This is a genomic window from Streptomyces sp. NPDC050509 (genome assembly GCF_044457965.1).
Taxonomy (GTDB): domain Bacteria; phylum Actinomycetota; class Actinomycetes; order Streptomycetales; family Streptomycetaceae; genus Streptomyces.
Map to the genome: position 1 here is coordinate 173,015 of NZ_JBITHL010000002.1, position 57,671 is coordinate 230,685.

43 protein-coding genes (2 of these 43 running past the window's edge) are annotated in these 57,671 nt (G+C 71.3%); 19 read left to right on the plus strand and 24 right to left on the minus strand.

The window, feature by feature from the left end; translation table 11 throughout:
- The 4 genes from ACIBJC_RS06065 to ACIBJC_RS06080 form a co-directional block, all read left to right on the plus strand.
- Window positions 1-1,458 carry the 3' portion of an FGGY-family carbohydrate kinase gene (locus tag ACIBJC_RS06065; protein ID WP_399288576.1) on the plus strand. It extends 93 nt beyond the left edge of the window, so 1,458 of the gene's 1,551 nt are visible here — the last part of the coding sequence; its start codon lies beyond the left edge, outside the window; its stop codon occupies window positions 1,456-1,458.
- Window positions 1,455-2,111 carry a histidine phosphatase family protein gene (locus tag ACIBJC_RS06070; protein WP_399288578.1) on the plus strand — a complete coding sequence of 219 codons (657 nt, stop codon included), beginning with the start codon at window positions 1,455-1,457 and terminating at the stop codon, window positions 2,109-2,111. The genes ACIBJC_RS06065 and ACIBJC_RS06070 overlap by 4 nt, the downstream gene beginning before the upstream one ends.
- Window positions 2,112-2,184: 73 nt before the next feature.
- Window positions 2,185-2,442 (plus strand): hypothetical protein, encoded by a 258-nt coding sequence (locus ACIBJC_RS06075; RefSeq protein WP_399288581.1) that lies wholly within the window; start codon window positions 2,185-2,187, stop codon window positions 2,440-2,442.
- A 189-nt stretch (window positions 2,443-2,631) separates the two neighbouring features.
- Window positions 2,632-3,525, plus strand: coding sequence for a serine protease (locus ACIBJC_RS06080; protein WP_399288584.1), 894 nt, complete (start codon window positions 2,632-2,634; stop codon window positions 3,523-3,525).
- Between the two features lie 162 nt (window positions 3,526-3,687).
- On the opposite strand, the gene ACIBJC_RS06085 is transcribed toward ACIBJC_RS06080, so the two are convergent.
- Window positions 3,688-6,183, minus strand: a complete 2,496-nt coding sequence (locus tag ACIBJC_RS06085; protein WP_399288586.1) for a family 43 glycosylhydrolase — start codon at window positions 6,181-6,183, stop codon at window positions 3,688-3,690.
- A 198-nt stretch (window positions 6,184-6,381) separates the two neighbouring features.
- Window positions 6,382-8,550: a glycoside hydrolase family 36 protein gene (locus ACIBJC_RS06090; RefSeq protein WP_399288589.1), complete on the minus strand. Its 2,169-nt coding sequence runs from the start codon at window positions 8,548-8,550 to the stop codon at window positions 6,382-6,384.
- A 103-nt stretch (window positions 8,551-8,653) separates the two neighbouring features.
- Between ACIBJC_RS06090 and ACIBJC_RS06095 the strand changes: the two genes are divergently transcribed.
- The 5 genes from ACIBJC_RS06095 (at window position 8,654) to ACIBJC_RS06115 (ending at window position 15,740) form a co-directional block, all read left to right on the plus strand.
- Window positions 8,654-9,727 (plus strand): LacI family DNA-binding transcriptional regulator, encoded by a 1,074-nt coding sequence (locus tag ACIBJC_RS06095; protein WP_399288591.1) that lies wholly within the window; start codon window positions 8,654-8,656, stop codon window positions 9,725-9,727.
- Window positions 9,728-9,923: 196 nt separating this feature from the next.
- Window positions 9,924-11,255 (plus strand): ABC transporter substrate-binding protein, encoded by a 1,332-nt coding sequence (locus tag ACIBJC_RS06100; protein ID WP_399288593.1) that lies wholly within the window; start codon window positions 9,924-9,926, stop codon window positions 11,253-11,255.
- A gap of 97 nt (window positions 11,256-11,352) precedes the next feature.
- Window positions 11,353-12,279: a carbohydrate ABC transporter permease gene (locus tag ACIBJC_RS06105; protein WP_399288596.1), complete on the plus strand. Its 927-nt coding sequence runs from the start codon at window positions 11,353-11,355 to the stop codon at window positions 12,277-12,279.
- Window positions 12,276-13,154 (plus strand): carbohydrate ABC transporter permease, encoded by an 879-nt coding sequence (locus ACIBJC_RS06110; RefSeq protein WP_399288599.1) that lies wholly within the window; start codon window positions 12,276-12,278, stop codon window positions 13,152-13,154. The genes ACIBJC_RS06105 and ACIBJC_RS06110 overlap by 4 nt, the downstream gene beginning before the upstream one ends.
- 36 nt (window positions 13,155-13,190) lie before the next feature.
- Window positions 13,191-15,740, plus strand: coding sequence for a CBM35 domain-containing protein (locus tag ACIBJC_RS06115; RefSeq protein WP_399289784.1), 2,550 nt, complete (start codon window positions 13,191-13,193; stop codon window positions 15,738-15,740).
- An 84-nt stretch (window positions 15,741-15,824) separates the two neighbouring features.
- Here ACIBJC_RS06115 and ACIBJC_RS06120 read toward each other — a convergent pair whose 3' ends face one another.
- The 5 genes from ACIBJC_RS06120 to ACIBJC_RS06140 all read right to left on the minus strand — a co-directional run bounded on the left by ACIBJC_RS06120 (window position 15,825) and on the right by ACIBJC_RS06140 (window position 23,445).
- Window positions 15,825-17,861, minus strand: a complete 2,037-nt coding sequence (locus ACIBJC_RS06120; RefSeq protein ID WP_399288601.1) for an RICIN domain-containing protein — start codon at window positions 17,859-17,861, stop codon at window positions 15,825-15,827.
- 107 nt (window positions 17,862-17,968) lie between these two features.
- On the minus strand, window positions 17,969-20,020 hold the full coding sequence (locus tag ACIBJC_RS06125; protein ID WP_399288604.1) for a beta-galactosidase: 2,052 nt from the start codon (window positions 20,018-20,020) through the stop codon (window positions 17,969-17,971).
- Between the two features lie 114 nt (window positions 20,021-20,134).
- On the minus strand, window positions 20,135-21,481 hold the full coding sequence (locus ACIBJC_RS06130) for an ABC transporter substrate-binding protein (RefSeq protein ID WP_399288606.1): 1,347 nt from the start codon (window positions 21,479-21,481) through the stop codon (window positions 20,135-20,137).
- A 90-nt stretch (window positions 21,482-21,571) separates the two neighbouring features.
- Entirely contained in the window at window positions 21,572-22,519 is a 948-nt protein-coding gene (locus ACIBJC_RS06135) for a carbohydrate ABC transporter permease (RefSeq protein ID WP_399288609.1), read from the minus strand.
- Between the two features lie 2 nt (window positions 22,520-22,521).
- The gene (locus ACIBJC_RS06140; protein ID WP_399288612.1) at window positions 22,522-23,445 is read right to left on the minus strand and encodes a carbohydrate ABC transporter permease; all 924 of its coding nucleotides are present in this window, start codon (window positions 23,443-23,445) and stop codon (window positions 22,522-22,524) included.
- 320 nt (window positions 23,446-23,765) lie between these two features.
- Between ACIBJC_RS06140 and ACIBJC_RS06145 the strand changes: the two genes are divergently transcribed.
- Both ACIBJC_RS06145 and ACIBJC_RS06150 read left to right on the plus strand, forming a co-directional pair.
- Complete coding sequence (locus ACIBJC_RS06145) at window positions 23,766-24,761, plus strand: LacI family DNA-binding transcriptional regulator (RefSeq protein WP_399289786.1); 996 nt, start codon at window positions 23,766-23,768, stop codon at window positions 24,759-24,761.
- Window positions 24,762-24,911: 150 nt separating this feature from the next.
- Window positions 24,912-25,769 carry an SMP-30/gluconolactonase/LRE family protein gene (locus ACIBJC_RS06150; RefSeq protein WP_399288615.1) on the plus strand — a complete coding sequence of 286 codons (858 nt, stop codon included), beginning with the start codon at window positions 24,912-24,914 and terminating at the stop codon, window positions 25,767-25,769.
- Between the two features lie 3 nt (window positions 25,770-25,772).
- Here the strand turns inward: ACIBJC_RS06150 and ACIBJC_RS06155 are convergent, their stop codons facing one another.
- Entirely contained in the window at window positions 25,773-26,363 is a 591-nt protein-coding gene (locus ACIBJC_RS06155) for a hypothetical protein (protein ID WP_399288617.1), read from the minus strand.
- 29 nt (window positions 26,364-26,392) lie between these two features.
- Window positions 26,393-27,298 (minus strand): zinc metalloprotease HtpX, encoded by a 906-nt coding sequence (htpX, locus tag ACIBJC_RS06160; protein WP_399288619.1) that lies wholly within the window; start codon window positions 27,296-27,298, stop codon window positions 26,393-26,395.
- Between the two features lie 270 nt (window positions 27,299-27,568).
- On the opposite strand from htpX, the gene ACIBJC_RS06165 reads away from it, so the two are divergent.
- Window positions 27,569-28,174: a response regulator transcription factor gene (locus ACIBJC_RS06165; RefSeq protein WP_399288622.1), complete on the plus strand. Its 606-nt coding sequence runs from the start codon at window positions 27,569-27,571 to the stop codon at window positions 28,172-28,174.
- 36 nt (window positions 28,175-28,210) lie between these two features.
- Here the strand turns inward: ACIBJC_RS06165 and ACIBJC_RS06170 are convergent, their stop codons facing one another.
- From ACIBJC_RS06170 to ACIBJC_RS06195, 6 genes are all read right to left on the minus strand, one after another.
- Window positions 28,211-30,055: an ATP-binding cassette domain-containing protein gene (locus ACIBJC_RS06170; protein ID WP_399288625.1), complete on the minus strand. Its 1,845-nt coding sequence runs from the start codon at window positions 30,053-30,055 to the stop codon at window positions 28,211-28,213.
- Window positions 30,052-31,848 (minus strand): ABC transporter ATP-binding protein, encoded by a 1,797-nt coding sequence (locus ACIBJC_RS06175; protein ID WP_399288628.1) that lies wholly within the window; start codon window positions 31,846-31,848, stop codon window positions 30,052-30,054. Before ACIBJC_RS06175 ends, ACIBJC_RS06170 begins: the two co-directional genes overlap by 4 nt.
- 144 nt (window positions 31,849-31,992) lie before the next feature.
- The gene (locus ACIBJC_RS06180; protein ID WP_329825788.1) at window positions 31,993-32,121 is read right to left on the minus strand and encodes a SapB/AmfS family lanthipeptide; all 129 of its coding nucleotides are present in this window, start codon (window positions 32,119-32,121) and stop codon (window positions 31,993-31,995) included.
- Between the two features lie 15 nt (window positions 32,122-32,136).
- Entirely contained in the window at window positions 32,137-34,845 is a 2,709-nt protein-coding gene (gene lanKC, locus ACIBJC_RS06185; protein WP_399288630.1) for a class III lanthionine synthetase LanKC, read from the minus strand.
- A 234-nt stretch (window positions 34,846-35,079) separates the two neighbouring features.
- The gene (locus ACIBJC_RS06190) at window positions 35,080-36,816 is read right to left on the minus strand and encodes a glycoside hydrolase family 6 protein (protein WP_399288632.1); all 1,737 of its coding nucleotides are present in this window, start codon (window positions 36,814-36,816) and stop codon (window positions 35,080-35,082) included.
- Window positions 36,813-38,306, minus strand: coding sequence for a cellulose binding domain-containing protein (locus tag ACIBJC_RS06195; RefSeq protein ID WP_399288635.1), 1,494 nt, complete (start codon window positions 38,304-38,306; stop codon window positions 36,813-36,815). The genes ACIBJC_RS06190 and ACIBJC_RS06195 overlap by 4 nt, the downstream gene beginning before the upstream one ends.
- Window positions 38,307-38,653: 347 nt before the next feature.
- On the opposite strand from ACIBJC_RS06195, the gene ACIBJC_RS06200 reads away from it, so the two are divergent.
- The 4 genes from ACIBJC_RS06200 (at window position 38,654) to ACIBJC_RS06215 (ending at window position 46,228) form a co-directional block, all read left to right on the plus strand.
- Window positions 38,654-41,533: a glycoside hydrolase family 48 protein gene (locus ACIBJC_RS06200; RefSeq protein ID WP_399288639.1), complete on the plus strand. Its 2,880-nt coding sequence runs from the start codon at window positions 38,654-38,656 to the stop codon at window positions 41,531-41,533.
- A 434-nt stretch (window positions 41,534-41,967) separates the two neighbouring features.
- On the plus strand, window positions 41,968-43,524 hold the full coding sequence (locus ACIBJC_RS06205; RefSeq protein WP_399289788.1) for a M4 family metallopeptidase: 1,557 nt from the start codon (window positions 41,968-41,970) through the stop codon (window positions 43,522-43,524).
- A 116-nt stretch (window positions 43,525-43,640) separates the two neighbouring features.
- Window positions 43,641-45,206 carry an MFS transporter gene (locus tag ACIBJC_RS06210; RefSeq protein ID WP_399288642.1) on the plus strand — a complete coding sequence of 522 codons (1,566 nt, stop codon included), beginning with the start codon at window positions 43,641-43,643 and terminating at the stop codon, window positions 45,204-45,206.
- Complete coding sequence (locus ACIBJC_RS06215) at window positions 45,203-46,228, plus strand: glutathione S-transferase family protein (RefSeq protein ID WP_399288644.1); 1,026 nt, start codon at window positions 45,203-45,205, stop codon at window positions 46,226-46,228. Before ACIBJC_RS06210 ends, ACIBJC_RS06215 begins: the two co-directional genes overlap by 4 nt.
- 39 nt (window positions 46,229-46,267) lie before the next feature.
- Here the strand turns inward: ACIBJC_RS06215 and ACIBJC_RS06220 are convergent, their stop codons facing one another.
- The 7 genes from ACIBJC_RS06220 to ACIBJC_RS06250 form a co-directional block, all read right to left on the minus strand.
- Window positions 46,268-47,452 (minus strand): MFS transporter, encoded by a 1,185-nt coding sequence (locus ACIBJC_RS06220; protein ID WP_399288647.1) that lies wholly within the window; start codon window positions 47,450-47,452, stop codon window positions 46,268-46,270.
- 30 nt (window positions 47,453-47,482) lie between these two features.
- Window positions 47,483-48,412, minus strand: a complete 930-nt coding sequence (locus tag ACIBJC_RS06225; protein WP_399288650.1) for an ion transporter — start codon at window positions 48,410-48,412, stop codon at window positions 47,483-47,485.
- Window positions 48,413-48,610: 198 nt separating this feature from the next.
- A complete protein-coding gene (locus ACIBJC_RS06230; RefSeq protein ID WP_399288653.1) occupies window positions 48,611-49,642 on the minus strand; it encodes a hemolysin family protein in 1,032 nt (343 codons plus the stop codon).
- On the minus strand, window positions 49,639-50,973 hold the full coding sequence (locus ACIBJC_RS06235) for a hemolysin family protein (RefSeq protein WP_399288656.1): 1,335 nt from the start codon (window positions 50,971-50,973) through the stop codon (window positions 49,639-49,641). Before ACIBJC_RS06235 ends, ACIBJC_RS06230 begins: the two co-directional genes overlap by 4 nt.
- Window positions 50,974-51,219: 246 nt before the next feature.
- The gene (locus ACIBJC_RS06240) at window positions 51,220-52,545 is read right to left on the minus strand and encodes an LCP family protein (protein WP_399289790.1); all 1,326 of its coding nucleotides are present in this window, start codon (window positions 52,543-52,545) and stop codon (window positions 51,220-51,222) included.
- A 222-nt stretch (window positions 52,546-52,767) separates the two neighbouring features.
- Window positions 52,768-53,730 (minus strand): M56 family metallopeptidase, encoded by a 963-nt coding sequence (locus tag ACIBJC_RS06245; protein WP_399288659.1) that lies wholly within the window; start codon window positions 53,728-53,730, stop codon window positions 52,768-52,770.
- Window positions 53,731-53,733: 3 nt separating this feature from the next.
- The gene (locus ACIBJC_RS06250; protein ID WP_399289793.1) at window positions 53,734-54,231 is read right to left on the minus strand and encodes a BlaI/MecI/CopY family transcriptional regulator; all 498 of its coding nucleotides are present in this window, start codon (window positions 54,229-54,231) and stop codon (window positions 53,734-53,736) included.
- A 220-nt stretch (window positions 54,232-54,451) separates the two neighbouring features.
- On the opposite strand from ACIBJC_RS06250, the gene ACIBJC_RS06255 reads away from it, so the two are divergent.
- The 3 genes from ACIBJC_RS06255 to ACIBJC_RS06265 all read left to right on the plus strand — a co-directional run bounded on the left by ACIBJC_RS06255 (window position 54,452) and on the right by ACIBJC_RS06265 (window position 56,254).
- Window positions 54,452-55,027, plus strand: a complete 576-nt coding sequence (locus tag ACIBJC_RS06255; RefSeq protein WP_399288662.1) for a TerD family protein — start codon at window positions 54,452-54,454, stop codon at window positions 55,025-55,027.
- Between the two features lie 104 nt (window positions 55,028-55,131).
- Window positions 55,132-55,710: a TerD family protein gene (locus tag ACIBJC_RS06260; RefSeq protein ID WP_399288665.1), complete on the plus strand. Its 579-nt coding sequence runs from the start codon at window positions 55,132-55,134 to the stop codon at window positions 55,708-55,710.
- A gap of 88 nt (window positions 55,711-55,798) precedes the next feature.
- Window positions 55,799-56,254: a TerB family tellurite resistance protein gene (locus ACIBJC_RS06265; RefSeq protein WP_329825802.1), complete on the plus strand. Its 456-nt coding sequence runs from the start codon at window positions 55,799-55,801 to the stop codon at window positions 56,252-56,254.
- Window positions 56,255-56,274: 20 nt separating this feature from the next.
- Here ACIBJC_RS06265 and ACIBJC_RS06270 read toward each other — a convergent pair whose 3' ends face one another.
- Window positions 56,275-57,261, minus strand: coding sequence for a DMT family transporter (locus tag ACIBJC_RS06270; RefSeq protein WP_399288668.1), 987 nt, complete (start codon window positions 57,259-57,261; stop codon window positions 56,275-56,277).
- Between the two features lie 125 nt (window positions 57,262-57,386).
- Window positions 57,387-57,671 carry the end of a YhjD/YihY/BrkB family envelope integrity protein gene (locus ACIBJC_RS06275; protein WP_399289795.1) on the minus strand. 540 nt of this gene lie beyond the right edge of the window, so 285 of the gene's 825 nt are visible here — the last part of the coding sequence; its start codon lies off the right edge, out of view; it ends in the stop codon at window positions 57,387-57,389.

The following is a 57,671-nucleotide window of genomic DNA, read 5'->3' on the forward strand; positions in this document are numbered from 1 at the left end:
GCGCTCGCCGTCACCGACGACGGCCAGGTGGTCGGCCGCGGCTCCGCCCCCCTCACCGGCCACCGCGAGCGGGACCGCCACGAACAGCTCCCGGCCGACTGGTGGTCGGGCGTCCGCGACGCGCTGCGCGGAACACTCCGTACCGTCGCCGCCACGCGGGTGCGGGGCCTCTCCGTGTGCGGCACCTCCGGTACGGTCCTGCTGACCGGCCCCGACGGCGCGCCGCTCACCCCCGCGCTCATGTACGACGACGGGCGCGCCGGCGCCGAGGCCGTACGCGCCCAGGAGGCCGGCGCCGACGTGTGGCGCTCGATGGGACACCGCATCCAGCCGAGCTGGGCCCTCGCCAAACTCCTCTGGCTGACCGGGGCGGGCGCGGAGCCCGGCACGGCGCTCCGCGGTGCCCGCGTCTGCCACCAGGCCGACTTCGTCACCGCCCGGCTCGTCGGACACCCCGTACCGACCGACACCAGCCACGCGCTGAAGACCGGCTACGACCTGTCCACCCGGTCCTGGCCCGTCGCCGTCCACGACCGGCTCGGCCTCGCGGAGCTGGACTTCCCGGCCGCCGTACTCCCCGGCACCCCGCTCGGCACGGTGTGCGCCGAGGCGGCCGAGGCGACCGGGCTCGCCGTGTCCACCCCGGTCGTCGCGGGCATGACCGACGGCTGCGCCGCCCAACTCGGCTCCGGCGCCTGGGACATCGGCCAGTGGAACACCGTCCTCGGCACCACGCTCGTCCTCAAGGGCGTCACCGCCGCCCCGCTCCACGACCCCGCCGGGGTGCTCTACAGCCATCTCTCCCCGGACGGCCACTGGCTCCCCGGCGGTGCCTCCAGCGTCGGCGCGGGCGCCCTGACCCGGGCGTTCCCCGGGGCCGACCTCGCCCACCTCGACCGGCTCGCCGCACACCGCGAACCGGCGGGCGCGGTCGCGTACCCCCTGGTCTCGCACGGCGAGCGCTTCCCCTTCCTGGCCGCCGACGCGGAGCCCTTCGTGCTGGGCACGCCCCGCGACGACGCCGACCACTACGCCTCGCTGCTCCAGGGCGTCGCCCTCGTCGAACGGCTCTGCCTGGCGTACGTCGGCCAACTCGGCGCCCCCGTCGACCGGGCCGTCACCTTCACGGGCGGCGCCACCCGCAGCGCCTACTGGAACCAGCTCCGCGCGGACATCCTCGGCCGCAGGGCCACCGTCCCCGCGCAGACCGACTCGGCCCTCGGCATGGCGGTGCTCGCCGCCCACGGCGTCCGGCGCGCCGCCACGGACGCGGGCCGGGCGGGACCGGACGCGCCGCTCTCCGACCTGCGCGCGATGGTCCGCGTCCGTACGGTCCTGGAACCGCGCCCCCGGGTCGGCGCGCGCTTCCAGGAGCCTTTCGTCACGCTGGTCGACGCACTGGAACAGCGCGGCTGGCTGCCCGGGCCGACCGCCGCCTACGCACGGGAGCACGGATGACCCTCGACTCGACCCCTCTCGCGCCGACGTCCCCGGCGCCGACGACGCTCTTCCTCGCGCGCCACGGCGAGACCGTCTGGCACGCGGAGAACCGCTACACCGGCGTCAGCGACATCGAGCTGACCCCGCGCGGCGTCGAGCAGGCCGGGGAACTCGGCGTATGGGCGGGCGGCGCCCGGCTCGACGCGATCGTCACCTCCCCGCTCTCCCGAGCCCGGCGCACCGCCGAACCGGCCGTCCGTACGACCGGTCTGACAGCCGTCGTCGAACCGGAGCTGGTCGAGCTCGACTTCGGGGTCGCCGAGGGGCGCACGATCGCCGAACTCCACGCGTCGCACCCCCGGGAGACGGCCGCCTTCCTCGGCGATCCGGCCGCCCATCCGCTGCCCGGCGGCGAGGACCCGAAGGCCGCCGCGGGCCGCGGCGCCGCCGCGCTGCTGCGCCTCGCGGAGGCGGGGCCCGGCCGGCGTGTGCTGGTCGTCGCGCACAACACCCTCTTCCGGCTGGTCCTGTGCCGGCTGCTCGGGATCCCGGAGAGCGAGTACCGCAGGGTCCTGCCGGGGCTGCGCAACTGTGCGATCACGGAGGTACGGGTGACGGCGGGGCAGCCCGCGCTCCTGTCGTACAACGTGCCCACGACGCCCGCGTGGTGACCGCGGATCGGCCGGCGTCACCCCATCGGGTTCGGGAACGTGCCCTCCGGCGCTTCCGCTCGTTGTATCGATCATGAACGTGCAACGGATTCTCACCGCAGCCGCCGCCGGTTCCGCGCTCCTCGCCGCCGTCGCCCCCGCCGCCCAGGCCGCCGACCTCGGCTCCACGCTGAGCAGCACGGCGAAGACCGCCGTCGCCCTCGGCCAGGAGGCCAAGCCCGTCGTCGAGGGCGTCACCGGCAACAAGGTGGGCAAGAAGGTCGGCGCCGTGAAGAAGGCCGTCCAGGCCGGAACGGACGCGGTCCAGGCAGGCAATGAACTGATCAACTGACCCGACGAGCGAGTTACTTGGGGCGGGGCGGTGCCGACAGGCGCCGCCCCGCCCCGCGTTCTGCCGCCCAAGTGCTCCGAACCCCTTTGTATGCCGAACTCCCCAGGCGTGGTTGCCCGTTGGCGTCCCGACGTCAACAATGCCCATGACAAAACACCGAAGGAACTTCGGTCACAGAGGGGACACCACATGAGAAAGCCTCTCCTCGGCGCGCTTCTCGCCGTCCTGCTCCTCGGGGCAGGCGCGGCACCCGCGATGGCCACAAGCCATGACGCGGGCGCGCCCACGAAGGCTGTACGGGCCGACGCGGCGATACGCGTCGCCGATCCGGCACCTCGAACCCAGCTCGCGGCGGTCGACTTCGCGGGAACGGTCGCGCTCAGCAACTGCTCCGGCTCCGTCGTCCGTACACCCCAGTCGCAGCCGACCGACCCCGCGCTCGTCCTGTCCAACGGGCACTGCCTGGAGACCGGCTTCCCGGCCGCCGGACAGGTCATCGTCGACCGGGCGTCCACCCGGACCTTCACCCTGCTCAACTCGGCCGGCACCGGCGTGGGGACTCTGCGGGCCAGCAAGATCGCGTACGCCACGATGACCGACACGGACGTCTCGCTGTACCAGCTCACCAGCACCTACGCCCAGATCCAGAGCACGTACGGCATCACGGCGCTGGAACTCAACGCCGCGCGCCCCGTGCAGGGCACCGCGATCAAGGTCGTCTCCGGCTACTGGAAGCGCATCTACAGTTGCGCCGTCGACGGCTTCGCCTATCTGCTGAAGGAGGGGAGCTGGACCTGGAAGGACTCGGTCCGCTACACCTCCGCCTGCAATACCATCGGCGGCACCTCGGGCTCGCCCGTGATCGACAACGCCACCGGAAAGGTCGTCGCCGTCAACAACACGGGCAATGAGGACGGCGCGCGCTGCACGCTCAACAACCCCTGCGAGGTCGATGCGAACGGCACCGTCACGGTGCGCCAGGGCATCAACTACGCACAGGAGACCTACGGGATCGTCGCCTGCGTCTCCACCGGCAGCAGGATCGACCTGAGCGCCGCGGGCTGCACCCTGCCCAAGCCGTAACGGCGCCCGGAACACCGGTAGTAGCACCGGCCGTAACGCCGCTGGTAACACCGGCCGTACCACCCCGAACGCGCGACGGCTGTCGGCCGTAACACCCCGAACGCGCGACGGCTGCCGTCCGGACCCGCTCCGGACGGCAGCCGTTCCTTGCCGGGCGCCGAGCTACCGCCGCGCGGAACTCGCCTTCTCCGTACGCTTCTTGAGGGGGCCGACCGACTCCAGGGTCGGGATCACCCTGTCGATCGTCCCGTCGGCCGCGAACGTCATCCGGTCCAGGGTGGTCTCCCGGTGCATCCCGTCGCCGCGCGGCTTGCCGGGGCCCGGGACCGCGAAGCGGTGGTACGCGATGTACCAGTCGTCCGTGCCGGGGACCCGTACCACCGAGTGGTGTCCCGTGGCCTTGATGCCCAGGTCGGGGCGCTTGGAGAGGATCACGTCACGCTTGGTCCAGGGGCCGAGCGGCGAGGGCCCGGTGGCGTACGCGACCTGGTAGTTCTCGCTGCGGGTGTCGTCCTCCGACCACATCAGGTAGTACGTGCCCTGCCGCTTGACGACGAAGGTGCCCTCCCGGAATCCGCTCGGGGTGATCCGGCGGATCTGCGCGGGGTCGTACGACACCATGTCGTCGTGGAGCGGGACGACGTACGCGTCGCCGTTGCCCCAGTAGAGATACGACTGCCCGTCGTCGTCGGTGAACACCGACGGATCGATCATCTGTCCACCGAGCTGCCCCTTCGCCACCAGCGGCTTGCCGAGCGCGTCCTTGAACGGGCCGGCCGGGCTGTCCGCCACGGCCACCCCGATCTGCTGCTCGGCGCAGAAGTAGAAGTAGTACTTGCCGTCACGTTCGGCCGCCGCGGGCGCCCACGCGTTGCCGTCCGCCCAGCTCACATCGGGCCCGAGATCGAGAATCACCCCGTGGTCCCGCCAGTTGACGAGATCGGTCGACGAGTACGCCGTGAACCGGGTGCCGCTCCACCCCGCGAAGCCGTCCGTCGTCGGATAGATGTAGTAACGCCCGTCGAAATACTGGATGTCGGGGTCCGCGTTGAGCCCAGGAAGCAGCGGACTGCGCATGTGCAGCGCGGTGACGGTCCAGGTCCTGCGGGTGCCGTCCGCGGCGGTGACGGTGTACGTCTGCGGGGTGCGGAAGTCCCGCCGGGTTCCCGAGGGCGGGCTAATCCGCGCGCCCTCGGCGAGCCCGAACCGGGGCGCCAGCCGCGCGAGTTGGCTTCCCGGCTCCATCGGCAGGGTGACCTTCGCCGTCGCGTCGTCGACCAGGGCGTACGCCTTGAGGCCGGGGCTCGTCGCGTCCGCGACCGATGCCTTGGGGACGTACGCGCCGAGCAGCCGGTCGTACTCCGCCTGGGTCACCGGCAGGACGGTGCCGTGGCGCGGGCTCGCCGGGAGTTCGTAGTTCTCCGACATGGTCCACCTGCCGGAGTCGAGGTCGGTGGTCTCGAAGGGGATGTAGCCGCGGTCCCCGAACTCGTCGATGAACAGGTACCACTTCTCCTCGGTGTTGGACTTGAAGACCGTCGGCCCCTCGCCCCGGGAGATCGAACCCCGGCCGATGCAGTCGGCGACGAAGTCGTACGAGGGGGAGCGCAGGTCGTCGGACTTCTCGGCGGTGATGAACTTGGCGCACGGGGTGGACGAGGAGCCGTCCCGCTCGTCCTTCGTGAACCGGTAGTAGCTGCCGTCGTGCCGGATCACGGTCGAGTCGATGACCGAGTAGCCCGGGTCGTTCCACACCTTCGCCTCGCTGAAGGTACGGAAGTCGCGCGTGGTCGCGTACATCATCTTGTTGTACGTCGAGCCGGTGTGCTGCGGGTCGTCGGCCGCGTAGATCTTCGAGGCCCAGAAGACGACGTACGCGTCCAGCTCGTCGTCGTAGTACGCCTCGGGGGCCCAGGTGTTGCCCGCGGTGTCCGGGGCGACCTTCACCAGCCGCTGGTCGGTCCAGTTCACCAGGTCGGTGGACTCCCACACCATGATGGACCTGCTGCCGGTGCGCTGCACCTGGTCCCAGTCGCCGTTGCCGTACATCCGGAGGTCGGTGGCGATCTGGTAGAACTTGTCGCCCTCGGGGGAGCGGATGACGAACGGGTCGCGCAGCCCCTTCGTACCGAGGTCCGAGGAGAGGACCGGCTTGCCGCCGTTCAACTCCCGCCAGTGCAGCGGGTCGTTGCCCCGGCTGAGCGCCGTACGGATCTGCTCGCCGTTCGCGGTGCCCTCGCCGGTGAAGTAACTGAAGGCGTAGCCCGTGTACTTCTGCTTGGCCGGCAGTTCGCGGACGGTGGCGGGGAACGCGCGGGTGGTGCGGGCCTTGCCGCGGGTGACGGTCGCGGTGAGCCGTACGGACCGCGCGCCGGAGCCGTGCCGGGGGCGGTGGACCAGGCCGGTCGCGTCGATCACCGACGGCTTGTCGGACTTCCAGCGCACGGAGGTGGAGCCGGTGCCGGTCTCCGGCAGGGTGAGATGGCCGCGTACGTCGTCCAGACCGTCCACGGTGAGCTGCCTGGCGGCGAGCCTGGTGGCGGCCTTGTCGCTGTCGCCCGGGGTCTCCGCGTGCGCGGGACCTCCGGGGACGGCGAGCAGTCCGAGCAGCAGGGCGAAGAGTGGAACGAAGCCTCTGCGTGCGGTGCGGGGGCGCATGGAGGTCCTCCCCGGGCGGGATGCTATGTGAGGTATTGCGCGTTCCTGTTGGAACGGCCGTCCCGAAGTGTTGCCACTTGTGCGACACAGCGTCAATGGTTGTGCACGGATCGGCCGCACCGGAATTCCTCCGGTGCGGCCGGCGGCGTGCGGTGTCGCGCGGGCCTCACTCCGCGCCGGGGGCCGTCTCGCCCGTCGTCACGCGTGCGTCGGGGTGAGCGCGAGGAGCAGACAGGCCGGTGCGGCCGGCAGCTCGACGGTCAGCTCCGCGCGCTCCGCCCGCCAGCGCGCCCTGCCGGACGAGGCCTGGGGGTGCAGGATCTCCACGCGCGCCTCGACGCCCGCGAGATGCGGTACGGACAGGGTGCGCGTGGCCCCCGCGTCCCTGCGCCAGAGCGACAGGTAGGTCGTACCGCCGGACGGGTCCGGGGAGCCGCCGCCGGGACGCAGCCCCAGCGCGATCCAGGCGTCGGTCCACCCCGGCAGCCCCAGCGGCCAGAAGGGCACGGCGGTGGGCAGATCGCCCCGCAGGGACTTGTACGTGGCCACCGCCTGCTGGACCAGGGCGAGTTGGGGCGGCGTCATGTGGTCCAGGTGTCCGGAGAGATGGATCCGGCCCAACAGCGCGCTCCCCAGCGTGAAGGAGATCTCCTCCGGGGTGAACCCCGGCTGCGGATAGGCCCACACAGCGCCCTGCTCCGGCGGTACGGCCGTGGGCGCCGAGGCCGCGATCGGGGGGTAGTACACGGGATCCTGCTGGTCACTGGTGGACTGGAGCTGGCTGACGGCCAGGGACGCGCCGTCCATCCGCATACCGCCGGACGCGCAGTTCTCGACGACCAGACCGGGATGGCGGTCCAGCGCCGCGTTCAGCCACTCCAGATAGGCACGGGAGTGGCCGAGCAGGCCGCCGCCGGGCGAGGTGTCCCCGTCGCCCTGGGTGCCCGGCGCCACACTGATGTTGTAGTCGAGCTTGAGATACCCGACCCCCCAGTCGCCGGCGATCCGGTCGATCGTCGCGTCGAGATGCGCGCGGGCCGCCGGATGGCGCAGGTCGAGCTGGTGACGGCCGTGTTCGATGATCCGGACACCGTCCCGCCGGAAGAACGCCTCGGGCGGCAGGGCCTTGGCGACCGGGCTGCGCACCCCCACCACCTCGGGCTCCAGCCAGAGCCCCGGGACCATGCCGCGCGAGCGGATGTGCTCCAGCACCGCCTGGATGCCGCCGTCCGGGAAGCGGCGCTCCGAGGGCTGCCACTCGCCGACGCTGTCCCACCAGCCCTTCGCGTGGTCGTCGTACCAGCCGGAGTCGATGCAGAAGTACTCCGCGCCCGCCTCGGCCGCGGCGTCGACGAGCGGCAGCAGGCGCTCGGTCGTCGGGTCGCCCATCAGGGTGTTCATGTAGTCGTTGAAGACCACCGGCAGCGCGGTGTGGTCCGGGTGCGGGCGGCGGACGGCGCGGCGGTACGCGGTGAGGTGGCCGAGCGCGTCGTCGAAGTCCGAGCCCAGCGCGATCGCCGCGGGGACCGTGGTGAACTCCGTTCCGGGGTCCAGCCGTTCACGCCACTGATGCTCGGCGTCGGTGGGCCCGTTCAGTGCCAGATACGCCGTACCGGCCCGCTCGCCGGTGTCCCAGCGCCACCCCGCGGCCGACTCGATCTGCCAGAGCAGCGAGCGCCCTGTGGTGCGGTCGGTCAGCCCGCCCATCGGCAGATGGCCGTCGCTGGGCCAGCTTCCGCGCCCCGCGAGGGCGAGCGCGGCCCGGCTGTCGTGCTCATGGGCCTCGTGGTTGAGCCCGGCGACGCTCTCGCGCAGCGGAGCGCGGTACCAACGGCACTCCGCCAGCCAGTCGTTGCGCGCCCGGTGCACGTCGAGCACGTCGGGGGAGGGCAGTCCGCCCAGGAGCAGGCTGCTGACGGACTGCACGACGAGCGGCTCCACCCCCTCGTTGACGAGCCGCACCTCACCGCGGAGCACGGCCACCCCGTCGGGCGAGGAGAGCCGCACCTCGGCGGTCAACCCGCTGAGCGGATCGTGCAGTTCGAGCGTGAGCCGGTGCCAGTCGCCCTCGCGTACGGAGCGGTGCGCGCGGTGCCGCAGCCGCGAGCCGAGCGCACCGTCCAGGAAGCGCTGCCCCGACCAGCCGCTGCCGTGGCCGAGCGCCGACACCTCGACGAGCGGCAGCGGCGCCGAGGCGTCCGGGAGGGTGTCCCCGGCGGCGTCCGACGGGGCGCCGGCGCTCTCGCCCGGGCGGGACAGTCCGGTCATCCGCAGCGTGCCGTCGGCGGTGGTGGCGAACTCCGCCCGGAGCGCCGCATGCCCCCAAGTGAACCTCTCCCGCGTGCTGTTCGCTGGCTGACCGGTCAACGTGTCCCCTCCCGATCCGCCGGAGTCGGCGGTGTGCGTCCGGCGCGTGAATCCTTCGTTACGGTCTCTTGACGCGCCCTGTGTGACCGGTCACAATCCTGGCATGAATGTGACCGGTCACACAAGGAAGTCGGCCAAGGCGGGCGCGAAGGCGGGCCCGAGCATCCGGGATGTCGCCGCCGCCGCCGACGTCTCGTACCAGACCGTCTCCCGTGTGATCAACGGCCATCCGAGCGTCAAGCAGTCCACCCGCGAACGGGTCCTCGCCACCATCGAGGAGCTGGGATTCCGGCGCAGCGCCACCGCGCTCGCACTGGCCAGCGGCCGGTCCCGGTCCGTCACCGTACTCACCGCGAACACCACGCACCACGGCTACGCGGCGATCCTCCAGGGCATCGAGGAGGCGGCGCGCGGCGCCTCCTACGCCATGGGGATCGGGGTGCTGGAGTCGGCCGACGAGAGCGCCGTACGGGCCGACGTCCAGCGCGCCGCCGACACCGGCGGCGGGCTGATCGTGATCGCGTACGACCCGGCCGGGGTGGCGGCGCTGAGCGCCGTCCCCGCCGGACTGCCGGTCGTCGGCGTGGTCGAGACGCCCGCGAGCCCACCCGGCGACGAGCTGCCCTGGGTGTGGACCGACGACCGGAGAGCGGCTCACGAGGCCACCGGCCATCTGCTTTCGCTCGGCCACGAGACCGTGCACTACGTGGCGATCCCCTCCAGCACCCGGCGCACCGCGCCCCGGACGGCGGGGTGGCGGGCCGCGCTGCGCGAGGCGGGGGCGCCCGAGCCGCGCCGGATCCAGGGCGGCTGGGATCCGGCCGGCGGGTACGCGGCGGGGCGGAAGCTGGCCGCGGACCCGGCCGTCACCGCGATCCTCTGCGGCAACGACGATCTCGCCCTCGGGGTGCTCCGGGCGCTGCACGAGGCGGGCCGGGCGGTCCCCGGCGAGGTGAGCGTGGCCGGCTTCGACGACGCGCCGGGCTCCGCATACCTCACCCCGTCGCTCACCTCCGTACGACTGGACTTCACCGGCCTGGGGCGCGCCGCCTTCGGGCTGCTGCACGGGGTCGTCGAGCAGTCGGCGCCGGTGGCGCCGCGCCCGCTCTCCGTACCGGAGCTGGTGGTGCGGGAGAGCTCGGGCCCGCCACCGGCCGCCGCCACCCGGGAGCCATGACACCGGCCGGGAGACAGGGCATCACCGCCACGCAGGAACCCGTCCCACGCCGGAACCCACCGAACGCCGGAACCCATCCCACGCCGGAACCCACGCCACACGGAACCCACGCCACACGGAACCCACCGAACGCCGGAACCCGCCGCCAGAGCGCCGCCCTCCCCAAGTCCCCCTACGCAGTGAGGCAGAGCCCCCGATGAAGAGAGTTCTCCCAGCCCTCGTCCTGATATGCGTGACCGCCCTCACCGCCACCGCGTGCAGCGACCCCACGGCCGGCGACGGCGGCAGCGGTGGCGCGGACTCCGGCTCCGGCGCCCGGGTCGACCCGACGGCCAGGCTCGACGGCGTGAAACTGACGATGTGGACGGCGCAGAACACCGTCAACGCGCCCCGGCAGGTCATCGACGCCTTCGAGAAGGCCACCGGCGCCACGGTCGACACCCAGGCCATCCCCGACCTGTACGAGCAGAATGTACCGACCAAGCTCGCCTCCGGCGACAAGCCGGACCTGATGTTCTGGCAGCCGTCCATCTCCACACTGCCGTTCGTCCAGCCCCGGCAGAACCTCCTCACGCTCGACAAGGAGCCGTGGGTCGACAAGCTCGGCGACACCGAGAAGTCCCTCGGTGTCATCGACGGCAAGCGGTACGCCGCGATCGTCACCAGCCCCGCCATGCTCGGCGTCTACTACAACAAGGACGTCTTCCGGAAGGCCGGCATCACCGAGGACCGGTTCCCCCGGAGCTACGAGGAGTTGCTGAAGCTCGGCCACACGGTCAAGGACCGGACCGACGCCGCCGCGTTCTACGAGTCCGGCGGCGACAAGTGGCCCCTGCAGTGGCAGATGCAGGTACAGCTCACCGACCTCGACCGGCAGTGGTGGGACGGGCTCAACACGAACAAGAAGAAGTGGACCGACCCGGTCGTCGTCCAGGCCGTCACCACGTACAAGGACCAACTGCTGGGCGCCGGCCTCGCGCAGAAGAACTACCGTACCGGCACCTTCACCGGCTCCGCCGACGCGCTCTGGAACGGCGACGCGGGCATGGTCCTCAACGTCACCTCCTTCCAGACGCAGTTGCAGGCGAAGCACAGCACCGCGGAGATGGACCGCAGGATCGGCTGGTTCCCGGTCTCGAACTCGGACGCCACCGGCCTGTACTCGCCCGACCAGACCAACGGGGTCGTCGCCTTCCGGACCGGCGACGAGAAGCGGCAGAACGCCGCCCGCCAGTTCCTCGCCTTCTGGCTCGACACGGACTACGCGGACTACATCAAGGCGATGAAGATCCCGTCCGTCCAGCCCGCCGTTGACAGCCCCGACGGCCTGCCCGAGACCTCCCTCGCCCAGCTCAAGGCGCTGCCGACGGCGAACGGTGTGTTCCAGGCCAAGGCCATCGTCGCCCCGGACACCCACCTCTACCTCGCCGACATGATCTACGGCAAGAAGACCCCGCGGCAGGTGGCCCAGGCCATCCAGGACCAGTTCGCCCAGGTGGCCAAGGCGCAGGCGACACCCGGCTTCTGACGGGTCATCAACTCTGCTCCATCACCGAACACGTCAGGACCGAACATCAGGACCGAGCACGTCAGGACCGAACACTTCGGAACGAGGGATGCCAGCCGTGGCGCAGACAGCCATACGCTCACGCAAGGCGGCGCCGTCCGCCCGCGGGGAGAGGAAACCGGTGGGACGGCTGCCCCGCGCGGCCGTCCACCACCCCTGGTGGTTCGCGCTGCCGGCGGTCGTGCTCTTCGTCGCCTTCTTTCTGGTGCCGAACCTGCTCAACTTCTACTACCCGTTCACCAATTGGTCCTCGTACCACCCCGACATCGCCTTCACCGGGCTCGACAACTTCGCCACCATCGCCGACGACGGCTCACTGCTCAGAGCCATCAGGACCACCCTCGTCTACGCGGCCCTGGCCGCCCTCTTCCAGAACGGCTTCGGGCTCGGCCTGGCCCTGCTCCTGGAACGGGACTCCCGCTTCAACCGCTTCTTCCGCGCCGTGTTCTTCCTGCCCGTGCTGATCTCCGCGCTCGCCGTCGGCTATGTCTTCCAGGCCCTGCTCGACCAGGACGGCGCGCTCAACTCCGTACTCGGTACGGACATCCCCTGGCTCGGCTCCACCACCTGGACCCTCGCCCTGGTCTCCGTCATCCACGGCTGGAAGTGGATGGGCCTGTCCATGCTGATCTATCTCGCCGGACTCAAGGGCATCCCCGGCGACATGCTGGAGGCCGCGAAGGTCGACGGGGCCGGGCCCTGGCGCACCTTCCGCTCCGTGCGCTGGCCGATGCTCGCGCCCGCCCTCACCTTCAATGTGACGACCGCGCTGATCGGCTCGATGAACACCTTCGACATCGTCCAGGCCACCACCGGCGGCGGCCCGGCCGCCTCCACCGAGGTCTTCAACATCTACATGTTCCGCGTCTTCGGACAGGGCCTGTACGCCCAGGCCTCCGCGATGAGCCTCGTCCTCTTCCTGATCGTCGTCGCCATCGCGATCCCCCTCGTCATCGGGCTGCGCCGAAGGGAGCAGATGCTGTGACCACCGCTCATGCCCTCCGTACGGCCGGCCGCGCACCGGTGCACGGGCGGGAGTCCCGCGCCTGGCGCCTCGGCCGCCCCGTCCTGGTGGTGCTGCTCGCCGCCGTCGCCGTCGGCGTACCCCTGTGGCTGGTCCTCGTCACCTCGGCCAAGCCGCAGGGCGAGGCGGTCCGCCCCAACCTCGATCCGCCGCGGCACTGGCAGCCCGCCGACAACTACGCCGACGCCGTCAGCCAGGGCGAGATGCTCCGCGGGTTCGTCAACTCCCTTCTGGTGGTGGTGCCTTCGGTGGCGCTGGTGCTGATCCTCGGCGCGGGCGCGGCCTGGGTCTTCGCGCGCCGCTCGTCCCGGCTCGTCTCGGCGGCGTACGCGCTGACCATCAGCGGACTGCTGCTGCCGCCCGCCGTGATCACCATCGTGATGGAGCTGCGGCAGCTCGGACTCGCCGGCACCCGCCCCGGCATGATCGCCGTCTACACCGGGATGTACCTGTCCACCTCGATCTTCTTCATGACCGGGTTCGTGCGCACCATCCCCTACGAGCTGGAGGAAGCGGCCCGGATCGACGGCGCGAAACCGCTGCGGATCTTCCTGAGCCTCATCCTGCCGCTGCTGCGGCCGGTCATCGCCACGGCGACGATCATGGTGATGCTCTACGCCTGGAGCGACATCTTCTACGCCTTCTTCGTTCTCGGAGGCTCGGACGCGGCGACCCTGCCCATCAACCTGTACCAGGTCGCCGGAGCACAGCTCTACCTCAACAACTGGCATCTCGTCTTCGCCTACGTGGTGGTGATGAGCCTGCCCATGGTCGCCATCTTCCTGGTGGCCCAGCGGAGGATCGTGTCCGGAATCACCAGTGGAGCCGTCAAGTAACACCGATCAACCGGAGGTTCAGTGAGTACGACCCGCATGTTCCGTAGGTCCCGTACGTCGGGCAGGACCAGACACCGAGCGTCCACCGCAGTCGGAGCCACCTTGCTGGGAGCAGCGTTGACCGCAGGATTCCTTCCCGCCGCCCAGGCGGCCGAACCGACCGGAACGGTGGCGGCCCAGCGCCTCACCGTCGACCTCGCCGCCCCCGAGGGCAAGGTCATGCTCGGCGCGAACGGCGCGCTCTACGGGCTCGGCGACGACGGGGTGCCGAGCGACGCCGCCCTGGCACCGCTGAAGATCACCAGCGTCTCGCAGAAGCCGGAAGGCGGCGCGCAGCACCCCAACGGCGACGCGATATCGGTCTCGAAGTCGTTCTTCCGCAACGGCGGCACGGACGTTCTCGTGCTGATGCAGGACATGTACGCCAAGTGGCCCTACGAGGACCTCGGCATCGACGACTACCTCACCAAGGTCGACAGGATCACCGCGGACATCGCCGCCGCGCCGAACAGCGAGCGCTTCGTCTATGTGCCGTTCAACGAGCCCGACCAGATCTGGTACAACCTGGGCGTCGCCGACCAGGCCACGTACCAGGCCAACCGCGACCGCTTCCTCAAGGACTGGAAGACGGTGTACCAGCGCATCCGCGCGATCGACCCGGACGCCCGGATCGCCGGCCCCAACGAATCCTCGTACCACACACGGCTGTTGACGGACTTCCTCACCTTCGCGAAGAGGGAGAACGTCCTGCCGGACGTCACCACCTGGCACGAACTCGGACCGTCCTCCCTGCGGGACTTCCAGGCCCACCACGACAACTACCGTTCCATCGAGAAGAGCCTCGGTATCGGCCCGCTGCCCGTCAACATCGACGAGTACGCCAACCGCCGCGACCTCTCCGTGCCGGGCCAACTGGTCCAGTGGGTATCGATGTTCGAGCGGAACAAGGTCTTCGCGAACCAGGCGTACTGGGACGCCGCGGGCAATCTCAGCGGCAATGTCGTCCACACCAACATCCCCAACGGCGGCTGGTGGTTCTTCCGCTGGTACGCGGGGATGACCGGGCAGACCGTCAAGGTGGCCCCGCCGTCGGCCAACACCGTGGACACACTCCAGGGCCTGGCCTCGCTCGACACCGCGCGCAGGCAGGCCCAGGTCCTGCTCGGCGGCTCCGCCGGCGACGCGGACGTGGCCGTGCGCAACGTCGACCCGAAGGTCTTCGGCACCTCCGTCACCGCGACCGTCGCCGAGGCCGCCTGGTCCGGTTACGAAGGGCAGCACGCCACCCCGCGCGTGCTCTCCCGTACGAAGCTGAACGTGGCCGCCGACGGCACCGTGACCGTACCGCTCACCGGCCTGGACCAGATGTCCGCCTACCGGATCCTGCTCACCCCGGCGGGCTCCGGCACGCCCGCCACGGCCGCCGTACCGTGGTCCGCGTCGTACGAGGCGGAGAGCGCCAGGATCACCGGTGGCCAGGTCTACACCCAGGGCACCGTCGCCAACGCCAACGGGTACGCGGCCTCCGGCACCAAGGACGTCGGCGCGCTCAACACCGCCACCAGCAAGGTCGACTTCACCGTCGACGTCCCGGCCGGTGGCACGTACGACCTGTCGGTCCTGTACGGCAACCAGTCCGGCGCCCCGGCCACCCAGACGCTATCCGTCGACGGCGGGGCGGCCCGTACGGTCGGCTATCCCTCCACCCAGAACTGGCTCTACCGGGGGAAGCAGGACGTGACGGTCGAGCTGACCGCCGGCCGGCACACCGTCACCCTGGCCAAGGGCGCCGGCGAGGTCACCCTGGACCGGATCGACCTGACGGCGCACACCACGCCGGCGGCCTCGTACGAGGCCACGTTCGCCGACATCTCCGGCAGTGTGTCGTACGACTACCGTGACGCGACCGGCACCGGTACGGGCGCGCTCGTCCTGGGATCCGGGGGCAGGGCCGTGCTCGACGTGTACGCGCCGCGCGACGGCTACTACACCGTGACCTCACGCGCCTCCGCGCCCGTACAGCTCTCCCTGCACGGCGAGAACGTCACCGCCGCCCCGAACCGGGCGCTGAAGCTGTACCTCGTCGCGGGCAACAACCGCGTCACCGCCTCGGGCCCGGCGTCGCTGCGCTCCCTCGACGTGGCGGGCGCGGGCACCTCGGCCGGCTCCGTCACCTACGAGGGCGCGCAGGCCACGCTGGCGGGCGGCGCCCGGCTCGTGGACAACGCGGGCGCGTCCGCGGGTACGTACATCGGCTGGCTCGGCAACAGCGCCGCCAGCACCGCCGGATTCAGCGTCACCGCGCCGCGTGCGGGACAGTACGTCCTGGTGCTCTCCTACAGCCACAACGACCGCCGCGACAACGGCCACGCCTACAACACCGACATCATGTCCCGCACCGCGGACATCACCGTCGGCGGTGTGAGCAGGAAGGTGACCTTCAAGAACACCTGGAGCTGGGACGACTTCTGGACCATCGGGGTCCCGGTCACCCTGAAGCAGGGCGCCAACACCCTCACGATCGGCAACGCGTCCGCGTGGGCGCCGAACATCGACAGGATCGAACTCGCCCCCGTCCGGGGCTGATCCACCACAGGTGCGCACCACACGCGCACCACGACCGAGGACCGGCCCTCAGGGCCGGTCCTCGGCTTCTTTCCGCGATACCGCCTATGTCAGGTCGGTGACCTTCCAGCGCTGGTTCGTACCGGAGTTGGGCGTCCACACCGAGACCCGCGAGCCGCCCGCCGTGGCCTGGCCCGGGACTTCGAGGAGCTTGCCGCTCTCCGCGCCGACCAGGGTGTAGGTGCCGTCACCGGTGGTGGACAGGACCCACTGAGCGGCCTGCCCGGCCCTGCCCCGGTCCGGTTCCAGCACCGCCGCGCCGTCCCGTACCGCCAGCCGGAGCTTCCGCTCCGCGTTGCGCACCACGTAGCGGTCCCGGTTGCCGGTGCCGTTCGACACCTTCTCGATCCGCCACCGCTGGCCGGTGTCGGCCGTGTCGGTGGTGCGGATGACGGTGCCGGTGGCGTCGTCCGAGACGTCGAGCGACTTGCCGCTGCCCACACCCGTCAGGGTGTAGGTGTGTCCCCGCTGGAGCTCCGCGGCGTCCTTCGCGACCCCGGAGACCCCCGTGACCAGCAGACTGGTCACCGACTGGGCCGGTACGGTGACGGTCGCGCCGCCCCCCTTCACGGCCACCGGAGCGCCCTTGACGAGAGCGCCGCTCACGTCCGTGACCACCGGGGTGACCTTCGCGTCCCGGGAGATCCGGCCGAAGCCGGAGAGGTCCACGGTCACGGCGCGCGCCGCCGCGGTGTCATTGACGTGGACGACGGTGGCGCCCCGTCCCGACGCGGAGACGGCCGCCGCGCTCGCGGTGTCGTCCGTCTTCACCAGCCGGTCGCCGGGCTTGATGAAGTGGGTGAAGTTCCGCGCCGTGTTGAACTTGGTGTTGGTCCGGACCGGGCAGGTCTCCAGGGTGTCCTTCGCGGTGCAACTGAACGGCACCTGGATGGAGCCCCAGTTGCCGCCCTTCGCGGACTCGCCGCCCGGCTTCATGTTGTCGTAGTCCTCCACCGGCTGCCAGAACAGCCAAGCGGTGGGCTCCAGTTCACGCAGGTCGTCCACCACGTGCTTCGCCAGCCCGAGCCCCGGCTTCATGCTGGTGAAGTCCTGGCCGTCACCCCAGTCGCCGTCGACCTCGCTCATCCACAGCGGCTTGTCGGCCGCCTTGGCGATGTCCCGCGGGGTGGTCCTGCCGCCGGTGCCGTACGTGTGGACGTTGAGCTGGGAGACCAGATCCCGTACGTCCTGCGGGTAGGACTCCCAGTTGCGGGCGAACGTCGTCGGGTTGGTCTCGTCCATCGCCGAGATCACCGCGTCGGTCCTGGATGTGCCCAGCTTTTCCGCGAGCGCCTTGATGACCTGCTGCTGACGCTCGGGGCCGACGTGGGCGCCCTCCTGCCTGCCCCCGACCGGCTCGCCGTCCGGGCCCAGGGTGGTGCCCCAGTAGGAGGTGTTGGGCTCGTTGAACGGGTCGATGGTGTCGACCTTGATCCGGCTCGACTTCTCCAGCCGCTCCACGGCGCCCGTCAGATACGCCGCGAAGTCGTCCACCGATTCGGGCTTGAGCTGGTCCTGGCCGGCCTGGAAGTTGCCGGAGACGTAGCCGCTCTCGGTCATGAACCACGGCGGGGAGTTGGAGAACGCCTCCCAGTGGGTGATGTCCTTGGCGATCCGGTTCACCCACCAGCGCTGGGTGGCGTCGGCCTTGGGGTTCCAGTCGGCCGGGTCGTCCGCCGACCACCAGGTGGTGTCCTCGCGCGTGGTGCCCTCCGGCGCCTTCCACCAGCCCTGCACCGCGCCGCCCGCGCGCAGGTAGTCCTTCACGTCGGGGGCGTTGCCGCCGCCGATGTTGTACCGGGCGATGTTCAGCGCGAGACCGTCGTCGCCGAAGACCAGCTTGGCGAGCTTCTCGCGGATCGCCGGGGGATAGCCGCCGGTCGCGTTGGCGAACCAGACCAGGCTGGTGCCCCAGCCCTCGAACTTCTGTCCCTGGTACGAGGGGTCCGGCCGTACGGTGACGGCGGAGCCCGGCTCGGCCGCGGTGGCGGCCGGCAGCGGTCCGCCGGCCAGCACACCGCCGGTGGCCAGGACGACGGCCAGGGCCGCCGGCAGATGCCGGATGGTACGTGGTCGCTTCATCGTGGGGTCTTCCCTTGTCCTCGTCGCGTCATCGGGGGAGAACTGCGCACGTGCCTGTCACGGTGGTCGAGGTCGTACGTCCCTTCTCTTTTCTGCGGAGGAAGCCCTCAGCGGCGTACCACCGCGACGCCGCGCGGGCCCAGAACGAGGGGCTGTCCGGCGGAGCGCTGGTCCGCCCCGGCCGTCAGCGCGAGCAGGGTCCCGTCCACACCGGGCAGTTCGACGGGCTCGTCGGTGCGGTTGACCAGGAACCAGTAGTCGGTGGCGCCGTGGCCGCGCACCACCAGCTCGACCCGGCCCCGGGCGGTCTCCGGCAGGTCGCCGCTCACCCCGGCGCCGTCCAGCAGCCGGGCGAGCACGCCGCGTACCCCCTCGGCGCCGAGCCGGGTGGAGACGTACGCGGCGGAACCCCGGCCCACCGCGCGCCGGGTGATCGCGGGGCGGCCCGCCTGGTCACCGGAGGTGTACGAGGCGAGCACCTCCACCGTGTCGTCGGTGAGGGTGATCGGGTCCGTCCACAGCGTGCCGGTGGAACCGTCGTCCAGGGTGACGCTCCGGCCGTCGGGCAGCGGGGCGAACTCCTCGATCCTGATGCCCAGCAGATCGCGCAGCGCGCCCGGGTAACCGCCCAGCCACGCATGGTCGTTCTCGTCCACCACACCGGAGAAGTAGGTGGTGACGAGATGGCCGCCGTTCTCGACGAAGCTGTTCAGCTCCTTGGCGAGGGCGCGCGGGACCACATGCAGCACCGGCGCCACCACCAGGTCGTAGCCGCCGAGTTCGGCGCCGGTGTGGACGACGTCGGCCCGTACCCCGAGGGCCAGGAACGCGGAGTACCAGTCGAGCGCCTCCTGCCGGTAGCGCAGCAGGGAGGAGGGGTGGGAGTCCTGCTCGCTGGTCCACCACGACTCCCAGTCGAAGAGGATCGCCGCCCGCGCGGGGCGCCGGGTGGACCCCGCGACCTCGGACAGGTCGCCCAGCAGCGCGCCGAGCCGGGTCACCGAGCGGAACACCTCGCTGTCGGGACCGGCGTGCGGCACCATCGCCGAGTGGTACTTCTCGGCGCCCGCCGCGGACTGCCGCCACTGGAAGTAGCAGACGGCGTCGGCGCCGTGCGCCACATGGAGCAGCGAGTCCCGCGCCAACTCCCCTTCACGCTTGGCCAGGTTGACCGGCTGCCAGTTGACCGCGCTGGTGGAGTGCTCCATCAGGAACCACGGATGCCCGCCCGCGATCGAGCCGGTGAGGTTCGCTGAGAACGACAGCTCGTCCAGGCCCTGCGGCCCCGGATGGACGTAGTGGTCGTTGGAGACGAAGTCCACCTCACGCGCCCAGTCGGCGTAGTGCATGCCCTTGGTCTCGCCCATCACCATGAAGTTGGTGGTGACCGGAACCTCGGGGGTGAGCCGGTACAGCACCTCGCGCTCGGCGCGCAGATGCTCCTTGAGGGCGTCCGAGGAGAACCGCTTGAAGTCGAGCTGCTGGGTCGGGTTGGGGTGCGAGGCGGCGAGCCGGGGCGGCAGGATCTGTCCCCACTCCGTGTAGCGCTGGGACCAGAAGTCGGTGCCCCAGGCGTGGTTGAGCGCCTCGACCGTGCCGTAGCGGGCGGCCAGCCAGATCCGGAAGGCGCGGGCCGCGTCGTCGGAGAAGTCGTAGATGTTGTGGCAGCCCAGCTCGTTGGAGACATGCCAGGCGACGAGCGCCGGGTGACCGCCGTACCGCTCGGCCATCTTCGTGGCGAGCTTCAGCGCGTAGGTACGGAACACCGGGGAGGTGGGCCGCCAGTGCTGGCGGGCGCCCGGCCACACCGTCTCGCCGTGCGGTCCCACGGGAAGGATCTCGGGGTGCAGTGTGGTCAGCCACGGGGGCGGCGACGCGGTGGCCGTGGCCAGGTCGACGGATATCCCGCCCGCGTGCAGGAGATCCATGATCTCGTCCAGCCAGCCGAACTCCCAGACGTCCGGGGCGGGTTGGATACGGGCCCAGGAGAAGATGGCGAGGGACACGATGTTCACACCGGCTTCGCGCATCAGCCGGATGTCCTCGTGCCACACCTCGCGCGGCCACTGCTCCGGGTTGTAGTCGGCGCCGTAGGCGAACCCCGGTGCGGGGGCGTCGTGCGGCCGGCGCAGCCAGCGGGGCGACGGGGCGCGGGTCATCTTGCTCCTCGGGAAGATCGTGCCGGATCCGCGCGGTCCGGGCGGACCGCGGGCACCGGGCGGTGACGGGCGGCGGCGAGGTCGCCGCCGCCCGTCACCCCCGGCCGGCCGGTGTTACTTGACGGTGAAACCCTGCTCCGTGCCGTAGGCGCGGGACTGCTTCTGCCAGTTGGCGAGACCTTCCGACAGGGGTGTGCCGGAGACGTACGCCTTGCCGACGGTGTCGTTGAAGATCGAGTTCGAGTAGACCTGGAAGGGCAGGTACGTCCAGTTGGGGACGACCTCGGTCGCCGACTGGGAGAAGACCTTGTTGATCTGCTGGCCGCCGAAGTAGTCGAACTTCGTGTCCAGGAACTCCTTGGACGTGAGATCGGCGGTGGTGGCCGGGAACGCGCCGTCCTTGATGCGGGACTTCACGCCCGCGCCGGCGGCGGCGTACTCGGTGAAGGCGTAGGCGAGCGCCTTGTTCTTGCCCGCGGAGGGCACGGCCAGCGAGCTGCCGCCGCTCTCCGCGCTGGCCTTCGCGCCCGCCTTCCACTGCGGCAGCGGGGCCACCCGCCAGTCGCCCGCGGCCGCGGGGGCGCCCGTCTTGAGGTTGGTGGGCATCCAGGCGCCGGTGGCGAGTGTGGCGATGGTGCCGTCGCCCAGTCCCTTGAACCACTCGTCGGTCCAGGAGGTGACGGGCGCCAGCAGCTTGCCGTCGATGAGCTTCTGCCAGGTCTTCGTGAACGCGGTGCTGCCCGCGTCGGTGAAGTTGATGCTCACATCGGTGCCGTCCACCGTGTACGGGTGGCCGCCGGCCTGCCAGATGAGGCTGGTGGCGAAGCCCGCCTCGCCGGTGTCGGCGGTGATGAAGACCTTCGGGTCGGCCTTGTGCAGCTTCTCTGCCGCGGTGACGTACTCGTCCCACGTGGTCGGGATCGCGATCTTGTGCTTGTCGAAGACCTTCTTGTTGTAGTAGAGCGCCATCGGGCCGGAGTCCACGGGCAGCCCGAAGACCCCGTCACCGGTCTTCACCGCGTTCCACGGGCCGGGGGAGTAGGAGTCGCCCAGCTTGTCCGCGCCGTACGGGGCGAGGTCGGTGACGGACTTGGAGAGGGAGAACTGGCTCAGCGCGAAGTACTCGATCTGCGCGACGTCGGGGACACCCTTGCCCGCCGCTATCGCGTTCTGGAGGGCGGTGTACTCGTCCTTCGAGGTGCCCGCGTTGACGACCTTGACCTTCACCTTGGGGTGCGCGGCCTCGAAGTCCTTCGCGACCTGGGGAATGGTGCTGTCCCAGGTCCAGACCGTCAGGTCGCCGCCCTTGTCGAGGGCCGCCTTGACGTCCTCCGGGCTCCCGGAGTCGCCGCCACCGCCGCTGTCGTCGGAGGAGCCGCCGCAGGCCGTCAGGGTGAGGGCGAGGGCGAGTACGGAGGCCAGACCTGCGCCGCGCACGGTGCGGCGCGTTGTGTTGAACATCAGAGTCATCTCACTTCGTTGTCAGAGAACTGCCGAAAGCGGGGAGAACGCGGGAGAGTCGGGAAACGGGGGAGTGTGGTGGGGCGGACGTCACTCCTTGACGCTTCCGGCGGCGAGCCCCGACTGCCAGTACCGCTGGAGCAGCAGGAACGCGGCGATCAGGGGCACGATGGTGAGCAGGGAACCGGTGATGACCAGGTTGAAGATGGCCTCGCCCCCGTTGGTCTGGGCCTGCGCGTTCCAGGAGTTGAGTCCGAGGGTGAGCGGGTACCAGTCCGGATCCTTGAGCATGATCAGCGGCAGGAAGTAGTTGTTCCAGGTCGCGACCACGGTGAACAGCAGCACCGTCACGATGCCGGGGGCGAGCAGCGGCAGACTGACCGTGAAGAAGGTACGGATCTCACTCGCGCCGTCGATCCTGGCGGCCTCCAGCAGCTCGGTGGGGATCGCCTCGGCGGCGAACACCCACATCAGATAGAGGCCGAACGGTGAGATCAGCGAGGGGATGATCACCGCCCAGGGGGTGTCGGTCAGCCCCATCTTGCTGAACATCAGGAAGGTCGGGACGGCCAGCGCCGTACCGGGGACGGCGACGGCGCCGATCACCACGGCGAAGACACCGCGCTTGCCGGGGAACTCGAACTTGGCGAGGGCGTAGCCGCCGAGCACCGCGAGGAAGGTCGCGCCGCCGGCTCCCACCACGACGTACAGCAGTGTGTTCAGCAGCCAGCGGACGAACACACCGTCGTTGTAGGTGAGGGTGTCGGCGATGTTCCCGAAGAACGCGAAGTCGCTGTCGAACCAGAGGCCCGAGGAGCTGAGCAGGCCGTTCTGGGTCTTCGTCGAGTTGATGACGAGCCAGACGAGCGGCACCAGCGCGTAGACCAGGACCAGACCGGTCAGCACGGTGAGCAGCACACTGCGGCGCGGCCGGTTGACACTGTGCCGCTGTCCGGACCGGGGGGTGCGCAGCCGGGTGACGGGGCGGGGCGCGCGCTTCTCGCCCGGGGCAACGGGGGCAGGGGCGGTGGCTCCCATCGTCACGCTTCCTTTCGCATGCCGCGGAGCTGTACGGCATAGGCGATGATCATGGTGAAGACACCCATGATGATCGCGACCGTGGCCGCGTAGTTGTGCTGCTGGCCCGAGAAGGCCAGCGAGTAGGTGTAGAAGTTCGGCGTGAAGTCCGTGGTGATCGTGTTGGGCGCCAGGTTCTTGAGGATGCTCGGCTCGTTGAAGAGCTGGAAGCTGCCGATGATCGAGAAGATGGTGGCGATGACCAGCGCGCCCCGGATCGCGGGCAGCTTGATCGCGCCGATGATCCGGAGCTGTCCCGCGCCGTCGATCTCCGCCGCCTCGTAGAGCGAGTGCGGGATGACCCGCAGCGCCGAGTAGAAGATCAGCATGTTGTAGCCGACGAACTCCCAGGTCACGATGTTGCCGATGGAGGCGAGCACCAGGCCGGAGGAGAGCGGGTCGGGCAGCGAGACCCCGAAGGCGTCGTTGATGTTGCCGACCAGGCCGAAGCGGGTGCCGTACATGAAGCCCCACATCAGGGCGGCGACCACGGCGGGTACGGCGTACGGCAGGAAGATCGCGATCCGGAAGAAGTTCTTGCCGTAGAGCCTGCCGCTGTCGATGGCCAGCGCGACCAGCAGCGCGATCCCGAGCATGACCGGTACCTGGACGGCCAGGAAGAGGGTCACCCGGCCCAGGGCCGCCCAGAAGTTCGGGTCCTCCAGCGCACGTTGGTAGTTGTCGAAGCCGACGAAGGAGGTGCCGCCGACGAGTTGGGTCCGGAAGACGCTCAGATAGATCGAGTAACAGATCGGCGCGAGGAAGACCAGGGCGAAGACCGCCATGAACGGGCCGATGAAGCCCCAGCCGATCAGGGCCCGCCTGCGTCGTGGGCCCCGTGGCAGGGCGGGGAGTCCCGCTGTGGAGGGCGGTGACAACGTCGTCATGGCTGTTCCTCGCTGGTCGTCCTCGGCACCCGGCCGCCGGGTGGAAACGTCCGTATCGAGCCGTGGCCCGAAGAGGGTCGCGGCGCTGATGTTTACGTAAACATCGATGGATGGGATGCTTGCATCGGCCCCGGTGGGGCGTCAAGATTTCGGCTGGTCTCAGTTGAATCAAGCAGGTCGCGGTGGTTACGACGACGGGAAGCGCGGGAGCGGGAGTGGCGGAGACGGTGGAGGGCGCCCAGCGGGCGGCGGGGTCGGACGAACCGCTGCCGCGGGCCGAAGCGGGCCAGGGGGCGCGGGGCCGGCGGCGCCGGGTGTCCATGGCGGACGTCGCCCGGCGGGCGGGCGTCTCCTCGCAGACCGTCTCCCGGGTCTCCAACGGCCACCCGGGCGTGGTCGACGCGACGCGCCAGGAGGTGCTCGCCGCGATGAAGGAGCTGGGCTACCGGCCCAACAGCGCGGCCCGCGCCCTGAAGAGCGGCGAGTTCCGCACCATCGGCATCATCCTGTTCACCCTCTCCACCACCGGCAACGTCCGCACCCTGGAGGCCATCGCCACCTCGGCGGCGCAGCAGGGGTACGCCACCACGCTGCTCCCGGTCGCCATGCCCACCCAGGACCAGGTACGGGGCGCCTTCACCCGGCTCGGCGAGCTGGCCGTGGACGCCATCATCGTGATCATGGAGGTCCATCTGCTGGACGCCGCCACGGTCACCCTGCCCCCCAACGTCGGTGTGGTGGTGGCCGATTCGAACGCCGGTCACCGCTACAGCGTCGTCGACACCGACCAGGCGGGCGGCGCCCGCGAGGCGGTGAGCCACCTGCTCGGCCTCGGACACACCACGGTCTGGCATCTCGCCGGGCCCGAGGAGTCCTTCGCCGCGCAGCGGCGGGCCGACGCCTGGCGCGCCACCCTGCGCGAGGCGGGGCGCCCGGTGCCCCCACCGCTGCGCGGCGACTGGTCGGCGGAGTCGGGGTACCGGGCGGGGCTGCGGCTGGCCGAGGAGCCGGAGTGCACCGCGGTCTTCGCGGCCAACGACCAGATGGCGCTGGGCCTGTTGCGCGCGCTGCACGAGTCCGGCCGCGCGGTGCCCGGAGAGGTGAGTGTGGTCGGTTTCGACGACATCCCGGACTCCGGTTCGTACGTGCCGCCGCTCACCACCGTCCACCAGGACTTCGCGGAGGTGGGACGGCGCTGCGTGGAGGGCGCGCTGCGCCAGATCAACACCCACGAGGAGGAGCGCGGCACCACCCTCGTCCCCACCCGGATGGTGATCCGCGGATCCACCGCTCCGCCGCCCCGGCCGGAGGACTGAGGGCTGAGGGCTGAGGACAGAGGACAGAGGGCTGAGGCTGGGACGGCGGCGACGGGGGAGGGGCCGGGCGCGGCTGCCGGCCGGGCTCCCCCGGGCAGGGATTAGCATGCAGCGATCATCACGGTGATGTGACGAGGAAAAGGGGCGGGCATGCGCGCGGAGCAGTGGACCGGAGTCGTCACCTACCACGGGGAAGGGCCCGGATGGGACCCCGGGACCGGCCAGCTGAGGGTCGTCGACATGCTCGCCGGGGACCTGCTGACCTTCGGCGCCGACGGCACGCGGGCCCCCGGACGCCACCACCTCGGCCAGGTCGCGGCGGCCTGGCGGCCCCGTACCTCCGGCGGCGTCGTGGCGGCGGTCGAACGCGGCTTCGCGCTCATCGCGCCCGACGGGACGGTGACCCGCGGCGAGGAGCTGTGGAGCGACCCCACGATCCGGATGAACGAGGGCGGCTGCGACCCGGCCGGCAACTTCTACTGCGGGTCGATGGCGTACGACACCCGCCCCGGCGCCGGCCGCGTCTTCCGGCTCACCCCCGGCGGCGAGACCTCCGTCGTCCACACCGGCGTGACCATCTCGAACGGTCTGGCCTGGTCCCCGGAGGGTGACTTCGCGTACTACGTCGACACCCCCACCCAGTCCATCGCCCGGGTGACGGTCGACCCGGAGAGCGGCCGGTTCGCCACCCCCGAGCCCTGGGTGCGCGTCGACCCCGCCGACGGCGCGCCCGACGGCATCACGGTGGACGCCGAGGGGGGCGTGTGGGTCGCGCTCTGGGGCGGCTCCGCGGTCCGCCGCTACACGGCGAAGGGCGTGCTCGACACGGTGGTGGAGGTGAACGCCCGCCAGGTCAGCGCCTGCGCCTTCGGCGGCGACGACTACCGGCGCCTGTTCATCACCACCTCGCGCGAGAACGTACCCGACGGTGAGGACCCGGCGGCGGGCGCCGTGTTCACCGTCGAGCCGGGCATCGCGGGACGCGCGCCGCTGCCGTACGCCGGATAGCGCTCACAGCCCCGGCGCGCCCCAGACGGGAAACCAGCGCGCGAGGTCGGGCTCGATCCGCAGATCGTCCCCGAGCACCGCTCTGACCTGCAACTCCCGCTGATTGTCCCGCTTCTCGGCGTCGCCGGGGAGCGGGGCGAACGGATAGAACGTGCCGCGCTTGTAGAGATAGACCAGGGCCAGCGGCCGTCCCTCCGCGTCCCGGAAGCCGACCAGGGAGCACAGGAGCTGCGGCCCGAAACCGCCGTCCTGGAGCAGTGTGTTGACCGCGTGCAGATCGTTGACCAGCGAGGCCGCGTCGTCGGGTGACCGCTGCGAGAGCAGCCAGGTGTAGCCGTACGCGTCCTGGCTGAACGTGACGGGGACCCCCGCCCCCTGCCGCGCCGTGTCCGCGTCCAGCAACTCCTGGACGTCGCGGCGGATCCGCGCGAATCCGCCGCCCTCGACGCCCGCGAAGCAGACCGAGCCGAGCCCGGTGGGCACGTACCCCGCGCCCGCTTCGAGGGTGAGCGCGGCCGACGGGAGGGAGAAGAGCTGATCGAGTTGGGGGCGGACCGGCTTGCTGCGGCCGAGGATGGTGTCGAGAAGGCCCACGGGACCAGCTCCTTCACGTGCGGGGTCGGTCACGGGCGGGCGAGTTCGGCGGAGATACGGGCGAGCTGCTCCAGCCGCTGTTCGAGCGTCGGGTGCGAGGAGAGCAGCCGGCCGAGGCTCTCCTTCGAGGAGAACGCCGGGACGAAGTAGAAGGCGTTGTACGGCTCCGCCTTCCGCAGGTCCTCCGTCGGTATGCGCGCCATCTGGCCGCTGACCTTGGTGAGCGCGGACGCCAGCGCCGAGGGCCGGCCGGTGAGCAGCGCGGCGGCCCGGTCCGCCGACAGCTCGCGATAGCGGGAGAGCAGCCGGGTCAGCAGAAAGCCCACCGCGTACACCACCGCGCTGACCAGCGGGATCAGCATGATCGCGATCCCGGCCGGGCCGGCGTTGCGGGCGTTCCTGGCCAGCCCGCCCCACAGCGCGATCCGGGTGATCAGCCCCGCGAGCACCCCGAGGAACGAGGCGATGGTCATGACGGCGACATCGCGGTGCGCGACATGGGACATCTCATGGGCGAGGACGCCCTCCAGCTCCTCGGGCTCCAGCCGGCGCAGCAGCCCGGTCGTGGCGCAGATCAGCGCGGTGCGCTCGCTGCGCCCGGTGGCGAAGGCGTTGGGTAGGTCGCTCTGCGCGATGGCGACGCGGGGCTTGGACATGTCGGCCAGCGCGCAGATCCGGTCGACGGCGCCGTGCAGGGCCGGCGCCTCCTCGGGCGTCACCTCGCGGGCGCCCATGCTGAACGCCGCGATCTTGTCGCTGAACCAGAACTGCGCGACGAACAGACCACCGGCGAAGATCAGGATGATCGGCCAGGCGTGGTTCAGCACCGCCAGCAGCACACCGACCAGGACCACGTACAGCAGACCGATCAGGAACATGGTCGTCACCATGCGCGTGGTCAGACCGCGGTCCGGGGTGTAGCGGTTACGTGTCATCGTCCCTCCACTCACTCTCTCTCCTGCCATTTTCCTCCTTTCCTCGCCAAACGGGATAAGGGGGGTGTATGGGTGCGCGCGGAGGGGGCGCACGGTGGCGCACTGCTGTACAGGGGGGCTCGCACGGGCGGAGAAAGTGCCCCCTGTGCTGCCACGCGGCGTGTTCCCGCGGGATCGATCCGGGCGTTGGTCTGTATACGACAGGAATAAATGACCATCATTTCTCTGGGTAGACGAAGGAATGTAGAGGGTGGAATAGGGAGGTGCTGCATGATCCGGGTTCTTGTGGTGCACGGGGTGGGACTGTTTCGTTCGGCGCTGGTGGCGTTGTTGCGTACCGAAAAAATGTTCGACGTGTCGTCGGCGTCGGGGCGCACCGCATTGCGTGGTCCGTACGGTGTTCCCCCTCATGTCTACGTAGCCGATATCGACTGTCCGGCTTCCTCGGCGTACATCGAAAGAGCCACGTCCGCCCGTGATGAACTGGGCTGTCAACCGGCCCTCCTGGTTCTGGCCAGCGCACAGAAGCCCGGATCACTCCGTAAGGCTTTTGACGCGGGGGCGCTCGGATATGTCGACAAGGACGGGGAGCCGGGACGTTTAGTGGACGCCATCCGCAACGTCGCGCGAGGGGAGCGATTCATTGACGAATCACTCGCTTTCGATTTTCTCCAGGCCGGGAAGATACCGCTGACCCCGAGGGAACTCAGCGTCCTCGGCCTGGCGGCGGAAGGCGCGCCGATCGAGGAAATCGCGAGATCCCTGCACCTGTCCAACGGCACGATTCGCAACTACCTGGCCGCCGCGATAAGGAAGACCGGCGGCAGGAACCGGATGGACGCCGTCCGGATTTCCCAGGGCGCCGGCTGGCTCTGAGGGGAGGGCTCCCGGCTCTGATAGAGAGGCCCCGGCTCAGCCGGCCTGCCAGTGGCCGGTGAGATCGCGGTAGAGGGCCGATCCGGACAGCAGCTCGCCATGGGTCCCGCACTCCGGCCTGGTGCCGTCCAGGACGAGGACCCGCCCGGCGCGCCGAGCCGAGGACAACCGGTGCGCGACGACGACGAGCGCGCCGGGACGCTCCGCCAGCGCCTCCTCGGCCCGCGCCTCGGCGACCGGGTCCAGATGGCAGGTGGCCTCGTCCAGCACCATCAGGGCGGCGGGGGAGACATAGGCCCGGCACAGGGCCAGCATCTGGCGCTCCCCCTGGGAGAGCGTGCCCGGCTCCACCGCCCCGTCCAGCCCGCCGAGCCGGCCCACCAACTCGTTCGCGTGCAGCGCCTCCACCGCGCGCACCAGCTCACGCGTCGAGGCGTGCGGACGGAGCTGGCACAGGTTCTCCCGTACGGTTCCGGTGAACACGTACGCCTGCTGCGGGATCAGCACGCGCAGCCCCGCCAGATCGCGCGCGGTCCGGCCCGCCACGGGCTGCCCGGAGAGCAGGACGGCCCCCTCGTCGGGGGCGAGCAGCCCCGCGAGCACACTCGTCAGGGTCGACTTGCCGATACCGCTCGGCCCCACCACCGCGAGGTGCTCGCCCTCCGCGACGGTCAGATCGAGCCGGTCCAGCACCGGCGGCGCGCCAGGTCCGTACGCCAGGGTCACGGACCGCAGCTCCGCCGCGGGAGGCGGGCGACGGGCCCCGGGTACGGGGCGCGCGCAAGGTACGGACCGCGCCCCGGGCACGGACCGCGCCCCGGGTACGGTTTCCGGCTCCCCGGCCTCGGACCCCGCCGCTCCGCCCGCTCCGTCGTCGAATCGCTCCAGCACCACCAGCAGCCGGGTACCCGCCGCGCCGAGCGCCGTCATCAGGGTGTGCAGGGCGGGCAGCAACGACTGGACGAGATACGTCAGCGCCCCCATCAGGGCCCCCGCAGTCACCCCCTGGCGCAGCAGCCAGGGCGTGGCGGCCAGCAGCAGGATCACCGGCAGTTGGCCCGCGACCCCCAGCGCCAGGGTACGGACGGCCGCCCACCGTGCCAGCACGCGCGACGCCCGCGCGCCCGCGTCGATCAGCCGCGCCGCGGAGTCCGCCACCTCCGCCTGCGTCCCGCACGCGACGATGTCGCGCAGCCCCGCGCCGATCGTGCCCGCCCGGTCGGCGACGGCCTCGTCGAGGTCGAGGAACGCGCGCTGGGCGGCGGCCATCGGCGGCAGGGTGGCGAGGAACAGGGCGAGTCCCAGCACCAGCGGCGGCGCCACGATCAGCAGGAACTGCGGGGCGAGGGCCAGCAGCCCGGCCAGCGCGCCCACCGCGGTGAAGACGAAGGACCGCGCGGTGAGCACCAGTCCGGCGAAGCTGTCCCGGACGATCTCGCTCTGGTGGGTGAGCCGGGAGACCGCCGTGCCGTCCGCGCGGGCCGGATCGGCCACCGCCGCCTCCAGCGAACGGGTCACCGCCCGGCGCACCAGCCCGTCCCGCAAGGGCTCGACCAGCGCGGCGAGTTGGGCGAACACACCGCGCACGAGCGGCCCCCCGGCAAGGATCGCGACCGCCGCCACGGCCAGCCAGCCGAGACCGGTCCCGGTACGGCCCGCGAGGAACCCCTGGTCGAGCGCGCGCGCCAGACAGTAGCCGCCGAGGAAGGTCTGCGCGGACTCCAGCAGGGACCATCCGGCGAGCTTGACCAGGACCCCCTTCCTGCGCAGCAGAAAACGGCGGCCCGGCGGAAGGATCCGGCGCAGCGTGCCCCGGCCCTCCCGCGCGGGCCGCCCCGCCGTCTTCCGGCCCGCCCCCTCCCGTACCTCCGTGGCCGTCACGCGGGACCCTCCGCCCCGGTCTCCTCGGGCCTCCCGCCCGCCGGTACGGAGTCCGCGTTCCCGCCGGGCGGCGCGAAGACGGCGCGGTACTCCGGGGACCGCCACAGCTCCGCGTGCGGTGCCACCGCCCGTACCCGTCCCTCCTCCAGCCAGACCACCACGTCGGCGCGCACGGCCGAGGAGAGCCGGTGGGCGATGATCAGCTTGGTGGACGCCCGGACGTCCCGGGCGAGGGCGCGCTCCACCTGACGCTCGGTCACGGTGTCCAGGCTGGACGTCGCGTCGTCCAGGATCAGCAGCCGCCCCGCGTGCGCGAAGGCGCGGGCCAGCCCCAGCCGCTGGAGTTCACCCCCGGACAGCGGCGCCCCGGTCCGCGGGGTGTCGTACCCGTGCGGCAGCAGCCGTACGAAGGCGTCCGCGCCCGCCGCCCCGGCCGCCGCCCTGGTCCGGTCCGCCGGGGCGCGCTCGGCGCCCCAGGCCAGCGCCTCGCCGATCGTGTCGCCGAAGAGGACGGGCCGCTCGAAGGCGTAGCCGACCTCGCGGCGCAACTCCGTACGGCCGAGGGTCTCCAGCCGCACCCCGTCCAGCAGTACGTGGCCCGCGTCCGGGTCGGTGAGCCGTCCGGCGACGGCGGCCAGCGTCGACTTGCCCGCCCCGGAACGCCCCACCACGGCGGCCGTGACCCCGCCGGGGATCTCCAGGTCCACGTCGTGGAGCAGCCGCCGGCCGTCCCGTACGATCCGGACGCCCCGCAGGGTGAGCGTGCCGGCCCCGCCGGCCGGCAGCGAACCCCTGCCGTGTGCCAGGGCGGGCAGCGCCACGAGTTCGGCGGTCCTGCTGGCCGCGGCCCCGCTGCGGATCAGCGCGCCCAGCAGCCCGGTGCCCGCGCCCACCCCGGCGGCCAGGGCGGCGTACCGGGAGACGGCGAGGAGTTCGCCGACGCTGATCGCGCCCGAGGCGAGCCGGACGCCGCCGACCGCCAGGACCCCGGTCGTCAGCAGGGGCATCAGCACACCGCTGCGGGCGACGGCCCGGCCGTGCACGCGCCACATCCGCCGCCCCTGGACGCCCAGTTCGGGCAGTGGCGCCAGGACGCGGTCGCGCTCGCGGTCGGCCGTACCGGCGGCGGCGATGGTCCGCGCCCCGCCGAGCGCCTCGACGAGCCGGGAGGCGATGTCCGACTGGACCCGCTGGTAGCGCGCCACGCTGTCGGACGAGCCGCGGGCGAAGGCGCGCACCACCAGCACCAGCAGCGGCAGCCCGGTGAGGAAGGCCAGGGCGGTCCACCCGTCGATGAGGAACAGCGCGACGAGCGCTCCGGCCGGGGCGAGGAGCGACGCCGCGAGGGCCGCCGCGCTCACCGGGGCCGTACCGGCCTCCGTCGCGTTCGCGGACAGCCTGGTCGCCACATCACCGGGCGCGAGCTTCCCACCGCGCTCCGGCGACGAGGCGAGCAGCCCCGTCAGGGCGCGCATCCGCAGCCAGGCGGTGGAGCGGGCGCTCGTGACGCCGCCGATCAGTGCGACGAGGGCGTCGAGGAGGACCTCCGCCGTGACCACCGCGGCACACAGGACGAGCCAGGCATCGGCTCCGTACCCGGCACCGGGGGAGCGGGACAGCAGCAGGTCGAGGGTCCGGCCGACCACGGCGGGCGCCGCGAGGGCGGCGCCGGCGGACGCGGCCGAGCAGACCAGGACGGCGGCGGTGCGGCCCGCGCTGTGCCGGGCGGCGCCGCGCAGCAGAGCGGGTCCGGTCGCCGCCGCTTCGCGGACTCCGCGACGGGGGAACACCATCGGGAAGGCGTCCTCCTCACCACCGGGAGCCCGGCGAGATCCATGGGACGGGGCCCGGGCGGTGGACCGCCCGGGCCCCGGGTGTCTCCCGGCCGCGGCTCTCACGAACCGCGGCCGGGAGGCGGACATCCGTGGGGCGGGATGTCAGTTACAGGTGGTGACGCTCAGGCTGCTGTCACCACAGAGCAGCAGGCTGGCGCGGCTTCCCGTGGCCACGTCGCCGGTCGCCTCTTCCTTGGGGGTCTCCAGCGACTGCAGGTCGAGAAGGTTCATCGTCGTTCCTCTCATTCATGGGGACGGTGTGCTGGTCACGGCTCCAGGACGGAGCCGGCTCGTGGGCCGCGTGGGCGGCGGGAGGAACGGCAGGTGGGCCGCTCCGTCATACGGGGGCGAGGCGGCGGCCAGCGCCAGGAGACAGCCGGCGGTGCCGGTCGCCAGGTCCATGGACAGCCGCATCATCTGCTCGCCGGGAAAGGCCAGTTGACCCTGGTACGTCAGGGCGTGCCAGGCCAGGGCGTCGATCTGGCGCCGTACGTCGGCCGCCTCGGTCCCCGGCCCGCCCGCCGTGGTGCGGCTGAGGTGGAGGACCATGCCGGCGGCGCCCCGGAAGAGTCCGGGCTGCGCGTAGAACGTGGCCTGCGCCGCCCGGACGATCTCGCCGCGCGCCCGCTCGAACGCGTCGTCGGGCCGGTGGGCGAGATAGTCGTCGAGCACCATCCCGATCCCCACACTGCCCGCGCCGAGGTACGGCATGGTGCGCCAGCCCTCGTCGACCTGGAGCGTGCCGCCCGCGCCGTGCGTGCAGCGGGCGAGATCACGGCGCAGCGCGTCGGCCGCGAGATCGAGCAGCGCCGTGTCACCGGTGCGCTCGTAGAGCCGTACGAAGAGCAGGGCGGCGCCGGACGCCCCGTACAGCAGCCCGGCGCGGGAGAGCCCGCCCGACACCGTGCGGGCCGCCGACTCCGCGCAGCGCAGGGCCGCTTCGCGCAGCCTCGGCTCCCCGGACGAGGCGGCCAGGGAGTCGAGGGCGAGGCCGAGCCCGGCCGCGCCGCTGTGCAGATCGGCGGGGATCTCGTCCCACGGCTGGTCCAGCGTCAGCTCGGCCAGTTCCATGGCCCGCTCACGGTGGCCGAGCCGCTCCAGCGTCCAGGCGAGCCCGGCCAGCCCGTCGTAGAAGCCGGGCGGGGTGCCCGATGCGGGCTCCTTCGCCCGCAACAGCAGCCACTCCTCGGCGACTTCGCACCGCCCGGCCCCGGCGGCGTCCAGCGCGTACAGTACCCCGGCCGTGCCGTAGCCGAACGACAGACCGCCGCCCGCGACGGTGAACTGGGCGATGTCACCCGGGAAGCAGCGGTCCTCGCGGTCCGGGGTCGCCGAGGCGAGGACGGCCCGCGCCAGGGAGTCCCGACTGCGCGGCCAGTCGCCCGGCTCCACCGGGAGATACGGTTCCACGGCACGGTACGGCTCCACCGGGAGATACGGTTCCACGGCACGGTACGGCTCCACCGGGAGATACGGATCGGGGGCGGACCGAGGCCCCCTCGCCCCCGGTCCTTCGCCGGGCGCCGCCGGGTCACGGAGGATCTCCGCCACGGCCTCGTCGAGGAACGCGCGCTCCACCGGGAACTGCCGCGCCACCACGTCCGCGAGGTGCCGGGCCTTCGCGCGGTCCACGGCGAGAAGACTGGTCAGCGGGATGAAGAGGGCGAGGCGCAGACAGGCGAGGGCGTACCGGTCGACATCGAAGCCGCGCCGGTCGGCGGGGGCCACGAAACCGGGGTTGGCCACGGTCTGGCGCCCGTTGTCGTCGATGTGCGCGGCGGCCTCGAAGTCCAGCAGCACCACCGAGGTCTCGTCCTCCGAGAGCATGATGTTGAACAGATGCAGATCGTTGAAGACGATGCCGCGTCCGTGCACCGCGGCGACGGCCTTCTCGACCAGACCGTGGATCCGCAGCGCCCACGCGGTGTACTCGGCGAGCCGCGCCGCTCCGGGCTCCGCGTCGATCAGCGGGTGCCTGCGGGCGAAGAAGGTGTTGAGGGGCTTGCCCTCGATGTGTTCGAGGACCAGGAAGCGGTGGTCGCCGAGGACGAAGCTGTCGCGTACCTCCGGGGTGCAGCCCAGCCCCGACAGCGCTTCCAGGGCGTCCTGTTCACGCTTCAGACGGGTCACGGCGTCGGCTCCGTCGGCGGCCAGACCGGCATGCGGTCTCGCCTCCTTCAGCACCACCTGCTCGCCGGTGACGCTGTGCCGCCCGACATAGACGCCGCCACCGTTGGAGAAGTGCAGCGCCCGCTCGATCCGGTACGGCAGCTCCGCGACGGTCGTCGCGTCCCGCGCGTCGAGATGGGGCCGGAGGAACGCGGGCGGTGTGATCCACGGGGGGATCTGGAAGACGGGGCCGCGCAGGTCGGGGACGAGTCTGCCCGTGTCGTCCTCGACGGCCGGGCGCAGCTCCCCCTCCGCGTCGTAGCAGTGCCGCTGGGTGAAGCTGCCGTACCGCAGGTGAACGGGGCCCGCGCCCCAGCGGAGATCGCTGAGGATGTACGGCCCCGGCTCGCCCGTCAGCAGCGCGTCGAGGTCCTCGGCGATGGTGCGGCAGTGTGTGTCGTCGGCCGGGTAGACGGTGAGGAACTTGCCGCTGGCGGAGCGGTCCGCGTACTTGGCGTTGCGGGTGTGGAGCAGATAGCGGCTCGGTACGAACTTGAAGGCGACGCGCCGTGCGACGCAGTGGTCCATGACCCGGTCGAGCACGGACTCGGCGTTGCCGAGACAGGCCGACACATGGATCTTCCAGCCCTGCGAGGGCAGTTGGACGTCGAGGGGGCGTAACGCGAGCCAGTCCCCGGTGCGATGGCGCTGCCATCCCGGCGGGACGGGCCGGCGGGCGGCCTCGTACAGTGCCTCGCGGTCCGTGGAGCCGGTGGTGGACAGCCGGTGCGGTGCGTCGTAGAACTGCCGGTCCGCATCGCAGAATACGGCGTATCCCTTGTTCACACGGACTCCCTCGGGCTCCCTCGGACGGCGACAGAGCCCACCGTGTCACGGGCGCCGAAACCCGAAACAGTCGCCGATGTCACCTTCCGGGTGTGGAGTCTGCATGGGTTACCGGTGGGAAAGCAGGGGACCGGCGGACCCCTGTCGGGGTCCGCCGGTCCTGTTCCGCGTACCTCGGACGCGGGTGTGGTGCGCTGTGGTGCGAGGGTGTGGTGCGAGGGTGCCGTGCGGGTGTTACAGCGCCGGGTAGGCGTTCTTCAGCAGCTCCTGGAACTGCGCGGAGAACCAGTCACCCGAGAGCGGCGCGTTGGCCAGGGCGCCCGACATGTGGTTGTTGTTGCGCGGGTTGCCCGTGTACGCGGGGTCGCACATCTGGTCGAAGCCCTTGCCCTGGTCGTTCGGGATGACCTTGCTCGCACCGTCGGACTCGCCCGGGGGCTTCATCCAGACGTACGCGTCGATCCCGGCGGCGGGGGCGGCCTTCGGCCGTTCACCGAGCCCGGCTCCTGACTGGTTGCACCAGTTGCCCAGGTGGATCCTGCGGTCGTAACGCCCGCCGTCCACATAGGTGTCCACGCTGGTCTGCGCACCGGGGCCGGCGGGCCTGGCGCTGCCGCCCCAGCCGTTGCGCGAGGTGTCGATCAGCATGCCGACTCCCGACGGGAAGCCGACACCGACCAGCTCCTGGCGGAACGCCTGGGCGAACGACTGCTCGTCGACGTAGCGGTTCCAGTCCACCCACTTCGACTCACGGACCGACTTGCCGGCCACGCTGTCGTTGATGGTGTAGTTGTTCTCCTTCGTCGCACCGTAGTTGGCGGTGTTGACGATGAAGCCCGCGACCTTGTCGACCGTGCTGCCCTCGGCGGTCGCGGCCTGCTTGAAGATCTGCGCCGAGGCGTTGAAGTTGTCGTCCCAGCCGATCCAGCCGTGGTGTCCCGCGTCCACGTAGTTGTAGACGTTGCCGACGGCGCCCAGCTTGTTCAGGGCGTAGCCGACTCCCTTGATGTAGTTGCCGTTCGCCTTCATCACGTCGCACTGCGGGGTGGCGGTCGGCCGCGGCGAGACATTGGTGACGAGGTTGGGCAGGGAGTCGATCTCGACGGTCGTCACGATCCGCAGGTTCGCGTACTTGGTGTCCCCGAGGATCGCGGCGATCGGGTCGATGTACTCCTTCTGGTAGCGGGTGATCTCCGTCGGGCCGAGCTCCCCGTTGGAGGCGAGCGCGGCGCAGTCACGACCGGGCAGGTTGTAGATCACGAGCTGGACGACGAACGCCTTGCCCGCCGCCTGCGTCAGGGCCGCGTCGAGATGGGCGCGCAGCCCCATCCCGCCGTTCACCCCGTTGATGGCCGCGATCCGGTCCAGCCAGACCCCGGTCGGCTGGTTGGAGACCTTGGTGCCGCCCGGCTCGGCGGCGGCCTTCCGTGACCACTCCGGGTTCACGTACACCCCGGCGCCCGCGTACGGGTTGTCGACCCTGGCGCTCGGTCCCGGGGGCGGGGTGGTCGGCGGATCCGTGGGGGTGCCGCCGCCCGGCACGTTGCAGGTGACGCCGTTGAGCTTGAACGCGGTGGGGACCGCGTTCGTGCCGGTGACGTCGGCGTTGAAGCCGAAGGAGGTCGAGGCGCCGGAGGCCAGTGTGCCGTTCCAGGCGGTGTTGGTGGCCGAGACCGCCGTACCGCTCTGGGTGATGGTGGAGCTCCAGCCCTGGGTCACCTTCTGGTTGCCCGCGAAGGTCCACTCCAGCTTCCAGGAGCTGACCGAGTCACCGGTGTTGGTCACGGCGACGGCTCCGGAGAAGCCACCGCTCCAGGAGCTCTGGATCTTGTAGTCGACCGTGCAGCCGGCCGCCGCAGCGGAGGCGGGCCCTTCCAGCACGGTCGCCGTGCCGGCCGCGGCGGCGACGAGCGCCAGCGCGGCGAGCACCGCCGTCCGTGCTCGGCGCGGAGGGGTGAGGGTGCGGCTCATGAGAGTCCCTTCAGATGGTCACGGAGTCCTACGCCGAAGGAGGTCGGCGTGCCGTTGTAGTCGCTGATCAGAGAGGGGCCTGAGGAACAGTCCCAGGTGTTCCAGGTCCAGCCGAGGTAGGAAGCGCCCCGGCCGTCCAGCCAGGCCATGACCCGGTCGATGTACCCGTGCGAGCAGGTGTTCTCGCCGATCTCGCCCGCCACGAGCGGCACTTGGGCGATCACCGGAGCGAGCTGCTCGTTCCAGCAGCTCTCGTTGGAACAGGTGTTGAAGTTGTACGTGTGCCAGGCGGCGGCCGTGTTGCCCGCCGGATCGGTGGGCCGGTACTTCAGCCACTGACGCATGTCGTTCGAGTAGGCGAGGCCGGCGATCAGCACCAGGTTCTGGGCGCCGGTCGCCCGTACCGCGTTGACCAGGGACTGCATCCCCGCGACCTGGAAGTCGATGCCGGGGCAGCTCCCGCCGTCGCGCCAGCAGGTCCACGCGGCGTCCAGGTTGCTGGTGGCGCGGTCCGGGAAGGGCTCGTTGAAGAGGTCGAAGACCACCGCCCGGTCGTCTCTGAAGGTCTGGGCGACCGAGGACCAGAACGCCGGTGTGTACTGCGCGTTCGGCATCGGCTTCTGGCAGGTCGCGTACTCGGTGTCCGGGCAGTGGCTGTCACCGCCGGTGTACTTCCCGTGGGACCAGTGCAGTTCGACGACCGGCGTGATGCCGTGCGCCTCCAGCCTGGCCACGTACGCCTTGACCGCCGCGATGTAGTTCGCGCCGGAGTAGGCCGCGTTCACATGCGGGAGCCCGAGCCAGCACTCCTCGTTGAGGGGGACGCGTACGGTGTTGACCTTCCAGTCCGCGATGGCCTGGACGGACGCGTCGTCCATCGGTCCGTCGAAGAAGCCGTAGCCCTGGATGCACGCGAACTCACCGCCGGAGCGGTTGACACCGAGCATGCGGCGGGTGGCGCCGTTCTGGTCGACCAGCTTGTTCCCCGAGACGCGGAGCTGGGGCGGTGCGCCGCCCGGAGCGGGCGGGTCGGTCGGTGGATCGGTCGGCGGGTCCGTCGGGTCGCCGGGGCCGGTGTTCCCCTCGCACGCCACGCCGTTGACCTTGAAGGCGGTGGGCGCGGGGTTGGACCCCGACCAGGAGGCGGTGAATCCGGCGCTGACCGAGCCGCCGGTGGGGATCTTGCCGTTCCAGCTCTCGTTGACCGCGGTCACGGTCCTGCCCGACTGCGACCACTTCCCGCTCCAGCCCTGGGTCACCTTCTGCGTACCCGGGAAGTCGAAGGTGAGGGACCAGTTCTCGACCGGGGACCCGTGGTTGGTCAGCGTGACGCCGCCCTGGAAGCCGGCGTCCCACTGACCGGTGGTGCGGTACTCGACGGTGCAGCCGGCCGCGGTTCCCGACGCGGCCGCCTGCGTGGCGAAGGCTGATCCCGCGACGACCAGGGCCGTCGCGGCCAGTAATGCACGGAAGCGCGGTGGTGCTCGCATGGAGCGACTCCTCGATGGCCCATACGCCGCCTGACACGGCGTATGACTGATGGAAGCGCTCCCACTGGTTGTGTTCGACGGTAGCGCCGAAGTGGCGTGAGTCAACAGTCCAGTTGAATTCTTTTATCTGCCAACTCGCCTGGACGTGCGTCTTGTTCAAAGTCTTGACAGGTCCACAGTCCCGCTCGACGCTTGGGAGCGCTCCCACTGGTTCGTATCCCCGCCCCCCACCCGCACCGGACCGCGAGGAGGACCCCTCCATGCTCGGCATGTTCGGCTCACGAGGCTCCCCACCAGGCGCGTCATCCCCGCCCAGAAGGGTCCGCAGGCCGCGCGGCACCCGCCGGATGCTCATCGCCCTCGCGGCCGCCCTCTCCCTGCCGCTCGGTCTGACCGCGGTCAACAGCACTCCCGCGCACGCCGCCGCGGTCCAGTGCGGTGTCGACTACAAGGCGAACGACTGGGGATCCGGCTTCACCGCCGATCTGACGATCACCAACCGGGGCACGGAGGCCATCTCCGGCTGGACCCTCTCCTACGGGTACGCCGGCAACCAGACGCTCACCAGCGGCTGGAACGGCACCTGGGCGCAGTCCGGCAAGAACGTCACCGTCAAGAACGCGGCGCACAACGGGTCCATCGCGCCCGGCGCCTCGGCCACCGCCGGCGCCAACTTCACCTACAGCGGCGCCAACGCCGCGCCCACCGTCTTCGCCGTCAACGGCGTGACCTGCACGGGCGCCCACCAGCCGCCCATCGCCGTCCTCACCAGCCCGGCCCCCGGCGCGCTCTTCACCGCGGGCGGCAACATCCCGATGGCCGCCACCGCGGCGGCGGCCGACGGAGCGGGCATCACCAAGGTCGAGTTCTACAGCGACACCACGCTGCTGGGCACCGACACCACCTCGCCGTACACCTTCAACTACACGAACGTCCCGGCGGGGGATCTCTCGCTCTACGCCAAGGCGTACGACGGCCAGGGCGCCGCCGCCGAGTCCACCCCCGTAGGGGTACGGGTCACCTCGGGTCCCTCGATCGTCGCGACGCCCGGCCAGCTCGGCGTGCAGCAGGGCAAGACCGGCACCTTCGCGGTCAAGCTCTCCACCCAGCCGAGCGCGAACGTCAGCGTCGCCGTGGCCCGCACCGCGGGCAACACCGGGCTGACCGTCGCCTCCGGCGCCGCCCTCACCTTCACCCCGGCCAACTGGTCCACCGCCCAGCAGGTGACCGTCACCGCCGCGGCCACCGGCACCGGCGCGGCCACCTTCACCGCGAGCGCCACCGGACAGGCCAAGGCGGAGGTGACCGTCACCCAGCTCGCGGCGTCGACCACGTACGACGCCCGGTTCCTGGAGCTGTACGGCAAGATCACCGACCCGGCCGCCGGATACTTCTCGCCCGAGGGCATCCCGTACCACTCGGTCGAGACCCTGATCGTCGAGGCGCCCGACCAGGGTCACGAGACGACCTCGGAGGCGTACAGCTATCTGATCTGGCTCCAGGCGATGTACGGCAAGGTCACCGGCGACTGGACCAAGTTCAACGGCGCGTGGGACATCATGGAGAAGTACATGATCCCCACCCATGCCGACCAGTCGACCAACAGCTTCTACAACGCGTCGAAGCCCGCCACCTACGCGCCCGAGCAGGATCTGCCCTCGCAGTACCCCTCACAGCTCAACAGCAACATCCCGGTGGGCAACGACCCCATCGCGGGTGAGCTGAAGAGCGCGTACGGCACCGACGACATCTACGGCATGCACTGGATCCAGGACGTCGACAACGTCTACGGATTCGGCAACGCGCCCGGCAAGTGCGAGGCGGGCCCCGCCGATCAGGGCCCCTCCTACATCAACACCTTCCAGCGCGGACCGCAGGAGTCCGTCTGGGAGACCGTCACCCAGCCCACCTGCGACTCCTTCAAGTACGGCGGCACCAACGGCTATCTGGACCTCTTCACCAAGGACGCCTCGTACGCCAAGCAGTGGAAGTTCACCAACGCCCCCGACGCCGACGCCCGGGTGGTCCAGGCCGCCTACTGGGCCTCGGAATGGGCCAAGGAGCAGGGCAAGGGCAGCGCGGTCTCGGCCAATGTCGCCAAGGCGGCGAAGATGGGTGACTACCTCCGCTACGCCATGTACGACAAGTACTTCAAGAAGGTCGGTGACTGCGCGGGCGAGACCGCCTGCCCCGCGGGCAGCGGCAAGAACAGCTCGCACTACCTGCTCTCCTGGTACTACGCCTGGGGCGGCGCCACCGACGCCTCGGCCGGCTGGGCCTGGCGCATCGGCTCCAGTTTCAGCCACAGCGGCTACCAGAACCCGATGGCGGCCTGGGCGCTCAGCTCGTACGCCGACCTCAAGCCGAAGTCGGCCACCGGCCAGCAGGACTGGTCCACCAGTCTCAAGCGCCAGGTGGAGTTCTACCGCTGGCTCCAGTCCTCCGAGGGCGGGATCGCGGGCGGCGCCACCAACAGTTGGCAGGGCCGGTACGCGACGCCCCCGGCCGGGACCCCGACGTTCTACGGCATGTACTACGACGAGGCCCCCGTCTACCACGACCCGCCGTCCAACCAGTGGTTCGGCTTCCAGGCGTGGTCGATGGAGCGCGTCGCCGAGTACTACAACCGTACGGGTGACGCCGCGGCCAAGGCCGTCCTGGACAAGTGGGTCACCTGGGCCCTGTCCAAGACCACCGTCAACCCGGACGGTACGTACCTGATCCCGTCGACCCTCCAGTGGTCCGGCAAGCCCGACACCTGGAACGCCACCACCCCCGGCGCCAACACCGGACTGCACGTCACCGTCGCGGACTACACCAACGACGTGGGCGTGGCCGCCGCGTACGCCAAGACCCTCTCGTACTACGCGGCGAAGTCCGGCCACGCGGCGGCGAAGACCACCGCCAAGGCGCTGCTGGACGGCATGTGGGACCACCACCAGGACACCCTGGGCATCGCGGTCCCCGAGACCCGCGTGGACTACAGCCGGTTCGACGACCCGGTCTACGTCCCGAGCGGCTGGACCGGCACCATGCCCAACGGCGACCGGATCGACTCGAACTCCACCTTCGCCTCGATCCGGTCCTTCTACGAGAGCGACCCGGCCTGGTCGAAGGTCGAGGCGTATCTCAACGGCGGCGCGGCGCCGACCTTCACGTACCACCGGTTCTGGGCACAGGCGGACATCGCGCTGGCCCTCGGCTCGTACTCCGATCTCTTCGAATAGCGCCACCTCATGACCGCGGAGGGTCCCGGCTGTCGCCCGCCGGGGCTCTCCGCCCCATGCGTAACACCGCGTTCATTTTACGCGGGTCCCAAGTTCCGTTCGCTTAGGACCGTTTGATGCATTTATGGCGTACAGAATTGACAACACATGGTCAAATCCTGGTTTCTGATCTGTCGGAACGCGTCTCCTGAGTGTCACTCTCTGGACGGCTCAGCGCGCGTAGACGGAGATCACGCGGTGAACCGGCTCTGGCACTCGCACACCTCTCAGCACTTCAGGCGGCGGCTTCACCCACGGCCGCCGCTTCCCCACAGGGGACCGCTCACCAGCGGTCCGACACTCTTGGAGACTGAGTGAGACTCGTAGCTTCCACCCCCCGCGCCACCACCCCCCGCAAGGCCCTGCGCGTCGCGGCGCTCGTCGCCTCCGCCGCCATGGTCGTCGTCGGTGTCCAGTCGGGCCCGGCGAGCGCTCAGCCCGACCCCACCCGGGAGAGCGGCGCCACCGCACTGGAACTGACCCCCGGCCAGCGCGTCGAGGCCATCAGGTCCGCCCAGGCGGACACCGCGAGCGAGGCGAGGACCCTGGGCCTCGGCGCCGCCGAGAAGCTGGTCGTCAGGGACGTCGTCAAGGACGCCGACGGCACGGTCCACACCCGGTACGAGCGGACCTACCAGGGCCTGCCCGTACTCGGCGGGGACCTCGTCGTCCACGAGACCCCGGCCGGCGAGCAGGACGTCACCAAGGCGACCGGGGCCCGCATAGCCGTGGCCTCCACCGACGCCGCGGTGGCCGCGTCCTCCGCGAAGTCGAAGGCCCTGAAGGCGGCCTCGGCGGAGAAGACCGCCGACGCGGCGGCCGAGGACGCGCCCCGCAAGGTGATCTGGGCCGCCTCCGGCACGCCGGTGCTCGCCTGGGAGACCGTCGTCAAGGGCGTCCAGCCCGACGGAACGCCGAGCGAGCTGCACGTCGTCACCGACGCGGCCACCGGCGCCGAGCTGTTCCGGAACGAGGCCATCGAGACCGGCACCGGCACCGGCAAGTACAACGGCGCCGTCACGCTCGGCACCACCAAGAGCGGCACCACGTACAACCTCACCGACGGCGGGCGCGGCGGCCACAAGACGTACGACCTGAACCAGGGCACCTCGGGCACCGGCACGCTCTTCACCGACGCCGACGACGTCTGGAGCGGCGGCCGGCAGACCGCGGGCGTCGACGCCCACTACGGCGCCGCGGAGACCTGGGACTTCTACAAGAACGTCGTGGGCCGCAACGGCATCAAGAACAACGGCGTCGCCTCCTACTCCCGCGTCCACTACGGCAACAGCTACGTCAACGCGTTCTGGAGCGACTCCTGCTTCTGCATGACGTACGGGGACGGCTCCGGCAACGCCAACGCGCTCACCTCGCTCGACGTGGCCGCCCACGAGATGACCCACGGCGTCACCGCCGCCACGGCCAACCTGAACTACAGCGGCGAGTCCGGCGGCCTGAACGAGGCCACCTCCGACATCTTCGCCACCGCCGTCGAGTTCTACTCGAACACCGCGAGCGACCCCGGCGACTACCTCATCGGCGAGAAGATCAACATCAACGGCAACGGCACCCCGCTGCGCTACCAGGACAAGCCCAGCAAGGACGGCGCCTCCAAGGACTACTGGTCGTCCACCCTGGGCAACCTCGACGTCCACTACTCGTCCGGCCCCGCCAACCACTTCTTCTACCTGCTGTCCGAGGGCAGCGGCGCGAAGACCATCAACGGCGTGAGCTACAACAGCCCCACCAGCAACGGCGCCACGCTCACCGGCATCGGCCGCGACAAGGCCATCCAGATCTGGTACAAGGCGCTCACCACGTACATGACGTCCACCACCAACTACGCGCGGGCGCGCACCGCGACGCTCAGCGCGGCGGGCGCCCTGTACGGCACGACCAGCACCGAGTACAAGGCGGTGGCGGCAGCCTGGACCGCCATCAACGTCGCCTGACGGCCGCCCTCACGGTCCCGCGGCTGGGGTAGCCCGGTGACCGGGCGGTGATCGAGGGGCACGGCCCGCGCGTTCCTCCCGCGCGGACCGTGCCCCTTCGCCGTAGGGTGCGGTCCATGGCCGGACAGAACGGGCAGGACGAAGGCGCTTTTGCCGACCCGACGGGCCCCGCCGACCCCGCCGCTGCCGCCGCGCCGGACCCGCGGCGGTGGAAGGCGCTGGCGGTGTGTCTGGTGGCGGGGTTCATGACGCTGCTGGACGTCTCCATCGTCAATGTCGCCCTGCCCTCCATCCGCGAGGGACTCAGCACCCCGGTCTCCGACCTCCAGTGGGTGGTCTCCGGGTACGCCCTCGCCTTCGGGCTCTTCCTGATCCCCGCGGGCCGGCTCGGGGACGCCCGGGGACGGCGCCCGGTGTTCATGTGGGGGCTCACCCTCTTCGTCCTCGCCTCCGCCGCCTGCGGAGCCGCGCAGTCCAGCCTCTGGCTGGTGCTCGCCCGGCTGGTGCAGGGGCTCGCGGGCGGCCTGGTCTCCCCGCAGATCTCCGCCCTGATCCAGCAGCTCTTCTCCGGCAGTGAACGGGGCCGCGCCTTCGGCATGTTCGGCACGGTGGTGGGCATCTCGACCGCGGTCGGCCCCCTGCTGGGCGGTCTGATCATCCAGGTCGCCGGAGCGGACGAGGGCTGGCGGTGGGTCTTCTACGTCAACCTGCCGCTCGGCGCCGTCTGTCTGGTACTGGCCCACCGGCTGCTGCCGGACACCCCGGCGGCCGGCCGGGTCACCCCGCGCGACCTCGACCCCGTCGGCGTCCTGCTGCTCGGCGGCGGCGTACTGGCGCTGCTGCTGCCCCTCGTCCAGTCGGAGCAGTGGCACGGCGACGCGAAGTGGCTGCTGCTGGTGGCCGCCGCGGCGCTGCTGGCCGGTTTCGTACGGTGGGAGTCCCGGTGCCGTACGGCCGCCACCCAGCCGGTCCTGGACCTCTCCCTCTTCCGGATCCGCTCCTTCCGGCTGGGCTGTCTGCTGATCCTGCTGTACTTCGCCGGGTTCACCACCGTCTTCTTCATCAGCACGCTCTACCTCCAGAGCGGACTGCACTACACCGCCCTCCAGGCGGGGCTGGCCATCACCCCCTTCGCCCTGGGCTCGGGAGCGGCGGCCGCCCTCGGCGGGCGGTTGGTCGGGCGCTTCGGCCGGCCGCTCGTCGCCGTCGGGCTGATCATGGTGGCGGCCGGTCTGGGGCTCACCGCCCTCGCCGTACACCTGGTGCCGGGGCGCGGCGTGGGGTGGGCGACGGCGGCGCCGCTGCTGCTGGCCGGGGTGGGCAGCGGACTGGTCATCTCGCCCAACCAGACCCTCACCCTCGCCCAGGTGCCCGTGGTCATGGCGGGCAGCGCGGGGGGCACCCTCCAGACAGGGCAGCGGGTGGGTTCCGCGATCGGGATCGCCGCCGTGGGCTCCGTCTTCTTCGCCCAGGTGACGGCCGACGGCTGGGCCGCGGCGTTCGACCACGGCCTCGTCGTCGCGGTCGGGTTCGTGGTCGCGGCGCTGCTGGTCGCGCTCGCCGACATCGCCGTCGCCCGCCGCGAGGAGAGCCGGCTCCGTACGGGGAACCGGCCCGGTGCGGGGAACCGGATCCGTACGGGGAGAAGACGACGACCAGGACCAGGAAGGAACCAGCGATGAACCCACCCACCGAGACCGAGGGCAACGCCGCGTACGGGAAGAAGCCCTTCAAGCGTTCCCGGAGCCACTTCGCGGACCGGATCACCGCCGACGGCGCCGACGGCTGGCCCGTCGAGGCGGGCCGCTACCGGCTCGTGGTCAGCCGCGCCTGCCCCTGGGCGAGCCGCGCCCTCGTCTCGCGCCGGCTCCTCGGTCTGGAGGACGCCCTCTCGCTCGCCGTGGCCGACCCCATCCAGGACGACCGGAGCTGGCGCTTCACCCTCGACCCGGACGGCCGGGACCCCGTCCTGGGCATCCGCCACCTCGCCGAGGCGTACGACGCGCGCGAGCACGACTACCCGGGCGGCGTCAGCGTCCCCGCGATCGTCGACGTGCCCAGTGGCCGGCTCGTCACCAACGACTTCCAGCGGATCACCCTGGACCTCGCCACCGAATGGACGGCGCTGCACCGTGACGGCGCGCCCGACCTCTACCCCGAGCCGCTGCGCGACGAGATCGACGAGGTCATGGAAGGCGTCTACCGCGACGTCAACAACGGCGTGTACCGCGCCGGGTTCGCGTCCGGGCAGAGCGAGTACGAGGAGGCCTACCGCGCCGTGTTCCACCGGCTCGGGCTGCTCTCCGAGCGGCTCGCCGACCGCCGCTACCTGGTGGGGGACACCCTCACCGAGGCGGACATCCGGCTCTTCACCACACTCGTACGCTTCGACGCCGTCTACCACGGACACTTCAAGTGCAACCGCTCGAAGCTGGCCGAGGACCCGGTGCTCTGGGCCTATGTCAGGGACCTCTACCAGACCCCCGGCTTCGGCGACACCGTCGACTTCGACCACATCAAGCGTCACTACTACCAGGTGCACACCGGTATCAACCCGACCCGGATCGTGCCGCTCGGCCCCGACCTCTCCGGCTGGCTGACGCCGCACCACCGCGCGGAGCTGGGCGGCCGGCCGTTCGGCGACGGCACCCCGCCGGGGCCGGTGGCGCCGGGGGAGGAGGTCCCGCCGGCGGGGCGCCCCTGAGCGACGTACCTCCGAGGGCGTGCCCGAGGCGGTACCGCGTCAGGCCCCACCGGGCGGATGGCGCAGTACGTACAGTCCGACGCACGCCGCGAGCACCACCACACAGGCCGAGAACGTCAGCCCCGCGACCGTGAGCCCCAGCCACAGGGCCAGCGCGCCCACCCCGACGACCGGCAGCGAGATCCCCGTGTAGGCGACGACGAAGAAGGCGGAGAGCGTGGCGCCCCGGTGTTCCGGCGGCGCCGCGCCGCTGATCGCGGTCATGGCGGCACGGAAGGCCAGTCCCTGGCCGAGCCCGCCGCAGAGCGCGCCCGCCACCAGCAGCGGCAGCGACCGCGCCGCCAGCGAGGCGGCCACCAGCAGCAGCCCGGCCACCAGGACCAGACAGCCGCCGGGCAGCGCCACGCGTACCCCCAGACGCCCCATCAGCACCTGTCCGGCCGTCGAGGCGAGAAAGACGGAGAAGACGACCGCGCCCGTCACCGCCAGGTTGTCCACCGCCAGGGTCTCGGCCAGAAAGCTCGGCGCGACCGCGGTGAACAGCCCCAGCAGCGCGAACCCGGCGAACGCGGCCAGCGCCGAGGGGACGAACACCCCCCGGATCCCGGGCGGCAGCGAGAGCCCCCGGGGGCGCAGCCGCGGCCTCTGCCGGGTGGCGACGGTCTCCGGCAGGAACCAGGTCAGTACGGAGGCGACCACCACCAGCGCGAGATGCGTCAGGAACGGCAGGCGCAGCGGCCACGGCGCGTACTGCGCGAGCACCCCGGACAGCAGCGGGCCGCAGCCGAGCCCGCCCATGTTCGCCGCCGTGGCGGCCAGCCCGGCGCGCGCCTCCCGTCCCGGCGGGGCCAGTTCCAGCACACACGCGGTGGCGGTACCGCTCAGCAGGCCGGCGGCGAAGCCGGAGAGCAGCCGCCCCGCGAACAGCGCCGGCAGGCCGCCCTCGAAGAGGAAGCACAGGGCGCTGGCCGCCGAGAGCCCCAGCGCGCAGAGCAGCACGGGCCGCCGTCCCACCTGGTCGGAGAGGTCGCCCGCCAGCAGCAGTACGGCGATCACCCCGAGGGCGTAGACGGCGAACACCACCGTCACCATCAGCTCGGAGAAGCCGAGCTGCTCCCGGTAGAGCCCGTACAGCGGCGTGGGCAGGGTCGTGCCCGCCATCCCGACGGCGAACACCCCCGCCGCCACCGGATATCCCAGGTGCCGGTGCGTGCGAACCGCCATACGACCCTCCGCCCGAACGGACGCTTTCCCCTATGAAGGGCCACGGGGGATGGACGCGCCAGGCGGGGACGGCCGTCGGAGGGGGTGGTCCTGCCCGGCGGTGGTCGTGAGCCCGGCCTCGACCTCGTCCAGCGCGTGGCGTGCGGCGGCGATCCGTGCGAGCAGCACGGCCCGCGCCTCCTCGGGACCGCCCTGCGGCGCCGCCGTCTCGTGTGCCCGCTCTTCCTCCTCCTCCAGTTCGCGCGCCTCCTCCAGCGAGTTGATGACCACGCCGATCAACAGGTTGACCAGCAGGAACGACCCGAGCAGCACGAACGACGCGAAGTAGACGATGGTCCAGCGGGAGACCTCAAGACCCCCTCGCACCGCGTCGCCGAGCCCGTCGAGCGTGATCAGCAGGAAGAGCGTGAGGGCGGCGCGGCCGAGCGAGCCGTAGTGCTCGGGGTCGGCGCGCGCGAAGAAGACCCAGCCGAGCATGGCGTACACGTACAGCAGCAGCGCGCCCACCAGCACGAAGCTCGCGGTGCCCGGCAGGCTCTTGCCCACGGCGACGATCACGATACGGAGCTGCGGCAGGAAGCGGGCCGCGCGCAGCACCCGGGCGAGCCGCAGCAGCCGCAGCAGGGTCGTGTTCTCGCGGGCGAAGGGGGTGAGGGCCAGCGTGACGACCGCCAGGTCGAAGATGTTCCACGGATCGCGGAAGAACTCCTTGGGGCGGTCCGCGCAGGCGGCGGCGCGCAGCAGGATCTCCGCGGTGAACGCGGCGAGGAACAGGTGCTCGGCGAGCTTCAGTTCGTCGCGCCACTGGTGCACGGCGCCGGTGTACGTCTCGATGCCGAGCAGGCACGCGTTACCGACGATCAGGCAGAACACGGCGCTGCTGAAGGCGGTGGATTCCACGATGCGCCGGCTGTGCGCGGCGAGAGCCACCGGCTCTAATCGACTCGTCCCGTCGGACATCGGAGGACACTCGTTTTCTCTTGCGCGTACCGATACGAACGTAAAAAGGGGAACAGGGTGCGGGGCCGTCGGCAGCGGCCGGTGCCCGGGGCGGGGCACCGGCCGCTTTCGCACCGTCCGGCCGCAGGGAAACGGCCGGCGCGGGCGGTTCTCATGGCGCGTCACGCGCCGTTCTCATGGCGCTCCACGCGCCAGGTTCTATCCGGCGGTCGGCGGGCCCGTGGCGGGGCCGACCAGCTCCTCCAGGACGTCCTCCATGGTGACGAAGCCGATGACGGTCCCCTTGTCCCCGGCGACGGCGGCGAGGTGCGTACCGGCGGCGCGCATGGCCGTCATCGTGTCGTCGAGCGGGGTGTCGATCTCGACCCGGATCACCGTGTGCAGCGCGCTCCGCGGGAACGGCTCGGTGCGCTCGACGACGCCGAGGGCGTCCTTGATGTGCAGATAGCCCAGGATCGTGTCGTCGGGCCCGGTCACCGGCAGCCGGGAGAAGCCGGACGACGCGGCGGCGCGCTCCAGCTCCCGCGGGGTGATCCGGTGGTCGACGGTGACGGTCCGGTTCAGCGGGACCATCACCTCGCCCACCGGCCGGGTGCCCAGCTCCAGCGCGTCGCGCAGCCGCTCCCCGTCCGCCGGGTCGAGCAGTCCCGCCTCACTGGAGTCCTTGACCAGCCGGGCGAGTTCGTCGTCGGTGAAGACGGAGGCGACCTCGTCCTTCGGCTCGACCTTCAGCAGCCGCAGGATGGAGTTGGCGAACGCGTTGATCCCGAAGATCACCGGGCGCAGCGCGCGGGTCAGCCAGACCAGCGCGGGTCCGAGCGCCAGCGCGGTGGGCGCCGGGGCGGCCAGCGCGATGTTCTTCGGCACCATCTCGCCGACCAGCATGTGCAGATACGTCGCCAGGGTCAGCGCGATCACGAACGCGATCGGGTGGATCAGCGCCTCGGGCACCCCGATCGCCTCGAACGGCGGCTCCAGCAGGTGCGCGATGGCCGGTTCCGCGACCGCGCCCAGCACCAGCGAGGAGATGGTGATCCCGAGCTGCGCGGTGGCCATGGCCGCCGAGAGGTGCTCCAGACCCCACAGGGTGTTCTTGGCGCGCCGGCTGCCCTTGGCGGCCAGCGGCTCGATCTGGCTGCGCCGTACGGAGATGAGCGCGAACTCGGCCCCGACGAAGAACGCGTTGGTGAACAGGGTGAGCACGCCGATGGCGAGCTGCAGGCCGGTCATCGGGCATCCTCCGTGAAGTGTGCTGCCGGGGCGGGCGCGGTGACGCCCACCCGGTCCGCGCGATGGTGCTCGATCCGCAGGACGGCGAACCGCCAGCCGTCGATCTCCAGGGTGTCCTCGCGTACGGGCAGCCGCTCCAGCCGCGTCGCGAGCAGCCCGGCGAGGGTCTCGTAAGGGCCCTCCGGCGCGGTGAAGCCGATCGCTTCGAGCTGGTCGAGCCGGACGGAGCCGTCGGCCTCCCACGTGTCGCGGCCTTCGGCGTCCGGCCGTCCGGGGGCCAGGTCCGGCGTCTCGTGCGGGTCGTGTTCGTCGCGTACCTCTCCGACGACCTCCTCCACGATGTCCTCCACCGTGGCAACGCCGGCGGTGCCGCCGTACTCGTCGATGACGACGGCCATCGTCCGCGACGCGCGCAGGCGCCGCAGCAGCCGGTCCACCGGGAGGGAGTCGGGCACCAGCATCGGGCTGGTCGCCAGTTCGGTGACGGGGGTGTGGTCGCGCCGCTCCTCGTCCAGGGCGAGCACGTCACGGATGTGGATCGTGCCGATGACCTCGTCGAGGCTGTCCCGGTAGACGGGGAAGCGCGACAGGCCGGTGGCCAGGGTGAGATGGGCGGCGTCCGTGGCGGTGGCGTGCGCCTCCAGGGCCCGGACGTCGACCCGCGGGGTCATCACGTTCTCCGCGGTCAGCTCGGCGAGGTGCAGGGTCCGGACGAACAGCTCCGCGGAGTCCGCCTCTATGGCGCCCTCCCGTGCGGAGTGCCGGGCCAGGGCGACCAGCTCCTCGGGGGTACGGGCGGACGCCAGCTCCTCCGCGGGCTCCAGGCCGAAGCGCCGTACCAGCCGGTTCGCGGTGTTGTTGAGGTGCCGGATCAGCGGGGCGAAGGCGGCGGTGAAGCCGCGCTGCGGCCCCGCCACGACCTTGGCGACCGCGAGCGGGCTGGAGATCGCCCAGTTCTTCGGGACCAGCTCACCGACGACCATCAGGACGACGGTGGAGAGCGAGACGCCGAGGAGGGTGGCGACCGTGGGGACCGCGCCGCCCGGCAGGCCGGTGGCCTCCAGCGGGCCGCGCAGCAGCACGGCCAGCGACGGCTCGGCGAGCATGCCGATGACCAGGGAGGTCACCGTGATGCCGAGCTGGGCCCCGGAGAGCTGGAAGGTGAGCCGCTTGGCCGCCTCCAGGGCGCCGGCGGCTCCGCGCTCACCGGCGGCGGCGGCGCGCTCCAGCTCGCCCCGCTCGATCGTGGTCAGGGAGAACTCGGCCGCCACGAACACCGCACAGGCGAGGGTGAGCGCGAGGGCGAGGAGCAGCAGGAGCACTTCGGTCACCGTGCCACCTCCGTCCCATGGCTCGGCGGGACGGTAATGGCACGGTTCGTACTGGGAGGCTCACCCATTGCGGGACCGTAGCTCCTTCTTGGATCAGTTGGTTCGACTCGTACGTCAGGACGGTGAGGCGACGGGGAGGTGGCCCCGTCGCTCAATGGTAAAGGAATCGCAAAACAACGCAACGTGGTGTCCGGCACAGGCCGGCGTGCGGGGCGTGGCCGGAGTGTGTCCGAGCGGTCCGGCAGGTCATCGCAGGGCCTGGAAATCCTCGCCCACGGTCAGGGTCACCACGCCCGGTGTGGCCGCCGCGTCCTGCCGTGCGGCGCTGCCCGGCAGCCGGGAGGCGAGCACCTCGGCCGCCGCCCGGAGATCCTGCGGATACCCGACCGTGGTCCGCTTCGCCGACTCGGGCGCGTTCCCGACCGACGAGACGGTGAAACCGGCCGTACGCAGGGTCTCGGCGACGTCCGCGGCGCGTCCCTGGGTGCCGGTGCCGTTGAGCACCTGCACCCGCACCGTGGCCGCGTGCACCGGGTTCTCGGTGGCGGCCTCCAGCTTCTCCTTGTCGGTCTCCCTGTCCCGCGCCATTGCGGTGAACAGGTTTCCGGCCTGCGGATACTGCCAGACGACATTGGCCTTGTCGGTCGGTACGTCGGCCTCGCGGGGGTAGTTCGGCACGGTCAGGAACGTCAGCCGGTCGCTCGGGACGGCCTTGATCTCGTTGGCGAGGGAGGTGAGCGGCTCGATGCCCGCCAGTTCCTCGTCCGTGGTGAGCGACTTGGTCGCCGAGTCGAGGAACCCGTACAGCGCGTTCGGGCTGGTCAGTTTCGCCTGCGCCTTGGTCGCCACGGCCTCCATGAACTCCTGTTGGCGCCCGATGCGCCCGAGGTCGGAGCCGTCCCCGACGCTGTAGCGGGTACGGACATAGCCCAGCGCCTGCTCGTCCCTGACCGTCTGGCAGCCGGCCTCCAGGTCGAGATCGGCCTTCTTGTCGTGGATCGCCGTCTCGGGGCAGACCTCGATGCCGTCCAGCGCGTTGACCATGCCCTTGAAGCCCTGGAAGTCCACCGACATGAAGTGGTCGATGCGCAGCCCGGTGTTCTGCTCCACCGTCCTGATGGTGCAGGCGGCGGCGTCCGCGACCTCCCCGGACGACCCGCCGATCGCGAACGATTCGTTGATCTTGAAGTGGTGCGGCTTCGACGTGCTCCCGTCGCCCTGCTCGCAGGACGGGATGTTCACCCAGGAGTCGCGGGGGAGCGAGACCACCGTGGCCCACTCCCGGTTGGCGGCCAGATGCATCACCATCAGCGTGTCCGACTGCATGGTGGACAGGCCCTTGCCGTACTTGCCGTTGTCGCCGTCGCGCGAGTCGGAGCCGACGACCAGGATGTTCTTCGAGCCCGGACTGGAGTTGACCGGGCGGTCGCCGCCGATCTTCCCGTCGATGTCCGCGCCGTGGATGTTGCCGTCGAGGCTCTGGTAGATCCAGGTCCCGGCGCCCGCCACGCCGATCAGCGCCACGGCGAGCACCCCGCCGGTCCAGACGGCTATTCGCCCCCGCCGCGTCAGCCTGGCCCGGCCCGCCTCCCCGGCGGCGCGTCGGCCGCCGTCCGCCGGTGGGCGGGCGCGCCGCCCCCTGGATCGACTGCCCACGCTGGTCCTCCGTGCCCCGTTCCCGGCCCCGCCCACGCATCGGGCGGGCCGGCTCGCCGCACTGTGCGACGCGTGCACTCTACTGGTTCTACAGGGGTGTAGAGCACGCTGGGTGGATCGGGCCGGGCGCCGGGGCCGTCACAGCGGTGTCGCCGCTTCCAGGACCAGGAAGAGCGCGGACGCCGCGTTCAGCGCGGAGACGGTGGACGCGGCGGTCCCCGCGGCGGCGACGTACGCGGCCATCCCCGCCCGGGTCAGCGCGGGCGGCCAGCTCCTGCGCGGCGGTACGGGGCCGAGCAGCGCCGCCACCCGGCGCGGCACCGGGCCCGCCGAGGCGAACGCCGCGAACCCCGGGGGCGGCGCCTGGTGCGAGAAGAGCGCGGCCTTGCCGACCGCCCGCGCCGTCGTGCGCCGGTCGCCCGTCGCGTACGCGGCCTCCTCGTCCGCCCAGCGCTCCGTGCTGTACGTCACCGCCGCCGCCAGCGGCCGGAGGAACGGGTTCGCGCACCCCGCCAGCCGTACGGCCAGCAGCAGCCGGTGGTGGCGCCCGGCGAGATGGGCGTGCTCGTGGGCGAGCAGGGCGGCGCGTTCCCCCTGGTTCAGGCAGGAGAGCAGGCCCGTGGACACGACGATCCGCCCGGGGGAGCCGGGCAGGGCGTACCCGTACGGCAGCTCGTCGTCCAGGATCGCGAGCCCGGGCACCGCGCCGTACGCCGACGCGTACGCGGGCACGTCCGGGAGCCCCACCAGCGCGCGGTGGGCGCGCGAGCGGAAGCGCAGATGACGCCGCACGGTCCGCGCGCACGCCACGACGACCAGGAGCAGCGCCACGATCGCGGTCTTGCCGGCCACCTCGTCGTACGGCACGGCCTCGCGCACCTCCGGGTCCGACCAACTGTCCGGCAGCGGATTACCGGGGAGCTGCGCGGTCCCGACCACCACGAGCAGTCCGAGACAGAGCGTGCTGCACGCCGCGAGGACCACGGCGACCGAGGTCAGCAGCCACGCGGCGCTGCGCGGATGCAGATGCTGCTCGGCCAGGCGCGCGATGGGCAGCGCGGTCAGCGGCAGGACCAGGGGGAGGAAGACGAAGACACCCATCGGTCAACTCTCCGCCGCGTCCGCGTCCGCGGCCGACCGCACCGCCGCGGCGCTGTCGGCATCGTCGGCGGCATTGGCATCGGCATCGTCCGCAGAGCTGAGCAGCGAGCGGAGCACCCGCTCGTCGTGCGGCGAGAGGGCCGACACGAAGCTGGAGAGCACCGCGTCGCGGTCGTCGCGCTCGTCGAGCAGCCGGCGCATCCGCAGCGCCGTGAGCCCCGCCTCGTCCGCCACCGGCGTCCACAGGAACGAGCGACCGGAGCGGGTGCGGGTCACGGCCTGCTTGCCGAGGAGACGCGTGAGGATCGTGATCACCGTGGTGTAGGCCAGCTTCCCGTCGAGCCGCTCCTGCACCCAGGTCGCCGCCACCGGGCCGGTCGCCGAGCCCAGGACGGCCAGCACCTGCGCCTCCAACTGTCCCTGGCCGCGCCTGCGGGTACGGGAGCCCGGCTCGCCTCCGTCGCCGCCGGCACCGTGTCCGAGGTGCCCGACGTGCCCGATGTCTCTGGTGTTCCCGGCGTTTCCGACCACGGAAGTGGCCTCCTCCCACGCTGCCGCCCCAGCCGCCCTGGCGCCGGGGCATCCTAACCACCAGCTCATTTCTACAGTGTTGTAGATTTACGATGGTGTCATACGGCGCCGTGGCCGCCGGTACGTCCCGTACGTCCGGCGTGCCCGGTCCCGGACGCCTGCCGGTTCCGCACGGACGAAAGGAAGCAACATGGGTGTGAGCCTCGCCAAGGGCGGCAACGTCTCACTAAGCAAGGAGGCCCCCGGCCTGACCGCCGTTCTGGTCGCTCTCGGCTGGGACGTGCGGACCACCACCGGCGCCGACCACGATCTGGACGCCAGTGCCCTGCTGTGCGACGGCTCCGGCAAGGTCGTCTCCGACCAGCACTTCATCTTCTACAACAACCTGAAGAGCCCGGACGGTTCCGTCGAGCACACCGGCGACAACCTGACCGGCGAGGGCGACGGCGACGACGAGACCGTCAAGGTCGACCTCTCCGCCGTGCCCGCCGACATCTCGAAGATCGTCTTCCCCGTGTCGATCCACGACGCCGAGTCCCGTGGCCAGAGCTTCGGCCAGGTGCGCAACGCGTACATCCGGGTGGTCAACCAGGCGGGCGGTGCCGAACTGGCCCGCTACGACCTGAGCGAGGACGCCTCGACCGAGACCGCGATGGTCTTCGGCGAGCTGTACCGCAACGGTGCCGAGTGGAAGTTCCGCGCGATCGGCCAGGGGTACGCCTCCGGGCTCGCCGGGATCGCCTCCGACTACGGCGTCAACGTCTGACCCGCGCGTCCGACCCCGCCCCCGCACCCGGCCCCCCGCCCTCCGGCGACCGTGTCAGGAGTCCGCGCCGGGGCCGTGCCGGCACCAACCATCAGGAGTGAACGATGAGTGTCAACCTTGCCAAGGGCCAGCAGATCAGCCTGACCAAGTCCGGCGGGGGTGAACTCACCGTCGTCCGTATGGGACTCGGCTGGCAGGCCGCCAAGAAGGGGTTCTTCGCCCGGATGACCGCCCGCGAGATCGACCTCGACGCCTCGGCGCTGCTCTTCGCCGGCAAGGAGGCCGTCGATGTCGTCTTCTTCCAGCACCTGACCAGCGACGACGGCTCCGTGCGCCACACCGGTGACAACCGGGTCGGCGGCGCCGGCCAGGGCGGCGACGACGAGTCGGTCGTCGTGGACCTCCAGCGGGTCCCCGTCCACGTCGACCAGATCGTCTTCACGGTCAACTCCTTCACCGGCCAGACCTTCGAAGAGGTCGAGAACGCCTTCTGCCGGCTGGTCGACGAGACCAACGGCCAGGAACTCGCCCGCTACACGCTCACCGGAGGCGGCAGCCACACCGCCCAGATCATGGCCAAGGTGTACCGCTCCGGCAGCGGCTGGCAGATGGCCGCCATCGGCACCCCCGCCGAGGGGCGCACCTTCCAGGACCTGATGCCGGCCGTCGCGCCGCACCTCTGAGCACCTCCGACCCCGGCGGTCCGGCCGACCGGACCGCCGTCTCCACCACCTTGTCCGATCCGCCACCCGACCGACCAGGAGAAGCCACGTGGCCCTGTGGGACCGCATCAAGGATTCCGCGTCATCGATGCAGACGCAGCTCAACGCGAAGAAGAACGACCTCAAGAGCGGCGCCTTCCGTGACGCCAGCATGGCCATGTGCGCGCTGGTCGCCGCCGCCGACGGCTCCATCGACGCGACGGAGCGCCAGCGCGTCGCCGCGCTGATCATGAGCAACGACGTGCTCCAGAACTTCCCCGCGGAAGACCTCCAGGCACGGTTCAACGACTACTGCCAGAAGCTCACCACCGACTTCGACTTCGGCAAGGTCGGCATCCTCCAGACCATCGGCAAGGTCGCCAAGAAGCCCACCGAGGCCCGCGCGGTCATCCAGATCGGCATCGTCATCGGCGGCGCCGACGGCGACTTCGACAAGACGGAGCAGGCCGTGGTCCGCGAGGCGTGCTTCGCCGTGGGCATCGCGCCGAGCGAGTTCGACCTCTGACGGTCGCTCTCCAGCGCCGCTCATGAGCCGGGGCGTGCCGCGCGACGGCGGGCACGCCCCATAGAGGTCGCGCGGACAGGCGGGGCGGTGTCCCGGTCGGCGGCGCGCCGCCCCCACGCCGTTCCCGCCAGGACGAGTACGGCGCCCAGCACCCCGGCCGCTCCCAGGCGCTCGCCGCCGATCGCGATCCCTGCCGCCGCCGCCCACAGCGGTTCCGTACCCAGCAGCAGACTGACCCGGGACGGCGAGGTCCGCCGTACCGCCCACATCTGTACGAAGAACGCGACGAGCGTGCAGAGGACCGCGAGAAAGAGCACCGCCGCCCACTCCCCGCCGCCGAACCCGGCCGCCACGCTCCAGGGCGCGGCGCCCGTACCGGGCACCACGGCCAGCACAGCGAACACCGCCACCGCGCCACCGAGCTGCACGGTCGTCAGGGAGAGTGAGTCCGCGCCCCGCACCGCCCTGATCCGCGACATCGCCAGCACGTGGACGGTACGGGCGAGCGCCGCCAGCAGCATCAGCACATCCCCCGCCGAGGGCGCGGTGAACCCGCCGCTCTGCGTCAGCAGCACCACTCCGGCGACCGAGAGCCCCGCGGCGGCGACGAAGGACCCCGGCGGCCGGGTCCGGTTGAGGGCGGCCTCCGCGAGCGGCGTGAAGATCATCGTGAGGCTGATGATCAGACCGGCATTGGTCGCGGAGGTGTGCACAACCCCGTAGGTCTCCAGCAGGAAGATCCCGCTCAGAACGAGCCCCAGCACCCCGGCGCCGCGCCACTGGGCCGCGTCGAGCGCACGGAGCCCACGCCACCCCGCGACGACCAGTACGGGCAGGACCACCGCGAAACGCAGGACGAGCACGGCGACCACGGTGGTGCCCGTGGTGATGCCCTTCGCGGCGAGATAGCTGGCGCCCCAGAAGACGGCGACCAGGAGCACGGGCAGATCCGTGAGCCAGGCGCGGCGTGGCAGCGGTACGGGCACGGGGGCGGCGAGCGAGGACATGGGGGGCGGTCTCCAGCGGGGCGGCGGTGCGGAGACAGCGACGGCTCGCGCGGGGGACGATCACCGTATCCGGGGGCGACCGTTCCGGGAAGAGACTTTCCCGGTGGCCGTCCGGCCTTCGGCCGTCAGCCGTCCTCCGCGCCGGGGGCCGGGTCCGGAGCGGGGGCCGGCCCCGCCGCGAGCACGCGGTTCAGCCGCAGATGGGTGCGGTGCTCATGGAAGAGACGGCCCACCAGCGCACCGCCGTAGACGACGAACCCGACGCCGACCAGCCAGGACTGGAGCACCAGCACCGTACCGAACGGACCGTACGTGACGGCGTTCGAGGCGATCAGCGGCGAGAAGACGACCCGCGAGAACACCCGCAGCCCGAGCAGTCCCAGGGCGATCGCGACGGCCCCGGGCATCAG

Coding starts and splice junctions, on each gene's coding strand:
- ACIBJC_RS06070 (WP_399288578.1), top strand. CDS start 1,455: ATGACCCTCGACTCGACCCCTCTCGCGCCGACGTCCCCGGCGCCGACG.
- ACIBJC_RS06075 (WP_399288581.1), top strand. CDS start 2,185: ATGAACGTGCAACGGATTCTCACCGCAGCCGCCGCCGGTTCCGCGCTC.
- ACIBJC_RS06080 (WP_399288584.1), top strand. CDS start 2,632: ATGAGAAAGCCTCTCCTCGGCGCGCTTCTCGCCGTCCTGCTCCTCGGG.
- ACIBJC_RS06085 (WP_399288586.1), bottom strand. CDS start 6,183: ATGCGCCCCCGCACCGCACGCAGAGGCTTCGTTCCACTCTTCGCCCTG.
- ACIBJC_RS06095 (WP_399288591.1), top strand. CDS start 8,654: ATGAATGTGACCGGTCACACAAGGAAGTCGGCCAAGGCGGGCGCGAAG.
- ACIBJC_RS06100 (WP_399288593.1), top strand. CDS start 9,924: ATGAAGAGAGTTCTCCCAGCCCTCGTCCTGATATGCGTGACCGCCCTC.
- ACIBJC_RS06115 (WP_399289784.1), top strand. CDS start 13,191: ATGTTCCGTAGGTCCCGTACGTCGGGCAGGACCAGACACCGAGCGTCC.
- ACIBJC_RS06120 (WP_399288601.1), bottom strand. CDS start 17,861: ATGAAGCGACCACGTACCATCCGGCATCTGCCGGCGGCCCTGGCCGTC.
- ACIBJC_RS06125 (WP_399288604.1), bottom strand. CDS start 20,020: ATGACCCGCGCCCCGTCGCCCCGCTGGCTGCGCCGGCCGCACGACGCC.
- ACIBJC_RS06130 (WP_399288606.1), bottom strand. CDS start 21,481: ATGTTCAACACAACGCGCCGCACCGTGCGCGGCGCAGGTCTGGCCTCC.
- ACIBJC_RS06135 (WP_399288609.1), bottom strand. CDS start 22,519: ATGGGAGCCACCGCCCCTGCCCCCGTTGCCCCGGGCGAGAAGCGCGCG.
- ACIBJC_RS06140 (WP_399288612.1), bottom strand. CDS start 23,445: ATGACGACGTTGTCACCGCCCTCCACAGCGGGACTCCCCGCCCTGCCA.
- ACIBJC_RS06145 (WP_399289786.1), top strand. CDS start 23,766: ATGGCGGACGTCGCCCGGCGGGCGGGCGTCTCCTCGCAGACCGTCTCC.
- ACIBJC_RS06150 (WP_399288615.1), top strand. CDS start 24,912: ATGCGCGCGGAGCAGTGGACCGGAGTCGTCACCTACCACGGGGAAGGG.
- htpX (WP_399288619.1), bottom strand. CDS start 27,298: ATGACACGTAACCGCTACACCCCGGACCGCGGTCTGACCACGCGCATG.
- ACIBJC_RS06165 (WP_399288622.1), top strand. CDS start 27,569: ATGATCCGGGTTCTTGTGGTGCACGGGGTGGGACTGTTTCGTTCGGCG.
- ACIBJC_RS06175 (WP_399288628.1), bottom strand. CDS start 31,848: ATGGTGTTCCCCCGTCGCGGAGTCCGCGAAGCGGCGGCGACCGGACCC.
- ACIBJC_RS06180 (WP_329825788.1), bottom strand. CDS start 32,121: ATGAACCTTCTCGACCTGCAGTCGCTGGAGACCCCCAAGGAAGAGGCG.
- ACIBJC_RS06190 (WP_399288632.1), bottom strand. CDS start 36,816: ATGAGCCGCACCCTCACCCCTCCGCGCCGAGCACGGACGGCGGTGCTC.
- ACIBJC_RS06195 (WP_399288635.1), bottom strand. CDS start 38,306: ATGCGAGCACCACCGCGCTTCCGTGCATTACTGGCCGCGACGGCCCTG.
- ACIBJC_RS06200 (WP_399288639.1), top strand. CDS start 38,654: ATGCTCATCGCCCTCGCGGCCGCCCTCTCCCTGCCGCTCGGTCTGACC.
- ACIBJC_RS06205 (WP_399289788.1), top strand. CDS start 41,968: ATGGTCGTCGTCGGTGTCCAGTCGGGCCCGGCGAGCGCTCAGCCCGAC.
- ACIBJC_RS06210 (WP_399288642.1), top strand. CDS start 43,641: ATGGCCGGACAGAACGGGCAGGACGAAGGCGCTTTTGCCGACCCGACG.
- ACIBJC_RS06215 (WP_399288644.1), top strand. CDS start 45,203: ATGAACCCACCCACCGAGACCGAGGGCAACGCCGCGTACGGGAAGAAG.
- ACIBJC_RS06220 (WP_399288647.1), bottom strand. CDS start 47,452: ATGGCGGTTCGCACGCACCGGCACCTGGGATATCCGGTGGCGGCGGGG.
- ACIBJC_RS06225 (WP_399288650.1), bottom strand. CDS start 48,412: ATGTCCGACGGGACGAGTCGATTAGAGCCGGTGGCTCTCGCCGCGCAC.
- ACIBJC_RS06230 (WP_399288653.1), bottom strand. CDS start 49,642: ATGACCGGCCTGCAGCTCGCCATCGGCGTGCTCACCCTGTTCACCAAC.
- ACIBJC_RS06245 (WP_399288659.1), bottom strand. CDS start 53,730: ATGGGTGTCTTCGTCTTCCTCCCCCTGGTCCTGCCGCTGACCGCGCTG.
- ACIBJC_RS06255 (WP_399288662.1), top strand. CDS start 54,452: ATGGGTGTGAGCCTCGCCAAGGGCGGCAACGTCTCACTAAGCAAGGAG.
- ACIBJC_RS06260 (WP_399288665.1), top strand. CDS start 55,132: ATGAGTGTCAACCTTGCCAAGGGCCAGCAGATCAGCCTGACCAAGTCC.
- ACIBJC_RS06270 (WP_399288668.1), bottom strand. CDS start 57,261: ATGTCCTCGCTCGCCGCCCCCGTGCCCGTACCGCTGCCACGCCGCGCC.